56 protein-coding genes and 1 pseudogene (1 of these 57 only partly in view) are annotated in these 55930 nt (G+C 72.2%); 33 read left to right on the top strand and 24 right to left on the bottom strand.

Annotation, left to right across the window (positions count from 1 at the left end; all coding sequences use genetic code 11):
* The 3 genes from OHA58_RS16455 to OHA58_RS16445 all read left to right on the top strand — a co-directional run.
* Positions 1-492, top strand: partial view of a sensor histidine kinase gene (locus OHA58_RS16455; protein ID WP_405479468.1) — the final stretch only. It extends 894 nt beyond the left edge of the window; only the last 492 of its 1386 coding nucleotides appear in the window; its start codon lies off the left edge, out of view; the stop codon is at positions 490-492.
* Positions 489-1157: a response regulator gene (locus OHA58_RS16450; protein WP_405479466.1), complete on the top strand. Its 669-nt coding sequence runs from the start codon at positions 489-491 to the stop codon at positions 1155-1157. Before OHA58_RS16455 ends, OHA58_RS16450 begins: the two co-directional genes overlap by 4 nt.
* A gap of 111 nt (positions 1158-1268) precedes the next feature.
* Entirely contained in the window at positions 1269-1853 is a 585-nt protein-coding gene (locus tag OHA58_RS16445) for a Uma2 family endonuclease (protein WP_405479464.1), read from the top strand.
* 16 nt (positions 1854-1869) lie between these two features.
* Here OHA58_RS16445 and OHA58_RS16440 read toward each other — a convergent pair whose 3' ends face one another.
* Positions 1870-3516 carry an ABC transporter permease gene (locus tag OHA58_RS16440; RefSeq protein WP_405479462.1) on the bottom strand — a complete coding sequence of 549 codons (1647 nt, stop codon included), beginning with the start codon at positions 3514-3516 and terminating at the stop codon, positions 1870-1872.
* A complete protein-coding gene (locus OHA58_RS16435) occupies positions 3513-4445 on the bottom strand; it encodes an ATP-binding cassette domain-containing protein (RefSeq protein WP_405479461.1) in 933 nt (310 codons plus the stop codon). The genes OHA58_RS16440 and OHA58_RS16435 overlap by 4 nt, the downstream gene beginning before the upstream one ends.
* A gap of 105 nt (positions 4446-4550) precedes the next feature.
* Between OHA58_RS16435 and OHA58_RS16430 the strand changes: the two genes are divergently transcribed.
* Entirely contained in the window at positions 4551-5045 is a 495-nt protein-coding gene (locus OHA58_RS16430) for a GbsR/MarR family transcriptional regulator (RefSeq protein WP_405479460.1), read from the top strand.
* Between the two features lie 12 nt (positions 5046-5057).
* Here the strand turns inward: OHA58_RS16430 and OHA58_RS16425 are convergent, their stop codons facing one another.
* Positions 5058-5879, bottom strand: a complete 822-nt coding sequence (locus OHA58_RS16425) for a diacylglycerol kinase (RefSeq protein ID WP_405479459.1) — start codon at positions 5877-5879, stop codon at positions 5058-5060.
* 161 nt (positions 5880-6040) lie between these two features.
* Between OHA58_RS16425 and OHA58_RS16420 the strand changes: the two genes are divergently transcribed.
* Positions 6041-7324, top strand: coding sequence for an adenylosuccinate synthase (locus OHA58_RS16420; RefSeq protein WP_405479457.1), 1284 nt, complete (start codon positions 6041-6043; stop codon positions 7322-7324).
* A gap of 85 nt (positions 7325-7409) precedes the next feature.
* On the opposite strand, the gene OHA58_RS16415 is transcribed toward OHA58_RS16420, so the two are convergent.
* The 4 genes from OHA58_RS16415 to OHA58_RS16400 form a co-directional block, all read right to left on the bottom strand.
* Entirely contained in the window at positions 7410-8981 is a 1572-nt protein-coding gene (locus OHA58_RS16415; RefSeq protein ID WP_405479456.1) for a substrate-binding domain-containing protein, read from the bottom strand.
* A gap of 183 nt (positions 8982-9164) precedes the next feature.
* Positions 9165-11051 (bottom strand): protein kinase domain-containing protein, encoded by a 1887-nt coding sequence (locus tag OHA58_RS16410; RefSeq protein WP_405479454.1) that lies wholly within the window; start codon positions 11049-11051, stop codon positions 9165-9167.
* 77 nt (positions 11052-11128) lie between these two features.
* Positions 11129-11626: a MarR family winged helix-turn-helix transcriptional regulator gene (locus OHA58_RS16405; protein ID WP_405479453.1), complete on the bottom strand. Its 498-nt coding sequence runs from the start codon at positions 11624-11626 to the stop codon at positions 11129-11131.
* Positions 11623-12237, bottom strand: coding sequence for a DJ-1/PfpI family protein (locus OHA58_RS16400; RefSeq protein ID WP_405479451.1), 615 nt, complete (start codon positions 12235-12237; stop codon positions 11623-11625). The genes OHA58_RS16405 and OHA58_RS16400 overlap by 4 nt, the downstream gene beginning before the upstream one ends.
* A 197-nt stretch (positions 12238-12434) precedes the next feature.
* Here OHA58_RS16400 and OHA58_RS16395 point away from each other — a divergent pair, with 197 nt between their 5' ends.
* From OHA58_RS16395 to OHA58_RS16370, 6 genes are all read left to right on the top strand, one after another.
* Positions 12435-13277, top strand: a complete 843-nt coding sequence (locus OHA58_RS16395) for a VTC domain-containing protein (RefSeq protein ID WP_405479450.1) — start codon at positions 12435-12437, stop codon at positions 13275-13277.
* 63 nt (positions 13278-13340) lie between these two features.
* Positions 13341-14696, top strand: coding sequence for an aspartate aminotransferase family protein (locus OHA58_RS16390; RefSeq protein ID WP_405479449.1), 1356 nt, complete (start codon positions 13341-13343; stop codon positions 14694-14696).
* Positions 14697-14797: 101 nt separating this feature from the next.
* Positions 14798-15484, top strand: coding sequence for a GntR family transcriptional regulator (locus OHA58_RS16385; RefSeq protein WP_405479448.1), 687 nt, complete (start codon positions 14798-14800; stop codon positions 15482-15484).
* Positions 15481-17970 (top strand): dolichyl-phosphate beta-glucosyltransferase, encoded by a 2490-nt coding sequence (locus OHA58_RS16380; protein WP_405479447.1) that lies wholly within the window; start codon positions 15481-15483, stop codon positions 17968-17970. Before OHA58_RS16385 ends, OHA58_RS16380 begins: the two co-directional genes overlap by 4 nt.
* A gap of 68 nt (positions 17971-18038) precedes the next feature.
* Positions 18039-18689, top strand: a complete 651-nt coding sequence (locus tag OHA58_RS16375) for a hypothetical protein (RefSeq protein ID WP_266672704.1) — start codon at positions 18039-18041, stop codon at positions 18687-18689.
* An 11-nt stretch (positions 18690-18700) separates the two neighbouring features.
* Positions 18701-19210 (top strand): GNAT family N-acetyltransferase, encoded by a 510-nt coding sequence (locus tag OHA58_RS16370; protein ID WP_405479445.1) that lies wholly within the window; start codon positions 18701-18703, stop codon positions 19208-19210.
* 10 nt (positions 19211-19220) lie between these two features.
* Here OHA58_RS16370 and OHA58_RS16365 read toward each other — a convergent pair whose 3' ends face one another.
* Complete coding sequence (locus tag OHA58_RS16365; protein WP_405479444.1) at positions 19221-19982, bottom strand: SLATT domain-containing protein; 762 nt, start codon at positions 19980-19982, stop codon at positions 19221-19223.
* Between the two features lie 268 nt (positions 19983-20250).
* Between OHA58_RS16365 and OHA58_RS16360 the strand changes: the two genes are divergently transcribed.
* From OHA58_RS16360 to OHA58_RS16330, 7 genes are all read left to right on the top strand, one after another.
* Positions 20251-20592: a YbaB/EbfC family nucleoid-associated protein gene (locus tag OHA58_RS16360; RefSeq protein WP_405479443.1), complete on the top strand. Its 342-nt coding sequence runs from the start codon at positions 20251-20253 to the stop codon at positions 20590-20592.
* 90 nt (positions 20593-20682) lie between these two features.
* Positions 20683-21282 carry a recombination mediator RecR gene (recR, locus tag OHA58_RS16355; protein WP_100596382.1) on the top strand — a complete coding sequence of 200 codons (600 nt, stop codon included), beginning with the start codon at positions 20683-20685 and terminating at the stop codon, positions 21280-21282.
* Positions 21275-21934, top strand: a complete 660-nt coding sequence (locus OHA58_RS16350) for a DUF5063 domain-containing protein (RefSeq protein ID WP_405479441.1) — start codon at positions 21275-21277, stop codon at positions 21932-21934. Before recR ends, OHA58_RS16350 begins: the two co-directional genes overlap by 8 nt.
* A 280-nt stretch (positions 21935-22214) precedes the next feature.
* A complete protein-coding gene (locus OHA58_RS16345; protein ID WP_405479440.1) occupies positions 22215-23495 on the top strand; it encodes an aspartate kinase in 1281 nt (426 codons plus the stop codon).
* Positions 23495-24562: an aspartate-semialdehyde dehydrogenase gene (locus OHA58_RS16340; protein WP_405479438.1), complete on the top strand. Its 1068-nt coding sequence runs from the start codon at positions 23495-23497 to the stop codon at positions 24560-24562. The genes OHA58_RS16345 and OHA58_RS16340 overlap by 1 nt, the downstream gene beginning before the upstream one ends.
* Before the next feature lie 357 nt (positions 24563-24919).
* On the top strand, positions 24920-25588 hold the full coding sequence (locus OHA58_RS16335) for a SigE family RNA polymerase sigma factor (protein ID WP_116511753.1): 669 nt from the start codon (positions 24920-24922) through the stop codon (positions 25586-25588).
* Positions 25589-25653: 65 nt separating this feature from the next.
* The gene (locus tag OHA58_RS16330) at positions 25654-26775 is read left to right on the top strand and encodes a hypothetical protein (protein ID WP_405479436.1); all 1122 of its coding nucleotides are present in this window, start codon (positions 25654-25656) and stop codon (positions 26773-26775) included.
* Between the two features lie 144 nt (positions 26776-26919).
* On the opposite strand, the gene OHA58_RS16325 is transcribed toward OHA58_RS16330, so the two are convergent.
* From OHA58_RS16325 to OHA58_RS16315, 3 genes are all read right to left on the bottom strand, one after another.
* Complete coding sequence (locus OHA58_RS16325; RefSeq protein WP_405479435.1) at positions 26920-27774, bottom strand: SURF1 family protein; 855 nt, start codon at positions 27772-27774, stop codon at positions 26920-26922.
* An 80-nt stretch (positions 27775-27854) separates the two neighbouring features.
* Positions 27855-29669, bottom strand: coding sequence for a prolyl oligopeptidase family serine peptidase (locus OHA58_RS16320; protein WP_405479433.1), 1815 nt, complete (start codon positions 29667-29669; stop codon positions 27855-27857).
* Positions 29670-29792: 123 nt separating this feature from the next.
* Positions 29793-31292 (bottom strand): helix-turn-helix domain-containing protein, encoded by a 1500-nt coding sequence (locus tag OHA58_RS16315; RefSeq protein ID WP_405479431.1) that lies wholly within the window; start codon positions 31290-31292, stop codon positions 29793-29795.
* A 178-nt stretch (positions 31293-31470) separates the two neighbouring features.
* On the opposite strand from OHA58_RS16315, the gene OHA58_RS16310 reads away from it, so the two are divergent.
* The gene (locus tag OHA58_RS16310) at positions 31471-32826 is read left to right on the top strand and encodes a M64 family metallopeptidase (protein WP_405479429.1); all 1356 of its coding nucleotides are present in this window, start codon (positions 31471-31473) and stop codon (positions 32824-32826) included.
* 24 nt (positions 32827-32850) lie between these two features.
* On the opposite strand, the gene OHA58_RS16305 is transcribed toward OHA58_RS16310, so the two are convergent.
* Both OHA58_RS16305 and OHA58_RS16300 read right to left on the bottom strand, forming a co-directional pair.
* On the bottom strand, positions 32851-33789 hold the full coding sequence (locus tag OHA58_RS16305; RefSeq protein WP_405479427.1) for a M56 family metallopeptidase: 939 nt from the start codon (positions 33787-33789) through the stop codon (positions 32851-32853).
* On the bottom strand, positions 33786-34202 hold the full coding sequence (locus OHA58_RS16300; protein WP_405479426.1) for a BlaI/MecI/CopY family transcriptional regulator: 417 nt from the start codon (positions 34200-34202) through the stop codon (positions 33786-33788). Before OHA58_RS16300 ends, OHA58_RS16305 begins: the two co-directional genes overlap by 4 nt.
* Before the next feature lie 131 nt (positions 34203-34333).
* Between OHA58_RS16300 and OHA58_RS16295 the strand changes: the two genes are divergently transcribed.
* Both OHA58_RS16295 and OHA58_RS16290 read left to right on the top strand, forming a co-directional pair.
* Positions 34334-35011, top strand: coding sequence for a DedA family protein (locus OHA58_RS16295; protein WP_405479424.1), 678 nt, complete (start codon positions 34334-34336; stop codon positions 35009-35011).
* Positions 35008-35616, top strand: a complete 609-nt coding sequence (locus OHA58_RS16290) for a phosphatase PAP2 family protein (RefSeq protein WP_405479423.1) — start codon at positions 35008-35010, stop codon at positions 35614-35616. Before OHA58_RS16295 ends, OHA58_RS16290 begins: the two co-directional genes overlap by 4 nt.
* Before the next feature lie 162 nt (positions 35617-35778).
* On the opposite strand, the pseudogene OHA58_RS16285 reads toward OHA58_RS16290, so the two are convergent.
* A pseudogene (locus OHA58_RS16285) lies at positions 35779-36018 on the bottom strand (flotillin family protein); the annotation flags it as partial.
* Positions 36019-36328: 310 nt separating this feature from the next.
* On the opposite strand from OHA58_RS16285, the gene OHA58_RS16280 reads away from it, so the two are divergent.
* Both OHA58_RS16280 and OHA58_RS16275 read left to right on the top strand, forming a co-directional pair.
* Positions 36329-37459 (top strand): PP2C family protein-serine/threonine phosphatase, encoded by a 1131-nt coding sequence (locus OHA58_RS16280; protein WP_405479422.1) that lies wholly within the window; start codon positions 36329-36331, stop codon positions 37457-37459.
* A 203-nt stretch (positions 37460-37662) separates the two neighbouring features.
* Entirely contained in the window at positions 37663-37956 is a 294-nt protein-coding gene (locus OHA58_RS16275; protein ID WP_405479420.1) for a chaplin, read from the top strand.
* Between the two features lie 60 nt (positions 37957-38016).
* Here OHA58_RS16275 and OHA58_RS16270 read toward each other — a convergent pair whose 3' ends face one another.
* The 9 genes from OHA58_RS16270 to OHA58_RS16230 all read right to left on the bottom strand — a co-directional run bounded on the left by OHA58_RS16270 (position 38017) and on the right by OHA58_RS16230 (position 43448).
* A complete protein-coding gene (locus OHA58_RS16270) occupies positions 38017-38874 on the bottom strand; it encodes a tyrosinase family protein (RefSeq protein ID WP_405479419.1) in 858 nt (285 codons plus the stop codon).
* A gap of 39 nt (positions 38875-38913) precedes the next feature.
* Positions 38914-39357, bottom strand: coding sequence for a tyrosinase family oxidase copper chaperone (locus OHA58_RS16265; RefSeq protein ID WP_405479417.1), 444 nt, complete (start codon positions 39355-39357; stop codon positions 38914-38916).
* 35 nt (positions 39358-39392) lie between these two features.
* The gene (locus tag OHA58_RS16260; protein WP_405479415.1) at positions 39393-39899 is read right to left on the bottom strand and encodes a hypothetical protein; all 507 of its coding nucleotides are present in this window, start codon (positions 39897-39899) and stop codon (positions 39393-39395) included.
* A gap of 116 nt (positions 39900-40015) precedes the next feature.
* Positions 40016-40690: a vitamin K epoxide reductase family protein gene (locus OHA58_RS16255; RefSeq protein WP_405479414.1), complete on the bottom strand. Its 675-nt coding sequence runs from the start codon at positions 40688-40690 to the stop codon at positions 40016-40018.
* 17 nt (positions 40691-40707) lie between these two features.
* Positions 40708-41208, bottom strand: a complete 501-nt coding sequence (locus OHA58_RS16250) for a DUF5949 family protein (RefSeq protein ID WP_405479413.1) — start codon at positions 41206-41208, stop codon at positions 40708-40710.
* 191 nt (positions 41209-41399) lie between these two features.
* Positions 41400-41645, bottom strand: a complete 246-nt coding sequence (locus OHA58_RS16245) for a chaplin (RefSeq protein ID WP_405479412.1) — start codon at positions 41643-41645, stop codon at positions 41400-41402.
* 83 nt (positions 41646-41728) lie between these two features.
* Positions 41729-42013 (bottom strand): hypothetical protein, encoded by a 285-nt coding sequence (locus OHA58_RS16240; RefSeq protein ID WP_405485004.1) that lies wholly within the window; start codon positions 42011-42013, stop codon positions 41729-41731.
* Between the two features lie 268 nt (positions 42014-42281).
* The gene (locus tag OHA58_RS16235) at positions 42282-42977 is read right to left on the bottom strand and encodes a hypothetical protein (RefSeq protein ID WP_405479411.1); all 696 of its coding nucleotides are present in this window, start codon (positions 42975-42977) and stop codon (positions 42282-42284) included.
* Between the two features lie 234 nt (positions 42978-43211).
* A complete protein-coding gene (locus OHA58_RS16230) occupies positions 43212-43448 on the bottom strand; it encodes a chaplin (RefSeq protein WP_405479410.1) in 237 nt (78 codons plus the stop codon).
* Positions 43449-43744: 296 nt separating this feature from the next.
* On the opposite strand from OHA58_RS16230, the gene OHA58_RS16225 reads away from it, so the two are divergent.
* The 9 genes from OHA58_RS16225 (at position 43745) to OHA58_RS16185 (ending at position 53567) form a co-directional block, all read left to right on the top strand.
* Positions 43745-44266 carry a hypothetical protein gene (locus tag OHA58_RS16225; RefSeq protein ID WP_405479408.1) on the top strand — a complete coding sequence of 174 codons (522 nt, stop codon included), beginning with the start codon at positions 43745-43747 and terminating at the stop codon, positions 44264-44266.
* A complete protein-coding gene (locus tag OHA58_RS16220; protein WP_405479407.1) occupies positions 44176-45309 on the top strand; it encodes a glycosyltransferase in 1134 nt (377 codons plus the stop codon). The genes OHA58_RS16225 and OHA58_RS16220 overlap by 91 nt, the downstream gene beginning before the upstream one ends.
* Positions 45306-46787: an exopolysaccharide biosynthesis polyprenyl glycosylphosphotransferase gene (locus OHA58_RS16215; protein WP_405479405.1), complete on the top strand. Its 1482-nt coding sequence runs from the start codon at positions 45306-45308 to the stop codon at positions 46785-46787. Before OHA58_RS16220 ends, OHA58_RS16215 begins: the two co-directional genes overlap by 4 nt.
* Before the next feature lie 4 nt (positions 46788-46791).
* On the top strand, positions 46792-48171 hold the full coding sequence (locus OHA58_RS16210) for an O-antigen ligase family protein (protein ID WP_405479404.1): 1380 nt from the start codon (positions 46792-46794) through the stop codon (positions 48169-48171).
* The gene (murJ, locus tag OHA58_RS16205; protein ID WP_405479403.1) at positions 48168-49832 is read left to right on the top strand and encodes a murein biosynthesis integral membrane protein MurJ; all 1665 of its coding nucleotides are present in this window, start codon (positions 48168-48170) and stop codon (positions 49830-49832) included. Before OHA58_RS16210 ends, murJ begins: the two co-directional genes overlap by 4 nt.
* A gap of 97 nt (positions 49833-49929) precedes the next feature.
* Positions 49930-50631 (top strand): polysaccharide deacetylase family protein, encoded by a 702-nt coding sequence (locus OHA58_RS16200; RefSeq protein ID WP_405485002.1) that lies wholly within the window; start codon positions 49930-49932, stop codon positions 50629-50631.
* A complete protein-coding gene (locus tag OHA58_RS16195; RefSeq protein ID WP_405479401.1) occupies positions 50628-51770 on the top strand; it encodes a glycosyltransferase in 1143 nt (380 codons plus the stop codon). The genes OHA58_RS16200 and OHA58_RS16195 overlap by 4 nt, the downstream gene beginning before the upstream one ends.
* Positions 51771-51777: 7 nt before the next feature.
* Complete coding sequence (locus tag OHA58_RS16190; protein ID WP_405479399.1) at positions 51778-52440, top strand: lipopolysaccharide biosynthesis protein; 663 nt, start codon at positions 51778-51780, stop codon at positions 52438-52440.
* Positions 52440-53567 (top strand): GNAT family N-acetyltransferase, encoded by a 1128-nt coding sequence (locus OHA58_RS16185; RefSeq protein ID WP_405479397.1) that lies wholly within the window; start codon positions 52440-52442, stop codon positions 53565-53567. The genes OHA58_RS16190 and OHA58_RS16185 overlap by 1 nt, the downstream gene beginning before the upstream one ends.
* Positions 53568-53601: 34 nt before the next feature.
* On the opposite strand, the gene OHA58_RS16180 is transcribed toward OHA58_RS16185, so the two are convergent.
* A complete protein-coding gene (locus OHA58_RS16180) occupies positions 53602-54954 on the bottom strand; it encodes a glycoside hydrolase family 26 protein (RefSeq protein ID WP_405479396.1) in 1353 nt (450 codons plus the stop codon).
* Positions 54955-55271: 317 nt separating this feature from the next.
* On the opposite strand from OHA58_RS16180, the gene OHA58_RS16175 reads away from it, so the two are divergent.
* The gene (locus tag OHA58_RS16175; RefSeq protein WP_405479395.1) at positions 55272-55661 is read left to right on the top strand and encodes a hypothetical protein; all 390 of its coding nucleotides are present in this window, start codon (positions 55272-55274) and stop codon (positions 55659-55661) included.
* The last annotated feature ends 269 nt before the right edge of the window (positions 55662-55930 follow it).

Genomic DNA, 55930 nt, shown 5'->3' with positions numbered 1-55930 from the left:
GTCGTACGGGCAGAGGATTACGAGGCGCCCGACGCCCCGCAGCCGACGCTCGCCGACCTCGGCCGGCTCCTGGAGAACGTGCGGGAGGCCGGGCTCCGGGTCGGGCAGACGGTCACCGGCGCGGTCCGCGACCTGCCGCAGGGCGTCGAGCTGTCGGCGTACCGCATCGTGCAGGAGGCGCTGAGCAACGCGCTGCGGCACGCGCCCGGCGCCGAGGCGCGCGTCGAGGTGTCGTACGTCCTCGGGGGTCTTGGCCTGCGCATCGTGAACGGCCCGCCGACGGGTCTGGTCAAGCCCTCGCCGGGCGCGGGCCACGGGATCACGGGCATGCGGGAGCGCATCGCGATGCTGAGCGGCGAGATGACGGCGGGCCCCACGGCGGACGGCGGCTACGAGGTGGCGGCGTTCGTGCCGGTGGCGACACCGGAGCCGGAGCCGGAGCCCGCGCCGCAGTCGACGACGGCGACGGACCAGTCGGGAGACCCCGCATGACCATCCGTGTACTGATCGCCGACGACCAGATGATGGTCCGCGAGGGCTTCTCGGTGCTGCTCAACGCGATGCCCGACATCGAGGTCGTCGGCGAGGCGGTCAACGGCCGCGAGGCGATCGCCCGGGTCCGTGAGCTCTCCCCGGACGTCGTCCTCATGGACATCCGCATGCCGGAGCTGAACGGCATCGAGGCCACCCGTGAGATCGCCGCGATGGACGGCAGCGCGAAGGTGCTCGTCCTGACCACCTTCGACCTCGACGAGTACGTCTACCAGGCCCTGCGCGCCGGTGCCTCCGGCTTCCTCCTCAAGGACGCCTCGGCCCGCCAACTGGCCGACGGAGTAAGGGTGGTGGCCGAGGGCGAGGCGCTCCTCGCCCCCTCGGTCACCCGCCGCCTGATCACGGAGTTCTCCAAGCTGTCCGAGATCCCGAAGCTGCCGGCGGTGGCGAACCCGGGGGCGTTCGGCGAGCTGACGGAGCGCGAGACGGAGGTGCTGGTCCTGATCGCCCAGGGCCTGTCGAACGCGGAGATCGCCGAACGGCTGGTCGTCGCCGAGTCGACCATCAAGACCCATGTCAGCCGGGTCCTCGTGAAGCTGGGCCTGCGCGACCGCACCCAGGCGGCGGTCTTCGCGTACGAGGCGCGGCTGGTCACCCCGGGCTGAGCGGGACGGCGGGCGTGGCTGGCGATCACTCACATGGCTGAACCGCCGGTGAAAGGACTCCACGGGCGCTCGGGCTGGCCACACTGGCTTCAGCCTGGAAAGGGGTGCAACATGACGGTCATGGCCGAGCGCACGTCTCAGATGTCCGTGGAGGAGTTCGAGGAGATCGCCCTCGGCGCCCCCGAGACCGTCACGTTGGAGTTCATCAACGGACGGATCGAGGTCAAGCAGGTGGCCGATGGGGACCACAACACGATCGTGCAGTGGCTGGCACGGCGCTGCATGCAGTCCAGGCCCGATCTGGATCTGTACCAGGGGCAGGGACTACGAGTAGGGGCCTACCGCCAGGGCCGAGCCAGGCCGGACGGAGTGCTGGCGCCCGAGGCCCACTTCGCGGGACACGGGGAATGGGCGGACCCGGCAGGGGCGTTGCTCGTCATCGAAGTCACCTCGTACGACTCCGACAGCGACAACCGGGACCGCCGTGAGAAGCCGTCGGCCTACGGTGAGGCCGGGATCCCGGCGTACTTGCTCATCGACAGGGAGTCCTGCACTGTCACCGTGCACAGCAACGCGGACCGGGAGGCCGGGGGCTACCGCGACACCCACACCGTGAAGTTCGGCGAGAAGGTGATCGTCCCCGACCCGGTCGGCATCGAACTCGACACCGAGTCCCTGAAGAACTACGTCCGTTGACCTCGAATCGTGCTCCTCAGCTCGACAGATCCCGACGCCGCAGCCCCGCCAGGCCCCCCGCGACAAACCCCACCGCGACCGCCGTCAGGACGAGCACCGGGGTCCAGGCCATCTCGCCGCCCGGGAGCTTGGGCAGGTGGCCGTAGGGCGAGAGGTTCATGACCGACTGCGGGAGGTCGAGCGCCGGGCCGATCCAGCCGAGGAGCAGGGCGACACCCGCCACCGCCCAGGCCGCCACCGCCGCCCTGGGGAACACCCCGAACAGCAGCACCGCGAGGCCGCCGACGCCCCAGATGGCCGGGAGCTGTGTGAGGCAGGCGCCCAGGACCGGGCCGAAGTTCTTGCCGTAGCCGATTCCGAGGCCGATCCCGCCGAGGACCATGATCAGGGCCGCTCCGCCGAACGCGATGGCGAGATGGCCGCCCGCCCACCGCAGCCGGCCGACCGCGCCCGCGAGGACCGGTTCGGCGCGCTGCGAGGTCTCCTCGCCGCTGAGGCGCAGCACCGACGAGACGATGTACAGCGCGGCGACCATCCCGAGCATGCCGACCATCGTGGCGAGGAACGCGTCCGTGACGCCGGACTGGCCACCCATCCGCTCGATGATGTCGCGGGTCTTGGCGTTGTCGCCGACCAGGTCGGTCGCGCCCTGCGTCATCCCGCCGAAGGCGACCCCGGCGACGAGGAACCCGAGGCTCCACCCGAAGACGCTGCCCCGCTGGAGCCGCCAGGCGAGCGCGCCCGCCGTACCGAGGCGGCCCTCGGCCGGCCCGGGCCGGCTCGGCAGGAAGCTCATCCCGAGGTCGCGCCGCCCGGCGAGCGCGTACGCCGCCGCTCCCTGCGCGCCGACCCCCGCCACGAACAGGAGCAGCACCCACCAGCGTTCGTCCGCGAACGCCCGCGTGTTCTCCAGCCAGCCCAGCGGCGACAGCCACGTCAGCACCGACGAACCTCCCTCAGAGCCGAAAGCCTGGGGGGACCCCCCGGTACCCGAGTCGCCCGCGGCCCGCAGCGCGAACGCCAGGCCGAGCACCGCCGACGTGAGCCCCTTGGCGAGCCGCGCGCTCTCCGTGAGCTGTGCGACGATCGCCGCCATCGTCGCGAACATCATGCCCGTCCCGGCGGTCACGAGCCCCAACGCCAGTGCTCCGCCGCCCCCTTGGGAAGCGAGCCCGCCCGCGATGAGGAGCGCGGTGGCGGCGTTGGCGACGAGCGCGGCGAGCAGCGCGGCGGTCAGCGGCGCGCGCCGCCCCACCATCGCCGACGACACCAGCTCCTGCCGCCCGCTCTCCTCCTCGTCACGGGTGTGCCGTACGACGATGAGCAGGCTCATGACGGCGGCGAGCAAGCCCGCGTAGACGCCGATGCGCCAGGCGACGAGCCCGCCGAGGGAGTCGGAGAACACCGGCCCGTACATGGCCCGCATCGAGCTGTTCGTGGCCATCGACTGCGCGATGTCCGCGCGCTCGGCGGCCGTGCCGTACACGCTCCTCAGGGAGCCCGGCATCGACAGGACCATCATGAGGATGACGGCGACCCAGACCGGGATCATGATCCGGTCGCGGCGCAGCGCGAGCCTCAACAGGGTGCCGGTGCCCGCGAGTTGACGTGAGCCGGCGGCGCGTGGCGCGAAGCGCGTGTCGGCTGCCGCGGTGGCGGTCATCGTGACATCGCCCCTTCGGTGACCTGGTGTGCCGCGTCGGCTGTGTCCTCTTGGTAGTGACGCAGGAACAGTTCCTCGAGCGTGGGCGGCGTGCTGGCGAGCGATCGTACGCCGGACTCCGTGAGGGACTTGAGGACCGCGTCCAGCTTGTCGCTGTCGACCTGGAGCTTGACCCGCAGACCCTGTACGTCGAGGTCATGGACACCGGGGAGCGCCGCCAACCCGTTGGGCGCGGAGGCGAGTTCGGCGGTGACGCTGGTGCGGGTCAGGTGCCGGAGCTCGCTGAGCGTGCCCGTCTCGACGGTCTGCCCCTTGCGGATGATGCTGACCCGGTCGCAGAGCGACTCGACCTCGCTGAGGATGTGTGAGGACAGCAGCACGGTCTGCCCGCGCTCCCGCGCCGCCTCGCGCACGTAGTCCTGGAAGACCTCCTCCATCAGCGGGTCGAGGCCGGACGTCGGCTCGTCGAGGATGAGCAGGTCGACGTCGGACGCGAACGCGGCGACCAGGGCGACCTTCTGCCGGTTGCCCTTGGAGTAGATGCGGCCCTTCTTCGTCGGGTCGAGTTCGAACCGCTCGATCAGGTCCGCGCGCCGCGCCTTGTCGAGACCGCCGCGCAGACGCCCGTACAGGTCGATGACTTCGCCGCCGCTGAGGTTGCGCCACAGCGTGACGTCGCCGGGCACGTACGCGACGCTGCGGTGCAGGGCGACAGCGTCGGCCCAGGGGTCGCCGCCGAGCAGCTGCACCGCGCCGGAGTCGGCGCGCAGCAGCCCGAGCAGGACGCGGATGGTCGTGGACTTCCCGGCGCCGTTCGGGCCGAGGAAGCCGTGGACCTCACCGGTCTCGACGTCCAGGTCGAGGCCGTCGAGCGCATGCGTCTTGCCGAACGACTTGTGCAGTCCGGAGACGGTGATTGCCTTCGTCATGTTTCAGAACGTACGCTGGTTTCACAAATTTGTGAAGTTAAGGAAGCGTATAAACTCAACGAGCCAGTGACGCAGAGGCCAGTGACACAGGGGGATGATCAGTTCATGCCTACGGGAGAGATCCGCGACCAGGGCGACGACCCGGTGTCCCGATTCGTCGAACGCTTCGCCTCGCAGCTGGTCGAGGCCGGGATGCCCAGGATGCCCGCACGGATCTTCGCCGCCCTGCTCGCGTCCGACTCCGGCGCCCTCACCTCCGCCGAACTCGGCGAGCGGCTCCGGATCAGCCCGGCAGCGGTGTCCGGGGCGGTCCGCTACCTCACCCAGCAGCACATGGTCACCCGCGAACGGGAGCCCGGCTCGCGCCGCGACCTCTTCCGGGTGCACAGCAACCAGTGGTACGAGGCCCTCGCCAACCGGGACTCGGTGCTCAAGCACTGGGAGGACGCCCTCCGCGAGGGCGTCGCGAGCCTCGGTGACACGACACCGGCGGGCCGCCGCCTCGCTGAGACCCTCGCGTTCTTCGAGTTCATGCAGGGCGAGCTGAACGGCATGATGGAGCGCTGGCGGGCCCGCCGCGCCGAGCTCTTCGGCCGCTGACAAGCCCGCCCCTCACCCCGGCAGTGTCAGCCCCCACGCACCCGCCCGTACCGTCCACGTGCGGGTGCGTACGGGGCCGCCCACCACCTGGTCCGCGCGGTAGCGAAAGTCTGGGCCCGACACCGTCACCGTGTGCGCGAGGACCCGCAGGGGCCCCGCCTCCGCGCCCACCGAGGACGGCCTGACCTCGACGTTGGCCCGGCCCGCCGCGTCCGGGGCCACGCTCACGCCCTCGACCGGCCGGTCCAGATCGACCAGCGTCACCCCGTCCGCCTCGACCCGCAGCCGCTGCGGCCCCGGCGAGGGCGCCGTCATACGCGGCGGTCGCGCCGCGAGCGTGCGGACGAGGGACTGGCAGGTGCGCAGCCAGTGGTGCGCGGGGTCGGAGCCCAGCGCCGCCGGGTGCGCCACGGGCGGGATCCGCAGATCCCCGAGCACCACCCCGTCGGAGTCGTCGACGAGCAGATCGAGCCGCCGCGCGACGCCTTCCAGGGCCGCCCGTGCCGCCGCCACCGCGTCGGTCGGCACCCCGAGGGAGCGCGCCAGCGAGAGACTCGCCCCGACCGGAACGAACGAGAGAACGGAACCCGCCAGCTCGCGCTCGCGGTGCAGCAGCGCCACCGCGCGCAGCAGCGCCCGGTCGTCCCCGATCACCACCGGCCGCCGGGAACCCCTTCTGACCAGCGCCTTCGCGAATTCCTCCGGCCCGTCCGGCAGACACACCTTCACCGTCGCACCGGCGCCGAGCACGTCCTTCGCGATGCGTACCGACTCGCCGTCCGCACGCCGGGCGACCGGATCGACGACCACCAGTAGCTGGTCAAAAGCCGCCACCTCGGTCCTGCCTCGCTTCCTCGGGTAGCATCTTGGTGCAAGAGCCCCTTGCGCTATTGCGCCAGGGGCTTCGTCTATTCCGGGGCACACCAAGGCACACCCATACAGGCGGCTACGGCCCCTGACCTTGGTCTTGCCCCGCCCGGAAGGGGTGTACGCCTGTGCCCGCACTTGTGCTGCTCGGTGCTCAGTGGGGTGACGAAGGCAAGGGAAAGGCCACCGACCTGCTCGGTGGATCCGTGGACTATGTGGTGCGCTACCAGGGCGGCAACAACGCCGGTCACACGGTCGTCGTAGGCGACCAGAAGTATGCGCTCCACCTCCTCCCTTCCGGGATCCTCTCGCCGGAGTGCACGCCGGTCATCGGAAACGGTGTCGTCGTCGACCCGTCGGTCCTGCTCTCCGAGCTGAGTGGACTGAACGAGCGCGGCGTCGACACGTCGAAGCTGCTGCTCAGCGGCAACGCGCACATCATCACGCCGTACAACGTGACCGTCGACAAGGTGACGGAACGCTTCCTCGGCAAGCGCAAGATCGGCACCACCGGCCGCGGTATCGGCCCGACGTACGCGGACAAGATCAACCGCGTCGGCATCCGCGTCCAGGACCTCTACGACGAGTCGATCCTCACCCAGAAGGTCGAAGCGGCGCTCGAGGGCAAGAACCAGCTCCTCACCAAGGTCTTCAACCGGCGCGCCATCGAGGCGGAGCAGGTCGTCGACGAGCTGCTCGGCTACGCGGAGCAGATCAAGGGCTACGTCGCCGACACCACCCTGATCCTGAACAAGGCCCTCGACGACGACAAGGTCGTCCTCTTCGAGGGCGGCCAGGGCACGCTGCTCGACATCGACCACGGCACGTATCCCTTCGTGACGTCGTCGAACCCGACCGCGGGCGGCGCCTGCACGGGTGCGGGCGTCGGCCCGACGAAGATCAGCCGCGTCATCGGCATCCTCAAGGCGTACACGACCCGTGTCGGCGCGGGCCCGTTCCCGACCGAGCTGTTCGACGAGGACGGCGAGGCGCTGCGCCGCATCGGCGGAGAGCGCGGTGTCACCACCGGCCGTGACCGCCGCTGCGGCTGGTTCGACGCGGTCATCGCCCGCTACGCGACCCGTGTGAACGGCCTGACGGACTTCTTCCTCACCAAGCTGGACGTGCTCACGGGCTGGGAGCAGATCCCGGTCTGCGTCGCCTACGAGATCGACGGCAAGCGCGTCGAGGAACTCCCGTACTCGCAGAGCGACTTCCACCACGCGAAGCCGGTCTACGAGTACCTGCCGGGCTGGTCCGAGGACATCACCAAGGCCAAGACCTTCTCCGACCTGCCGAAGAACGCGCAGGCGTACGTGAAGGCCCTGGAGGAGATGTCGGGCGCCCCGATCTCCGCGATCGGTGTCGGCCCCGGCCGCACCGAGACCATCGAGGTCAACTCGTTCCTCTAGGCCCCGCGCCCCGGAACAACAGGCGCCCCTGCCCCGCTCGGTCGAGCCGGGCAGGGGCGCCTGCGCGTGTGGGGAGACCGGCGGCTCAGCCGCGGCAGGCCGCGTAGCCGTCGGGGGAGGTGCAGGACAGGTGGCCGGCGCGGGCGATGACGCGGTCGGCTGCGCCCTGGGTGAGGAAGTCGAGGAAGCTGTCGGCCAGGGAGCCGTCCCCGGGGTTGCCGATCGTGTACGCGTACTCGACGGCGTGGAACGGGTAGCCCTTCGTGATGTTCTCGCCGGAGGGGCCGAGGCCGTTCAGCTTCAGGGTGTGGGAGCCCTTGCGCGGGGTGCCCTCGGGCGGGGCCGCGTAGCCGATCGTGCCGTCGACCTGCGCGACCCGTTCGAGGAGGTCGGGCGTGTTGTGCTCCTCGCAGCGCAGCACCTTCGAGGCGGGCAGCAGGTCCTTGGTGCGGCAGTCGCTCGACGACGTCGAGAAGGAGTCGGGGCGGCCGAGGACGCGGGCCTCGAAGGCGCCGCGCGTGCCGGAGCTGCCGGTCCTGCGGACGGTGCGCACAGGCAGGTCGGGACCGCCCACGTCCTTCCAGTTGGTGATGTCGCCGAGATAGAGCCGGCGGACCTGGGCGACGGTCAGGTCGGTGAGCGGCTTGCCGTCGACGGCCACGGCGTCGTTGAGGATCATGGCGAACGCCGTCGCGGCGACCTTCTCGCTGTGCAGCTTGCCCTCGGGGTCGCTCTCGGAGGTCGGGCCGTCGGAGAAGGCGATGACACCGGAGTGGTCGCCCGCCGTGTCGGAGTTGTCGGAGTTGTCGGAGGGGTCGGATTCAAGGAGCTGGCGGACGCCGGTGCCGCTCGAACTGGTCGCGACGGTGATCGTCGCGTCGTCGCAGTCGCGCGTGTACGTGTCGCGCAGCGCCTCCATCGCGGGCCGGAACGCAGACGACCCGGTGAGGGTGAGCGAACCCGAGGCGCAGCCGCGGGGCTGGGGGACCGGGTCCGGCAGCGTGGCGAGGAGCAGCAGGATCGCCATGCCGGTGCCGAGGATCCCGACGGTCCAGCGGCCCAGCGGGCTGAAGAGGGGCGGCTTGTCGTCGGGGTGGGCGCCCTGGTTGGGGTGGACGGTGCCGTCGTTGAGGCGGCCTTCGACGACGGCCTCGGTGCCCGCGTCGCCGCCGCGGAGCATCACGAGGAGCTTGTAGTAGTCGCCGCTGTTGAGGGCGACGGGCGGCAGGAGAAGGCTGTTCTCGCCGGGCGTGTAGACGGGCCGGGCGTCGAGCCGTATCTGCCGGGCGGTGTTCGACGTGAGGGCGGGCTGCACCGGGTACGCGTCGGTGATGCGGCGCCCGGAGAACGTCACGGTCAGGCCCGCGGGCTGAGAGATGTAGTCGCTGTCGGTGATGGTGGCCGCGCCGTCGTTCTCGATCCGCAGGAGGACCAGGGTGGTGTCCTCGGTGATGTCGCGGCGCGGGATCAGGCCGTCCGGGCCCGGCAGGTCCTCCGATATGGCGCGGCTCAGCGGGATGTCCATCTGGATGCGGTGGCCGATCCGCTTGCTGTGCTGCTTGCGCCGCTCGACGTACCACAGGGCCAGTGACGCGGCGATGGACAGCACCGTCGTGGCGATGGCGACGAGGTTCTGTGCGTCCTTGAGCCAGCCCATGGTGTGAACTCCCCCCGGAACCTGATGGTGGAGTCACCGTAGGGGCTCGTGCGGCGGCACGGCGGACGGCGGCCGAGGTGTCGACCGGTGTTCGCCGTGCGTTCAACCGCGGGGGCGCGGGAGGGGGTCCGCAGGGGGCAACTCGCCTGTCCGCAGCCCGATTTCAGGGCCGGGCCGCGCGCATCACCCCTTGCTGTACGTCAGCTCGTCGCCGTTGTTCATCGTGCGGCGCAGCTCGCCCGACGAGAGCACCTCGACCGTGCTCGGCTTGCCCGGAGTACACGAACCGGAGGGGCCGGAGACGACGTCGGTGGCGCCGATGCGCAGCGTCCCGCCGGAGGCCGACACCAGCGTGCCCTGGAACACGCAGTGGTACGTGCCGCCGCCCTTGAGCGGGCCGTCCGCCGTCATCGACAGGACCGTGTCGCCGGGGCTGCCCTGCTGGATGTCCAGACGGCGGGTGTTGTGGCCCGTGGCGTTGTCGATCGAGGCGGTCCAGGTGCCGAGGAACTCGGTGGGCACGTCCCCGCCCGCGGGCGGTTCGGAGGACTCGGGCGGCTGCGAGGTCTCGGGGTCCTGCGAACTGGGGCCGCCCGTCGAGGGTCCCTGGCTCGTGGGCGCGCCGGACGTCGGCTGCTTGGGGTCCTCGCTCTGGGAGGCCGGCCTGCCGTCGTCCTTCATCAGCGCGTACACCGATCCGCCCGCGCCGAGCGCCACGACGAGCGCCACCACGATCAGCGCCGCCGTGGAACGCCCGCTGCGCCGCGGCTCCGGCTGCGGCGCGCCGATGGGGACGACGCCCGGGCCGTACGGGGGTGTGGCGGCGGGTCCGTAAGGCGGCGTCCCGCCGCCCCAGCCGCCCTGCTGCGGATAGCCGTAGACGGGTGCCTGGGGGTGCGGATGCGGATACCCGTACGCGGCGGAGGCGGGCGGGGCCGCCGGCGGGAGCGCGGGGGTCGACGGGCCGGAGGGGGAAACCATCGTCGGGAGATGGTTGACGGGGGCGGCGCCGGGCTTGCCGGGCGGCGGAGGGGTCGCTTCGCCGCCACCGTCGCCGGTCTCTGTGGGCGTGGCGGGCGCGGGCTTCTCCTTGGAGAGGCTGGGCGGCGCGGGCGCGGGAGGCGTGCCGGTCGATCCGGTCGCGCCGTCAGGGTCCTCCGTGTCCAGCAACTGCACGGCGTGCCGCCCCAGTTGGGCCACCAGGGCCCCCGGCAGCCACGGGTCCCGCGTGCGTCCGCCGTCGCCGAGCGTGTCCTCGGCGCCGGTCCGCTCCAGGAGCTGGTCCAGGGTCGGGCGGTCCGCGGGGTCCTTGCGCAGACAGTCCCGTACGAGTTCTTGCAGGCCCTCCGGGAGCGCGGAGAGGTCGGGTTCCTCCTGGGCGATACGGAACATCAGGGCGTGCACCCCGCTGTTGGCCGTACCGAACGGCAGCCCGCCCGTCGCCGCGTAGGCGAGGACCGAGCCGAGGCAGAACACGTCGCAGGCCGGGGTGATCCGGTCGCCGCGCACCTGCTCAGGGGCCATGAAACCCGGCGAGCCCACCAGCGCGCCCGTTCTCGTGAGGCCGCCGTCTGTCACGGTCTCCAGGGCGCGGGCGATGCCGAAGTCGATGACGCGGGGCCCGTCGATCGTCACCAGGACGTTCGACGGCTTCAGATCGCGGTGGATGAGGCCCGCGGTGTGGATGTCCTTGAGCGCGTGCGTGAGGCCCGCCGCGAGGATCCGCACGGAGCGCTCGGGCAGCGCGCCGTGGTCGTGCGAGACGACCGTCTGGAGCGAGGGCCCCGCCACGTAACCCGTGGCCACCCAGGGGATGTCCGCCTCGGTGTCCGCGTCGAGGACCGGCGCGGTCCACTCCCCGCCGACCTGCCGCGCGGCCTGCACCTCCAGCCGGAACCGGTTCCTGAACTCCTCCTGCTCGGCGAGCTCCTGGCGCACCAGCTTCACCGCGACCGTGCGCCCGCGGTCCGAGCGTGCCAGATAGACCTGGCCCATCCCGCCCGCCCCGAGCCGCGCCAGCAGCCGGTACGCACCGATGCGCTGCGGATCTCCCGCCCCCAGCTTCTCCATGTCGCGCCACCCTCCCCCATGTGTGACCAACATCCCGAGAATAGTGGGAGGTTGTGACACTGGGGACGGGGCGGCGTCTACGGTTCCGTAACAGGGTGGGCCGTGGGGTGGGCCGTCGGGTGATCCCTGGGGTGATCCGTCACCTCGTCCAGTGCCACCGACAGCCGTTCGAGCATCCGCGCCGTCGCGGCGAGTTCGTCCTCGCCGAGCGCCGCCGCGAGCCGGTCCGCGAGGGCCGCGTGGCCGGGGCCGATCCGCGCGATCGCCGCGCGGCCCTCCTCGGTGGGGGCCAGGAGCTTGGCGCGCCGGTGGGCCGGGTTCGGCTCGTACGCGGCGAGGCCCTGGGTGACGAGCAGGTCGGCGACGCGCTGCACGCTCTGGCGGGTGATGCCCATGACGCGCGCGATGCCGGCGACGGGCAGCGGCTCGGTCAGGACCGCGCCGAGCACCTGCCACCGGGCGGCGGTGAGTCCCGCGGGCCGTGACAGCTCCTCGGAGACGGACAGGAACTGGCCGTTGAGCCGGAAGACGCCGAGCGCGGTCCGGCTCAGCAGGTCCTGGCGCGCCCTGCTCACTCCTGCGCTCCCTGGAGGGTCTCGTACGCCGTCACGTCCGAGTCGTGGAACAGGCGGTACCAGGCGTCGAGCAGCTCGCCCTCGAACACCCCGAGCCCGCCGAGGACTTCGCGCGCGAACGCGACCGGTTCGGTCGGCCCGGCGGTGATCAGGCCGCCGTCCGACACGGCGTCCGCGTCGACGTAGTGCTCGCCGCCCTTGTAGCCGGTGGCGTCGAGGTACACGGGGGCGGCGCTGGTGTGCGCCCGGTCGTCGAGCAGGCCCTCGCGGGCGAGTCCGGCGGTGGCCCCGCAGATCGCGGCGACCGGCACGCCCGCGTCGAGGAAGGCGCGGGCCTTGCGGGCGAAGGGCGCGAGGTCGTCAGTTGTGTCCCACAGGTCGGCGCCAGTGAGGATCAGCAGCGAGCTGTCCTCGGGGCGCAGGCCGGCGAGGGCGAGGTCGGGCTGGATGCGCACGCCGCCGATGGTGGTGACGGGACGGTCGGCGAGGAGCGCGACGGTGCGGACCTCGTATCCGCCGCGGGCCAGGTGCGCCGTGGCGTGCCCCGTCTCCCAGTCGGCGAAGGTGTCGTAGACGGCGAGGTGTACGGGCTTGTGGGCTCGGCTGGTCATGGCTGCCTCCCATGTCTATGACAGCATGCTGACATTATGGCAGCATGCTGTCAATGGGAGGCTAGGGGGCTAGGGGGCTAGGGGGCGTCTTTGCGGAAACTCGTTTCCGTCAGTCGGAACGATCTAGGGCGCCGGCACGTACTACCTGACGACGTACCGCTTCACGACGTACGACCTCCCCCGACCGAGGAGACCGTGTGCTGAACAGGACGCCAGTCGCCGTCCGCGCCCTCGCGCGCGCCGCGCTCGCCGCCCGCCCCGTCGGACTCGACAGGACCGACACCGAGGCCCCGCTGCTGCGCCACCACGGCCACAGCTATCTCGTCCCCGTCGAGCTCTTCCAGGACTTCGCCGCCCTGCTCACCGACCCCCGCAGGCCGGGCGGCCCCTACCGCGCCCTGTCCGTCGGCGGCCGCCGCTGGTTCGGATACCGCTCGACGCACTACGACACCCCCGCCCTGCGCACGTTCCACGACCACGCACAGGAACGCGTGCCCCGCTTCGGCATCAGGGAGCGGCTCTACGAGGACAGCGGGAAGCGGCAGTTGGAGCTCAAGGTGCGCTGCGCGGACGGCGGGACGGTCAAGCACCGGACCCTTCTGGGCGAGGGCGACCACCCCCTCGACGACACCCGGCGCGCCTTCGTCACCGGTCTCCTGCGCGGTACGTACGGCATCGGGGCGCCGCAGGAGCTGGTCGCCCGCGTCGTCACCGAATACCGGCGCGCGACGTTCGTCGCCGACGGGCAGCGGCTCACCTGCGACGCGGGGCTCGTCGTGCGCGGGGCGGGGCAGAGGCACGCGGTGCGGGCGGACGGCGGGTCCGTGCTCGTGGAGACCAAGGCGGGCGCGCCGGGGCGGCCGACGGACGCGGACCGGCTCCTTGCACGGTTCGGGGTGGCGCCCGTCGCGTTCGGCAAGTACTGCGGGGGACTCGCCGCGCTGCGGCCCGAGCTGGCGGCCGGACCGTGGGAAGACGCGGTGCGGACCCTGTTTCCCGGGGCGGTGCCTCCGCGCGAGGGCGACAGTGTGTCGCGTTAGCGCCCGTCCCACAGACAGGACGCCGATGGTCCTTCCACCATGCGGACATTTACCCTCGGGCCCATGACCCCTCAGCCGAATCCCCAGGTCGGCGCAGCCGTGAAGGCCGCGGACCGTGCGCACGTGTTCCACTCCTGGTCCGCACAGGAGCTCATCGACCCGCTCGCCGTCGCCGGCGCCGAAGGGTCGTACTTCTGGGACTACGACGGCAACCGCTACCTCGACTTCACCAGTGGCCTCGTCTTCACGAACATCGGGTACCAGCACCCGAAGGTCGTCGCCGCGATCCAGGAGCAGGCCGCCTCCCTCACGACCTTCGCGCCCGCGTTCGCCGTCGAGGCCCGCTCCGAGGCCGCACGCCTCATCGCCGAGCGGACCCCCGGTGACCTGGACAAGATCTTCTTCACCAACGGCGGCGCCGAGGCGGTGGAGAACGCCACCCGCATGGCCCGTCTGCACACGGGCCGCCACAAGGTGCTCTCCGCCTACCGCTCGTACCACGGCGCCACCTCCACCGCGATCAACCTGACCGGCGACCCGCGCCGCTGGCCGAGCGACCAGGGCGCGGCGGGCGTCGTCCACTTCTGGGCGCCGTTCCTGTACCGCTCCCCGTTCTACTCGGAGACCGAGCAGCAGGAGTGCGAGCGCGCGCTCCAGCACCTCGAGGACACCATCGTCTTCGAGGGCCCGGCCACGATCGCCGCGATCATCCTGGAGACCGTGCCCGGCACCGCCGGCATCATGACGCCGCCGCCCGGCTACCTCCAGGGTGTGCGTGAGCTGTGCGACCGGCACGGCATCGTCTTCATCCTCGACGAGGTCATGGCGGGCTTCGGGCGCACCGGCAAGTGGTTCGCCGCGGACCACTACGACGTCGTGCCCGACCTGATGACCTTCGCCAAGGGCGTGAACTCGGGCTACGTCCCGCTCGGCGGCGTCGCCATCTCCGGCGCCATCGCCGACACGTTCGGCAAGCGCCCCTACCCGGGCGGCCTCACCTACTCCGGGCACCCGCTGGCCTGCGCCGCGGCCGTCGCCACCATCAACGTCATGGAGGAGGAGCGTGTCGTCGAGAACGCCGCCCACCTCGGCGAGACGCTGATCGGCCCGGCGCTGCGCGAGCTGGCCGGGCGCCACCCGTCGGTGGGCGAGGTCCGCGGACTCGGCATGTTCTGGGCCCTGGAGCTGGTGAAGGACAAGGCCACCCGCGAGCCGCTGACCCCGTACAACGCGGCGGGTGCGGCGAACGCGCCGATGGCCGCCTTCGGCGCAGCCGCCAAGAAGAACGGCCTGTGGCCCTTCATCAACATGAACCGCACCCACGTGGTCCCGCCGTGCAACGTCACGGAGGCCGAGGCCAAGGAGGGCCTCGCCGCCCTCGACGAGGCGCTGACCGTGGCGGACGGCTACACGTCGTAGAGAAACAGGTACTCCGTGTCACTCCCCGTAGTGCGTAGGCTGACCAGCTGACCAGGAACAGCCTCACCAGCTGACGACGCACTACGGGGGAGGGACACCACGTGCCCGGAACCGACGGCGGAGCTGCCGTCCAGCGCAACACGCTGCGCCAGCAGATCGCCGACGCCCTGCGCGACGAGATCCTCGCGGGGCGGCTCGAACCGGGCCAGGAGTTCACGGTCAAGGAGATCGCCGAGCAGTACGGCGTCTCCGCGACCCCGGTCCGCGAGGCTCTGGTCGACCTGTCCGGGCAGGGGCTCCTGGACTCCGCCCAGCACCGCGGCTTCGCGGTCCACGAGTACTCGCTCGCCGACTACCGCGGCATGATCGAGGCCCGCAGCCTCGTCACGGACGGCATCTTCCGCGGCCTCATCGCGAACGCCGACGCGCACCACGCCACCCCCGCCGCCCTCGCCGGGGTCCGCCGCCGCGGCGAGGAGGCCGCCCGCGCGGCCGCAGCCGGCGACCTGAACGTGCTGATCGGCTACGACCTGCGGTTCTGGCGCGAGCTCAGCGCCCTGTTCGGGAACCCGTACCTCTCCGACTTCTTCCACCGCCTGCGCGTCCAGTCGTGGATGTGCGCGGTCCCGCATCTGCGCCGCGTGGACGACCTCAGGGGCCACCTCTGGTCCGGGCACTGCGGCCTCGTCGACGCGCTCGCGGCCCGGGACGCCCGCGCCGCGCAGGACATCGTCACCGCGTACAACGCGGACTCCCTCGCCCTCGTCGAGCGGCTGGCCAAGCGGTGAGCACGGAGCGGACCGACCGTCCCGTCGCCGCGCGCACGGGCGTCGTGGACCTCACCGTCGTCGTCCCCGCGTACAACGAGGAGCACCGGCTCGGCCCCACGCTGGACGCGGTCACCGCGTACCTGAACGACGGGGACGGCGGGAACCGGTGGGGTGACTGGGAGATCGTCGTCGTCGACGACGGCTCCACCGACCGCACCCGCGAGATCGCGGAGCGCGCGGTCGCCGCCGCCCCGGAGGGCCCCGGCCGCACCCCCCGCATCCGGCTCGTCGGGAGCCCCCGCAACCGCGGCAAGGGCCACGCCCTGCGCCAGGGCGTCCTCGCCTCCCGCGGCCGCCGTGTCCTGGTCACCGACGCCGACCTCGCCGCGCCCATCGAGGAGCTGGAAGCCCTCGACAAGGCGCTCGGCGAGGGCCACGCGGCGGCGATCGGCTCCCGCGCCAGGCCCGGCGCGACGATCGCCCGCCACCAGCACCGGCTGCGCGAACTCCTCGGCCGCACCGGCAACTTCCTGATCCGCGCGACGAGCGTCCCCGGCATCAGGGACACCCAGTGCGGCTTCAAGCTCTTCGACGGCGACCGGGCCCGCGCCGCGTTCGCCGCGGCACGCCTGGACGGCTGGGGCATCGACGTAGAGATACTGATGTACTTCCGCCGCTCCGGCTGGCCGGTCGCCGAGGTGCCCGTGCGGTGGTCGCACCAGGCGGGCTCGAAGGTCCGCCCCTTCGACTACATACGGGTCCTGGCCGAGCTGGTGACGCTCAGGGCACGGGCGGTGCCGAAGGGCCACCTCCTCGTGGCGGCCCTCTTCCTCGTCCTGTCCGTCGCCCTGTACTCGGGCCGCTGGGCGGCGCCCGCGCACCGCTACCTCCCCGACTCCCTCCAGGACCAGAACCAGTGGGAGTGGTTCTTCGCGGTGACGGCGGACAGCGTCCGCCACCTCCACAACCCCTTGTTCACGACGCTCCAGGGCTTCCCGGACGGCGTGAACCTGATGGCCAACACCGCGATGCTGGGCCTTTCCGTCCCGCTCGCCCCCGTGACCTGGCTCTTCGGCCCCGCGGTCGCCCTGAACGTGGCGATGACGGGCGGCCTCGCCGCCACCGCGTTCGCCTGGTACCGGCTGATCCTGAAACGGCTCGTGCGGACCCGGTGGGCCGCCGCGGCCGGCGCGCTCCTCGCCGCGTTCGCGCCCCCGATGGTCAGCCACGCGCACGCGCACCCGAACTTCGTCGTCCTCTTCATGATCCCGCTGATCATCGAGCGGGCGCTGCGGCTGTGCGAAGGCAAGCGCGTGGTGCGCGACGGAGTCGTCCTCGGCCTCTTCGCGACGTACCAGATCTTCCTCGGCGAGGAACCGCTCCTGCTCGCCGTCATGGGCATGGTGCTGTTCGCGCTCGCCTACGCCGTCGTGCGCAGGGACGTGGCGAAGGCGGCCTGGCGCCCGCTCCTGCGCGGGCTCGGGGTCGCCGCCGCGGTCGCGCTGCCGCTCGTCGCCTTCCCCCTGTACTGGCAGTTCCTCGGCCCGCAGAGCTACAAGAGCGTGCTGCACGGCGACAACGCGGGCAACAGCCCCCTCGCCCTCCTCTCCTTCGCCGAGCGCTCCCTCGCCGGCTCCCGCGAGCGCGCCGCCGCGCTCGCCCTCAACCCGACCGAGCAGAACGCCTTCTACGGCTGGCCGCTCGTCGCGCTCGCCTTCGCGATCGTCGTACGGCTGTGGCGCAGCGCCGCCGTGAAGGCGCTCGCGTTCACCGCGGTCGCCGCGGCGCTGCTCTCGCTCGGCCCGAAGTTCCGCATTCCGCTGACCGACGTCGTGCTGCCGGGCCCCTGGGCGCTGCTCGCCCACCGGCCCCTGTTCGAGTCGGTCATCGAGTCGCGGGTGGCGATGGTGTGCGCGCCCGCGCTCGGGATGCTGCTCGCCCTCGCGCTGGACCGGCTCGCCGCGGCGCGGGTCCCGTACCGGCTCGTCGGCTTCGCGGCGGTCGCCGCGGCGCTCCTGCCGATCGTCCCGGCGCCGCTCAGGGCGGTCGACCGGGCCGACGTCCCGGCGTTCGTCGCCGACGGCACCTGGAAGCGGTACGTCGGCCCCGGCGAGAGCCTCGTGCCGGTGCCGCTGCCCGACCCGGGCAACGCGGAGGCCCTGCACTGGCAGACCGAGGCCGGCCTCGGCTTCCGCCTCCCCGGCGGCTACTTCAACGGCCCCTACGGCCCCGACCACGTCGGCATCTACGGAGCCTCGCCCCGCTGGACCTCCAACCTGCTGCGCGACATCCGCTACTCGGGCCGGGCCCCCGAGATCACCGACGCGTGGCGCGCCCAGGCCCGCCGCGACTTCGCGTACTGGCACGCCGGCGTCCTCGTGCTCGCCCCGCAGCAGAACGACGGGGTGCTGCGGGCGACGGTCGACCAGCTGGTCGGGAAGGCCGGCACGTGGACCGGAGGCGTATGGATCTGGGATCTGAGCAATGTGCAGAGGGGGAGCTGAACCGGCTCCCCGCGCATTACGCTGCCTTTCCGCCTTTCATTACGGCCTTCACCACCGGAGGAGTCGCCTTGGCCTGTGACCTGTGGCTGGTCCCGCTCGTCGACGTGCTGTGCCACAGCCCCGACAACCCCTTCGCCGAGGAACTCGCGCTCTACGACAAGGCGTTGCACGAGGCAGGACTGCCACCGGTGCCGGTCTACTCGTACATGCCGGGACTCTCCGGTGACGTGGCCCCCGTCGCCGGCTTCGACTACGACGCGCTGCACTTCCTGCGCCGCGCGTACCTCCTCCAGATGTGCGGCCTCGCCGTCACGCCGGTCGACGAACTGGGCGGCGACTACGAGCAGCTCCTGGAGATGTTCGAGACGACGGCCCAGCAGTCGCACCTGGTCTGGCACTACGACCACGCGGGCGCGTACGTCCCCGTGGACTTCCCGAGCCCGCTGTCCAACGACGAACTCCTCGCCGGTGGCGGCCCTCTCTGCTCCTCCCACGCGCTCCTGCGGGAACTGGAGTACGTGGCCCGGTCGATCGGCATAGACCCGGCCAACCCGCCGGCGCCCCCGGTCCCGCCGGAGGGCCCCACGGCCCTGGAGGAACCGGCCGCTCCGGCCCCCCTCGACAACAGCCCCTTCGCCCGCGAACGCCATGTCTGGCTCGGCCTGCATGCGGCCGCGACCCGGAGCCTGGCCCAAGGCTCCATGATCATCTTCAGCTGACCTGGAGCCCCGTGCCCGAGGTGCGCCCCGCCCACGTCCGCGACCACCCCGCGCTCGTCCGCCATGTGCAGAACTGGTGGGGCGACTCGCGGAGCCCCGCCCGGGCCCGCGAGCTGTCCCGGCTCCTGCCGAAGGTGTTCCTGCAGTTCTTCGCCGGCACCAGCCTGGTCGTCGAGGGCGAGGCGGGGATCAGGGCGTTTCTCGTCGGCTTCCACTCCGCCGACAACGACACGGAGGCCTACATCCACTTCGTGGGGGTCGACCCGGAGCTGCGCGGGCGGGGCGTGGCCCGGGGCCTCTACGAGGCCTTCTTCCGGCAGGCCGCCGGCGCCGGGCGCCGGGAGGTCCGCGCGATCACCTCACCGGGCAACACCGGGTCCATCGCCTTCCACCGGGCCATGGGTTTCACGCTGGAACGCGGCGACCGCGAGATCGACGGCGTACCCGTGCACAGCGACTACGACGGGCCCGGGGAGGACCGGGTCTGCTTCGTGCGCGCGATCACGCCTCCCCGGGCGTGACGCGGAGCGGTCAGCGCGGCTCGGGCGGGCGCTGGCGGGGCATGTTCGGGCGGGCGCCCGGGGGAAGCGGGAAGCGGCCCGGCGGCGGCTCCACGGGGCGGGTGCCCGGGGTGACGGAGGACTGCATCACCAGCGGCGCGGGACCCGAGCGGAACTCCACCATCCAGTCCGCCGTCTCCGACCGCACCAGCTCCGTCACGTCGTCCGTGAAGCGCCGCAGCACCGACAGACACCGCTCGGCGGCCTCACTGGCCGTGCCCTCCGTCGGGCCGAGCACCTCCCGCACGCTCTCCGACGCCCAGTCGAACTGGAGAGCCTGAAGCCGCCGCTGCACCGCCTGGGCCGTGGCCACGTCCCTTATCCAGCCCGACGTGAGCCCGAAGTACCGGTCGCAGGCCACGCACGCCACCGCGAGCAGCAGCGCCAGATACCCCCAGGGTGCGACCCCGCCGAGCGCCCCGGTCAGATCGAGCAGCGGCAGCGCCGCGCCCGACACGGCCCCGGCGACCGCACCGCCGCGCAGCGCCCGCGCCCCGCGCCGCTTCCACACCCGGTCGGCGAGGTACCAGTACGCCGTGTCGAGCGCCCCGCGCTCCACCCACCGGTAGAGCTCGTCGAGCCGCTCGGCGGGCTCGCCCCAGTCACCGACGGGGAACGTCCGCCCGGTCAGGTCGCCCGGCCGCACCGCGTCACCCGTGCCGTCACTGCGCTCGCCCCGGCCGCCCCGCTCCTCCTGCGGCGGCCCCTCGGGCTGCATCTCCGGCTGGCTCACCCGGCACTCCCTACGACTGGTCCTGGTCACGGATGGGGCTCATGTGCAGAGCATCTTCCTACCGCCCAATGGGTGGCCAAGGACCCGTTTTCGCGGTATTTCCGCCCGGAAGTGGGTCTTGATCAGGTATAGGCAGGCAGCCCGTCTCACTCGAAAGAGTGGAGCGAAAGGTGCCGGGGCGTGCGACACCCCGACCACGTAGGCTCGTTCCAGGGCGGAGAACCCGCCCGTGGTCGCAGGTCGAAACAGGACGCAACAGGAGCTGATCGTGATTCCCGGTGGTGGCCAGCCCAATATGCAGCAGCTGCTGCAGCAGGCCCAGAAGATGCAGCAGGACCTCGCCAAGGCTCAGGAAGAGCTGGCGCGGACCGAGGTCGAGGGCCAGGCCGGCGGCGGTCTGGTCAAGGCGACGGTGACCGGCTCCGGCGAGCTGCGCGGCCTCGTCATCGACCCGAAGGCGGTCGACCCGGACGACACGGAGACCCTCGCGGACCTGGTCGTCGCGGCGGTCGCGGCGGCGAACGAGAATGCGCAGACGCTCCAGCAGCAGAAGCTCGGCCCGCTGGCCCAGGGCCTGGGCGGCGGAGGCATCCCGGGGCTTCCCTTCTAAGGAAGCCCCACCGCAACTAACGTACGTACTACTCAGCGGCTGGCATGCTCAGCGGCACAGCACCATCAAGCAGAAGTCGGAAGGCACTCCGTGTACGAAGGCGTGGTCCAGGACCTCATCGATGAGCTCGGCAGGCTGCCGGGCGTCGGTCCCAAGAGCGCGCAGCGGATCGCCTTCCACATCCTGCAGGCGGAGCCGACGGACGTACGGCGTCTCGCGCAGGCCCTGATGGAGGTCAAGGCGAAGGTCCGCTTCTGCGCGACCTGCGGCAATGTGGCGCAGGAGGAGCTGTGCAACATCTGCCGCGACCCGCGCCGCGACCTGACGGTGATCTGCGTCGTCGAGGAGCCCAAGGACGTCGTCGCGGTCGAGCGGACCCGAGAGTTCCGGGGCAAGTACCACGTGCTCGGCGGGGCGATCAGCCCCATCGAGGGCGTCGGCCCGGACGACCTGCGGATAAGGGAACTCCTCGCCCGCCTCGCCGACGGCACGGTCACCGAGCTGATCCTGGCCACGGACCCGAACCTGGAGGGCGAGGCCACGGCGACGTACCTCGCCCGCATGATCAAGCCGATGGGCCTCAAGGTCACCCGCCTGGCCAGCGGGCTCCCGGTGGGGGGCGACCTGGAATACGCGGACGAGGTCACCCTCGGCCGCGCCTTCGAGGGGAGACGACTCCTAGATGTCTGACGCCACGCTGAACACCGTCAAGGACGATCCGGACGACTTCGCGGTCCAGATCTCGGACCAGATCGAGTCGTTCCTCGTCGCGGTCGCCGAGGTGGCGAAGGGCGACGAGCCGGACTCGGCCGTGCCCTTCCTGCTCCTCGAGGTCTCCCAGCTGCTCCTCGCGGGCGGCCGGCTCGGCGCGCACGAGGACATCGTCCCCGACGAGCGCTACGAGCCCGATCTCGGCCCCGAGCCGGACGTCGACGACCTGCGCCAGAAGCTCGCCGCGCTCCTGGAGCCGATCGACGTCTACTCCGAGGTCTTCGACCCGTACGAGCCCCGCAAGGCGCCGGTCGCCTGCCGGATCTCGGACGACCTGGCCGACGTCATGGCCGATCTGCGCCACGGCATGGCCCACTACCGCTCGGGCCGCACCACCGAGGCCCTGTGGTGGTGGCAGTTCTCCTACTTCTCGAACTGGGGCTCCACGGCCTCCGGCGCCCTGCGCGCGCTCCAGTCCCTGGTCGCGCACGTCCGCCTCAACCAGCCGCTGGACGACCTGGACGGCCTCGACACCGACGAGGACCTCGCCGAGGAAGCCCTCGCCGAGGCGGCGGGCAAGGTCATGGCGGAGGAGATCGCGGGCCCGCTGGGGCTCCGTACCGTGAAATGACCCCTCACCTGTGGATACGTGCCGGTGAAATGACCCCCACCCGTGGGTGCTCGCCGGTGAAATGAACCGGCCGGTGAAGTGACCCACCCCACTTTTCCGGTTGCCGGGCCGGGGCGCGGGCATGCGCCTGTCCGAGCGGCCGGAGCGTGAAGCCCCCACCGGGCCCCTGCGCCCGGTGATCACCTTCTGAGCGGGACATCTCAGGATGTGGTATTCCCAGGGCTGATTTCGGCCGCTCGTTAGACTGAGCCGACCGAGACAAACTGAGCGAGGAGCGCACGTGGGCCTTGTCGTGCAGAAGTACGGAGGCTCCTCCGTAGCCGATGCCGAAGGCATCAAGCGGGTTGCCAAGCGAATCGTCGACGCCAAGAAGAACGGCAACCAGGTGGTTGTCGTGGTGTCCGCGATGGGCGACACGACGGATGAGTTGATCGATCTCGCCGGGCAGGTATCCCCGATCCCTGCCGGGCGCGAATTCGACATGCTGCTGACCGCCGGGGAGCGGATCTCCATGGCCCTGCTGGCCATGGCGATCAAAAACCTGGGCCACGAGGCCCAGTCGTTCACGGGCAGTCAGGCCGGCGTCATCACCGACTCGGTCCACAACAAAGCCCGGATCATCGATGTGACCCCGGGACGGATCAGGACGGCGCTCGACGAGGGCAACATCGCCATCGTCGCCGGGTTCCAGGGCGTCAGCCAGGACAAGAAGGACATCACCACGCTCGGCCGTGGCGGGTCCGACACGACCGCCGTCGCCCTCGCCGCGGCCCTCGACGCCGAGGTGTGCGAGATCTACACCGACGTCGACGGCGTGTTCACCGCCGACCCGCGCGTCGTGAAGAAGGCGCGGAAGATCGACTGGATCTCCTTCGAGGACATGCTGGAGCTCGCCAGCTCCGGGTCCAAGGTGCTGCTCCACCGCTGTGTGGAGTACGCACGCCGCTACAACATCCCGATCCACGTCCGCTCGTCCTTCTCGGGACTGCAGGGCACCTGGGTCAGCAATGAACCGCACTTTGATCAAGGGGACCAGAAGGTGGAGCAGGCCATCATCTCCGGTGTCGCTCACGACACCTCCGAGGCGAAGATCACCGTCGTCGGTGTCCCGGACAAGCCCGGGGAGGCCGCGAACATCTTCCGGGCCATCGCGGACTCCCAGGTCAACATCGACATGATCGTGCAGAACGTGTCCGCGGCCGCGACCGGCCTGACGGACATCTCCTTCACTCTCCCGAAGACCGAGGGCCGCAAGGCCATCGACGCCCTGGAGAAGACGAAGACCGCGGTCGGCTTCGAGTCCCTGCGCTACGACGACCAGATCGCCAAGATCTCCCTCGTGGGCGCCGGTATGAAGACGAACCCGGGTGTCACGGCCGGGTTCTTCGAGGCGCTCAGCGACGCGGGCGTCAACATCGAGCTCATCTCGACCTCCGAGATCCGCATCTCGGTCGTCACGCGCGCAGACGATGTGAACGAGGCCGTGCGCGCCGTGCACACCGCCTTCGGCCTCGACTCGGACTCCGACGAGGCCGTGGTCTACGGAGGCACCGGCCGCTGATGGCTCAGACCGGAAGGCCGACGCTCGCGGTCGTGGGAGCGACCGGGGCCGTCGGCACGGTCATGCTCCAGATCCTTTCGCAGCACGCGGACATCTGGGGCGAGATCCGTCTGATCGCCTCCCCGCGCTCGGCCGGCCGCAAGCTAGCCGTGCGCGGGGAGGAGGTCGAGGTCATGGCCCTGAGCGAGGAGGCCTTCGACGGCGTCGACGTCGCGATGTTCGACGTACCCGACGAGATCTCCGCGCAGTGGGCGCCCGTCGCCGCCTCCAAGGGGGCGGTCGTCGTCGACAACTCGGCCGCCTTCCGCATGGACCCGGACGTGCCGCTCGTCGTGCCCGAGGTCAATCCGCATGCCGCGCGCGTGCGGCCCCGCGGCATCGTCGCCAACCCCAACTGCACGACCCTGTCGATGATCGTCGCCGTCGGGGCGCTGCACGCCGAGTTCGGGCTGCGCGAGCTGGTCGTCTCCAGCTACCAGGCCGTCAGCGGGGCCGGCCGCGCCGGTATCGACACCCTGCGCCAGCAGATGTCGCTCGTGGCTGGTACGGAACTCGGGACGAACCCCGGCGACGTACGCCGCGCCGTCGGCGAGAACACCGGCCCCTTCCCCGAGCCCGTGGCGCTCAACGTCGTGCCGTGGGCCGGGTCCCTGCGCGAGGACGGCTGGTCCTCCGAGGAGATGAAGGTGCGGGACGAGTCCCGCAAGATCCTCGGCCTGCCGGACCTCAAGGTCGCGGTGACGTGCGTACGCGTCCCCGTCGTCACCACGCACTCCCTCACCGTCCACGCCCGTTTCCAGAGCGAGGTCACGGTCGACAAGGCGCGCGAGATCCTCGCGACCGCGCCCGGGGTCGTGCTCTTCGACAACCCGGCCGCCGGTGAGTTCCCCACGCCCGCCGATGTGGTGGGCACCGACCCGACCTGGGTCGGCCGCGTCCGGCGCTCCCTCGACGACCCGGCCGGGCTCGAGTTCTTCGTGTGCGGGGACAACCTGCGCAAGGGTGCGGCCCTCAACACCGCCCAGATCGCCGAGCTGGTGGCCCAGGAGTTCCCGCCCGCCGCGTGAGTTCGGCCTCTTCACCGTCCGGAAACCGGACTTGGTCTTCTTTTATCCGGCGCGCTTTATAAGATCTGTGAAGGACCTGTGGGCGATCGGTGGTCTTAACCACTTGAACGCGGCGGTCCGCGCGCCCGAAGATTCGTCGAAGATCCCTCCCCGTTCCGTGCAACCGCGCACGGGACGGGGAGCGTCTTTGCGATCGCCTTTCGGGGGCGTAGGGCCTAGGGGCGCCAGGGGAAACTGGGGCATAGGGGAAGAGCGGGTACGCATGAGGGCACTTGACGCAGCGTCATGGATGATGCCTGCCGCAAACAGGACGCCTGTCGCGTACAACCCTGACGGGGGGAAGCGTGTCCAACAGGCGTGGCAGAGGTACTCGATTTCACAGCGGTTCAGGCGAGGGGTGCAGCCCTTCGCCCGCCCCGGCGTCCCCGGATGTCCGGTTCGTCCGGCGGCATGCCGGTGATCGCCCCCATGCCAGCAGCGCGGCCTGCCCGCATACCCGCTCAGCGCGAAGGCGCTGAGGAGACGATGGCAGCAGGCACCACGGTCGACCATCTGACCGAGACCTATCGCGCCCACTACCGGTCGCTCCTCGGTCTCGCGGCCCTGCTCCTGGACGACACGGCCTCCTGCGAGGACGTCGTGCAGGAGGCGTTCATCAGGGTCCACTCCGCGCGCAAGAGAGTGCGCGATCCCGAGAAGACGCTCGCGTATCTGCGGCAGACGGTCGTGAACCTCTCGCGTTCCGCCCTGCGCCGCCGCATCCTCGGCCTGAAGCTTCTGACGAAGCCGATGCCCGACATGGCGAGCGCGGAGGAGGGCGCGTACGACCTGCTTGAGCGCGACGCGCTGAAGCAGGCGCTGCGCGGGCTCCAGCGCCGCCAGCGCGAGGTCCTCGTCCTGCGCTACTTCGCGGACATGACCGAGGCGCAGGTGGCGGACGCCCTGGGCATCTCCCTCGGTTCCGTGAAGGCGTACGGATCCCGGGGCATAGCGGCGCTCCGCGTCGCCATGGAGGCCCCCGCATGAGCAGCGACAAGCACCGCAATGATCGGGATGAGCAGAACAGGCGTGTGGGATCCGGGGATGGAACTGTGAATCACGGCCCCGGCCAGGACGACGGCCTTTTCGGCGGTCCCGAGGATCCCTTCGGCGGCCCGGACTCTGCCGGCGGCCCGGACTCCGCCGACGGCCCGGACTCTCCCGACCCTCTGGACTCCCTCGGCGGTGACGAGTTGGCGCTGCGGCGCCTGTTGCACCAGGCCGTGGAGGAGATCGAGCCGAAGAACGGGACGCTCGACCATCTGCGCCGCGCCGTGCCCGCCCGGCGGGCCCGCAAGCGGCAGGCCGTCGTCGGTGCGGCGGCCGCGGCCCTGTTCATCGGCACGGCGATCCCCGCGCTCGTCCATGTGGCGGGCCAGAGCGGGTCGAACGACCGGCCGTCCATCGCCGGCAACAGCGAGGCGTCGCACGGCGGTACGGGCTCCGGGAAGGGGCCCGACGGCGGCGCGAGCAGCACGGGCAAGTCCGCGGGGAAGTCCAAGTCCAAGGACAAGGGCGGCAAGAAGGACAAGCCCGGCGACAAGGGCAAGGGCGCGGGCGGTGGCGCCACCGGCGGCCCTGATCCCGCGAGCACGGCGGCCGCGAGCTCCCCGGTCTGCGGGGCGGCCGACCTCGGCGGCGCCTCGGCGAGCCTCGGCGCGGCCGACGCGGGCGGCAAGGTCTACGGTTCCTTCCGCGTCACGAACATCTCCCAGGCGAACTGCTCCGTGGACGCCCCCGGCGCCGTCTCCGTCCTCGCCCAGGGCGCGGCCGACCCGACCAAGGTCAACGTCGTCGACCACACGGCGGGCGACGCCGCGACCGGGCTGCCCGATCCGTCGACGGAGCCCAGCCAGCTGATCCTCGAACCGGGCATGTCGTACGAGGTCCGCTTCGCGTGGGTGCCGTCCGCGAGCTGCCCCTCCACGGGCGGCCCCGGCGACCCGTCGCCCTCCCCGACTCCGTCGGGCGGCGGCGACGGCTCGGGCGGCACGTCGGGCACGACCACGGAACAGAGTGGCATGTCCACGCAGCTGGCCGGCGAGGGCCCCACGGCCGACGGCAGCGTCGCGGTCTCCCACACCGCGGAACCGGGCACGCCCTCGTCCAGCACGACGATCCCCAACGCGTGCGCGGGAACGGTGTACCGCACGGGGATCTTGCCGGCGTCTTAGGGACGGACCCGTTCATGCCGGTGCGGTGAGATGCGAGGAGACGCGGGAGGTGCTGGGCACCTCCTCCTCCCGCCGCGACGGTGATCAGCCGCAGCGGTGATCAGCCGCGACGGCTCTTCCCGGCGGTGCCGGAGCGGTGCCGGACTAGCCTCGGGCCGTCTCGGGGCTCGCGGGCTCCGGGGAGTCTGCGGCGTCCGGGGCGTCTGCTGGGTCCGGGGCCGTGCCGGTTGCATCGGATTCCGTGAGCCCCAGCGCAGCGTCCCGCTCGAACTCCGCCTCGCGGCGCAGCAGGCGGAACCACATGAAGATCACGAATCCCGCGAAGACGAACCACTCGCCGGTGTAGCCCAGGTTCTGGAACGCCTTCAGGTCGAGGCCGCTGCCCTGCGGCGCCGTCGCCGGTACCGCCGTCATCCCCGAGTCCGCCTTGTCGAGCGTGACCCACGCGTCGTAGACGTCGTACGGGACGAGGTTCACCAGGGACGCCGCGCTGATCGCGCCGAGCTGTCCGGCCGGCAGGCCCCCCGCGGCGGACGCCCCGCCCGAGCCCGGGCTCTCGGAGGCCTGGAGCGCACCGGTGACGGTGACCTCACCCCGGGGCGCCGCGGGAGCCTTCGCGGCGCTCGCCGCACCGGGCACCCACCCACGTACGACGGGCAGCGCCTTGCCGGCGCCCCCCTCCGTGCGCAGCAGCGTCACCACGTAGAAGCCGGTCCTGCCGTCGAGTTCACGGTCGGGGACCAGGAGCTGCTTGCCGTAGTGCCCGGTCGCGGTGGCCCGCTTGCCGGACGTCTTCTGGTCCACGGGCAGCAGGGAGCCGAGCGGCCGGGGCGCGGCCTTCTCGTTCGCCGTCGACTGCGCGGAGGCGTCCTTGTGGCCCTGCACCCGGTCCTCGAAGCGGCCGAGCTGCCAGGAGCCCATGAAGATGCAGAAGGGGATGGCGAGCACGACGAACACGTTGATCCCCCACCACCGGGGGGTCAGGAGGAACCGGTACACCCTCCCCACGGTACGGCTCCCGCACGAGGACCCGGGCCGCGGGGTGGGCCCGGTCCCGCGCGGGAGCACCGCCGTGTCCGTCAGCTCAGATGCCGCGCCGCGAAGTCCAGCTCCAGCCGCACCTGCTTGATCCGCTCCTCCACGACGAGTGAACCGTGCCCCGCGTCGTACCGGTACACCTCGTGCGTGGCGCCGCGCGCCACGAGCCGGTCCACATAGTTGTCGATCTGGCGGATCGGGCACCGCGGGTCGTTGACCCCCGCCGAGATGTAGACCGGGGCCTTCACCTCGTCCACGTACGTCAGCGGGGACGACGATGCGAAGCGGTCGGGGACCTCTTCCGGGGTGCCGCCGAACAGCGTGCGGTCCAGCGCCTTGAGGGCCTCCATCTCGTCGTGGTACGCCGTGACGTAGTCCGCGACGGGCACGGCCGCGAGGCCCACCGCCCAGACGTCCGGCTGGGTGCCGACGCCGAGGAGCGTGAGGTACCCGCCCCACGAGCCGCCCGCGAGGACGAGCCGGTCCGGGTCGGCGAGCCCGGACGACACGGCCCACTCGCGGACCGCCGAGACGTCCTCCAGCTCGATGAGGCCGACGCGGTGCTTGAGCGCATCCGTCCACTCGCGCCCGTATCCGGTCGAGCCCCGGTAGTTGACCCGGACCACCGCGTACCCGTGGTCCACCCAGGCCGCCGGTCCCGCCGCGAACGAGTCGCTGTCGTGCCAGGTCGGCCCCCCGTGCACCTCGAACACGGTGGGCAGCGGCCCCGTGGCGCCCGCCGGCTTCTGGACGAGGGCGTGGATGCGGCCGCCGGGCCCCTCGACCCACACGTCCTCCACCGGCACGGACACCGGCGCCTTGAGCCCGGGCGGATCGAGGACCACGCCGCCCGACGTGGACCGGACGACCGACGGCTCGGCGGCCGACGACCACAGGTACTCCACACTGCCGTCGGGCCGCGCCGTCGCCCCCGACACCGAGCCCGGCGGCGTCTCGACGCGGGTCGGCGCGCCCGAGCCGAACTCGTAACGCCACAGGTCGCTGCGGGCCTCGAAACTGTGCGCGACCAGGAGCGCCGAGCCGTCCGGATACCACTCGGCGGAGACGTCACCGGGCAGGTCGAGGGCGAGATCGGTCTCCTCGCCCGACGCCACGTCCCACACCATCGGCTCCCAGCGCCCGCGCCGCTGATGCCCGACGAGGAGCCGGGTGTCCCCGTCCACCGGAGCGAAGCCCAGGACTTCCAGGCCCAGCTCCTGCGAGCCGCCCTTGGTGTCGTCGAGCTCGGCGACCGTCGTCCCGTCGGGCCGCACCACACGCAGCGCCGAGTGCATGGCGTCCCCGTGCTCCGTGTGCTCGATGGCGATGAGGGTGCCGTCGTGCGAGAGGTCGCCGACGCCGGCCGACTCGCGGTGCCGGTAGATCTCCTGGGGCGCGCCGCCGCCGCGGACGACATGGATCGTCGTGCCGTCCTCGTCCGTGGAGCGGCCCACGACCGCCGTCGAGCCGTCCCTCCCGATGGCCAGGCCCGCCGGGTACGAGGCTTCGAGCCCGTCCACCGCGGGGACGTCTTCGCCCCCGCCGAAGGGCTGGCGCAGCCACACCCCGAACTCGTCCCCGTCCTTGTCGCTGAACCACCAGATCCACTCGCCGTCGGGGGACAGGACACCGTCCGTCGTCCCGTTCGGCCGGTCCGTCGCTCTGCGCTGCTCGCCCGTCGCCCTGTCCCACGCGTACAGCTCGTACGTCCCCGTCGCGTTCGACACGAACAGGGAGCGGTCCGGCGCGTCCTCCGCCCAGTCGGGCAGGGACACCCGCGGCGCACGGAAGCGCTTCTCCCAGTCCGGCATGGATCCGCCGCCCGCCCCCCGAGGGGCCCCGTTGCTCTCAGTCATGGCCCCATAGTGCCTCCACCGGCCGACAATCCGCTGGCGAGGTTCCCCAGCCTGTGGATAACTTCCCGGCCACGTACTCCCTCAGGGCGACGAAGGCGATGAAGGCGACGAAGGCCTGACCCGTTACACGGGCGGCTCGGCAGGGGCCGGGCCGAGGGTCGTGGTGCCGGGCGCGGCGCGGTGTCCGAGGCCCGTGCGGTACGTGTCGAGGGCGGCGTCGATACGGCCCGTGCGGCGGTAGAGGTCGCCGAGCAGGCGGCACAGGTCGGCCAGGTCGCCCGCCGCGCCCGCCCGTTCGAGCAGGCTCAGCGCGGTGACGTAGTGCTCCTCCGCGGCCTCGGCCGCCGCCGTTTCCTCGGCGGCCCCCGACTCCTCCGCGATGATGCCGAGCAGCCGGTGCGCGCCCGCCGCGTGGACGGCGCCGCGCTCCGGATTCAGGTCGCCGAGCAGGGCCCGCAGCAGCGCGGCCGCCTCGTCGCTGCTGCCCCTGCGGCGCAGTACGTCGGCCAGCTCCACCTCGACCTGCGTCGTGTAGAGCACCGCCCGCTTGGCCGACAGCATGTCGCGTGCGGTCCTCAACTCCTGTTCCGCATCGGCGAGTCGGCCGTTCTGGGCGTGGACGTAACCGCGCATCCAGTGGCAGTGCGCGAGTTCGGTGCGGATCTGGAGCCGCTGGTACAGCTCGGCGGCCTTGCTCAGGGACGCGTCGGCCTCCGCGGCGCGGCCCTCGGCGAGCAGTGTGCGGGCCACCGAGCGGTGCATCTTGGCGACGAGCACGGGGTCCCCGGCCTGCGGGGCCAGCGACAGTGCGAGCTCGGCGGCCTGCGCGGCGCGCGCGTGGGCGCCCATGTCCATGTACGGGGCGATGGCCGCCGTGTAGAGCAGCAGCAGGGCGTCCGGGTCGTGCAGGCCGCTGGTGTTCAGCTCGTCGAGCGCGGACTCCAGGAGGTAGCACGCGTACCGCAGTTCTCCGGAGAGGTAGTGCGCGACGGCACGCGCGCGTACGACGGGGGCGCGCTGGGGGAGTGGCGCGCCGGCCGCGACGAGCAGTGCCTCGGCGGCTTCGAAGTGGCGGTGGGCGTCGGGGAGTTCGCCGGCCTCCAGCGCGCACTCGCCGAGGCCGAGTTCGGCGGCGGCCTGTTCGGCGGCGAGGCCGTGCCGTTCCGCTTCGGCGCGCAGCTCCTCGTACAGGACGGCGGCCTCCCCGGCGGCGCCCGTCGTGAGCCCGCGCTGAGCCTCGGTGAGGCGCAGGCGCAGCCGGGTGGCGAGGTGGGCGGGCTGCCCTGTCGTGAGCTCCTGGTACGTCACGCCGAGCCGCTCGGCGACGTGCCGCAGGGCGGCCTCGGAGGGGCGGACGCGGCCTGCTTCCAGGGTGGAGATGTAGGCGGGCGTGTAGGCGGGCTCGGCGACCTGACGCTGGGTCAAGCCACGTTCGGTGCGCAGGCGGAGGACGCGGCGGCCTATGGGTTCGTCGGCGGGCTCGGCGGGCTCGGCGGGTTCGGCGGGTTCGGCGGGTTCGGCGGGTTCGGCGGATGGGGATGGCTTGGCGTCCGGTGCGAGGCCGGGTTCACCGTCCGGTACGGGGCCGGGGCCACCCGCCTCCGGGGTGCTGTCGTGCGTCATCGTGCGGCGCGCCGCCCTTCCTGTCCCGCTCCGTGGTCCTGCTCCCGCAACTGTCGCTCGCCGCAGGGGACTTGAGTCTCACCCCTTGTCAGCCGTCACGCCACCCCCTAGGTTGATCGATCGATTAAGTCTGATTAACCCAGCACTTATGTCTCCTACTTGAGTACCCGAGGTCCTCGTGCCGATACCCAAGTCCCCGCGCCGTCCCCTGCCCGCCGCGCTCCTCGCCGGTGTACTCGCGGCCGCCGCCCTCGGTGGCGCGGGCCTCGCCGGTCACGCCGACGCCGCCGAAGCCGCGGGCGGGTCCGACACGGGGACCCGTACGGTCGAGTACTTCGCCGACTCCCACGGAGAGGGCCGGCACGTCCAGGTCCCCGCAGCCGTGCCGGCGGAGATCCGCAAGGAGAAGCGCGCGCCCGCGACGGCCGCCCCGGACGGCGAGGTCACCGCGCTGCAGAAGACGGGCCCCACCGAGGGGCGCCTCGACCTCGTGATCATGGGCGACGGCTACACGGCGGACCAGCAGGAGGACTTCAGGCAGGACGCCGAGTCCAAGCTCGATTCGATCTTCGCGATCGAGCCGTACAAGAGCTACAAGGGCCTCTTCAACTTCTGGCTCGTCAACACGGTCTCGAACGAATCGGGTGTCTCCGGAGACCCCACCCAGGACGTCGTCAAGGACACCGCGCTCAGTAGTTACTTCTTCTGCGACGACATCGAGCGGCTGCTCTGCATCGACGAGAAGAAGGTCGACTCGTACGCGCAGCAGGCCCCGGACTCCGACATCGTCTTCGTCGTCTCGAACGCCACCAAGTACGGCGGCGCCGGTTACAGCGGCGTCCAGTCGACCGCCGGGCACACCGGCATCGCCACGATGTCCTCCGACAACGACCGCTCGTACCTGATCGGTGCCCACGAACTGGGCCACTCCATAGGCCTGCTGGCCGACGAGTACCAGTACGCGGGTTACGGCAGGTACCCCGGCGCGGAGCCCGTCGAGCCCAACACCAGCATCCTGACGGCGGACGGCATGTCCGGCGCCAAGGCCAAGTGGTACCGCTGGCTCGGCGAGAGCGACCCGGCGGGCGGGACCGTGGGCGCGTACGAGGGCGGCGGCTACTACGAGTACGGGATCTACCGCCCGACCCAGAACTCGATCATGCGTGCCCTGGACACCGAGCAGTTCAACCTCGTGGGCCGCGAGGCGATGATCGCCGGCTTCTACCGCGACGCCGACGTGCTCACGGCCCGCACCCCCACCACCCGCACCCTGCGCCCCCAGGACCGCATCCGCGTGGACCTCGCACCGCTCGCCAAGGGCCTGTCCGACGTGCGCGTGCACTGGTCCGTCGACGGGGTCGAGGTGCGCCGCGCCGCCGCCGAGCGCGCCGTCACCGGAAAGGAGCTCGGCGCGCGCAAGGGCACGCACACCGTCACCGCGACCGCCGTCGACAACAGCGCGTCGCTACGGGACCCGGCCGCGATCCGGGCGGCGTCCAACAGCGTCAGCTGGACGGTGAAGACGGGCAAGTGACGGGCCGCGCGCGTGGGGGCCGGTTCAGTGGCCGGTCTCGCCCTGCGCGACCTCCACGCCCGCGTGCAGGTCGTGGGCCGCGTCGGCGACCGCCCCGGCCGAGAGCGCCGCGCACACCAGGAGCGCGCCGGCCAGCGCGCGCCGCAGCGCCCTGCGCGGGCGGGGCGCCGCAGCACTCGTGCTCAGCAGGGCGGTGACGCGCCGCGGCACAGGACCCGCCGTGACGGCGAGCGCCGTACGGGGCCGTGACCCGGCCCCCGGGACGCGGGCCGCGGCGAGGGCGGCCCGGCCGATCGCCCGCGCGGTGAGCGCTCGGTCGCCCGTCGCGGTGGCGGCCGACTCGTCCGCCCAGCGCTCGAGCGCGTAGGCGAGCGGTTCGCGCAGTCCGCGCAGCATCGGGTGCAGGGTGACGGCCAGTTCGGCCGTCGCGAGGAACAGATGGTGGCGGCCCGCGAGGTGCGCGCGCTCGTGCGCGAAGAGCACCTCGCGCTCCCGCGCGTCGAGGGCCCGCAACATCCCCGTCGTCACGACGATCCGGTCCGGGCGCCCCGGAAGGGCGTAGGCGTACGGGAGTTCGTCCGGCCGTACGGAGAGTTCGTCGGTGGCGGCGGACCCGGTGCGGGCCGCCCGCATCTCGCGCCGCTGCCGCAGCCCCGTACGGACCAGCGCGAACGCGCCCGCCGTCAGCGCGAGCGCGGCGAGGACCGACGCGGGAACGAGCGCCGGGGAGCCGTCGCCGAGGAGCGGTGGCGACAGATGCCCGAGGGCGGCCACGGGAGGCAGCCGCAGTGCCCCGGCGGAGGCGAGGAGGCCGAGCGCGGCCGTGCTGGATCCGGCGAGGACGACGGAGAAGCCCGCCAGCGTCCAGGCCGCCGCGCGGGGCGGCAGCCACTCGGCGGCGCGGCGCGCGGCGGGCACGGCGAGCAGCGGCATGAGCAGCGGGATCCAGACGGCGAAGATCATCGGCCGGTACCTCCGCGGTCGTCGCCCGTACCGCCCTCGGCGCCGCTGTCGGCTCCGCCGTCGAGCAGCGTGCGCAGCATCTGCTCGTCCTCGGTGCTCAGCTCGGAGACGAATCGGGCCAGGACCGTGCCGCGGTCCTCGTCCTTGTCGAGCTCGGCGTGCATGCGGCGGGCCGTGAGCCCGTGCGAGTCCTGCGCGGGCCGGTACGCGTAGCCGCGGCCCGCGCGGTCACGGGTGACCGTCCCCTTGGCGTGGAGCCGGGTCAGGATCGTGGTCACGGTGGTGCGGGCCAGGTCGTCGGCGAGCGCCCGCTGCACCTCGCCCGGGGTGAGCGGTGTCTCGGCGGCCCAGAGCGCGGCGAGGACGCTCGCCTCGAGCTCGCCCGCGGGACGCCGTTCCTGCTCCTCGGCCATGGGAACGATCCTCCGCTCTTCTTCGTCTACAGTTGAGTAGACCGTCTACACGACTGTAGTCATACGGTCGGTGCGCCGACTCGCGGCCGCCGTTCAGCCCATTATGAGACGACTGAGAGAGGAGCGGCCCCATGGCCGTAGACCCCCTCGCCGCCGCCCAAGCGGTGAACGTGCTGGACGCGGGTTCCCTCCTGGCCTCCTTCGGCGCCCTCGGCGTGGCCGTCGTCCTGTTCGCGGAGACCGGACTGCTCGTCGGGTTCTTCCTGCCGGGCGACTCGCTGCTCTTCACGGCCGGCCTGCTGTGCGCGGGCGGCTCGCACGGGCCCGTCCACCTCTCGCTGCCGCAGGTCCTGGCCGCCGCCGTCGTGGGCGCGCTGGCCGGGGCGCAGGCGGGGTACTGGATCGGGCGGCGCGGCGGCCGCGCCCTCCTCGCCCGCAGCAGAGCCAAGCGGCTGCAGGAGGGGGCGGCCCGCGCCGAGGAGCTGCTCGATCGGTACGGGCATGCCAAGGCGATCGTCCTGGCCCGCTTCGTCCCCGTCGTCCGTACGGTGCTCAACCCGCTGGCCGGAGCGCTCGGGGTGCCGGCGCGGGTCTTCACGGTGTGGCAGATCGCCGGCGGCCTCGTCTGGACGGTCGGCCTGGTCCTCGCGGGCTACGGACTCGGCTCGTCGGTGCCGAACGTCGACCGTTACCTCCTGCCGATCGTCGCCCTCGTCGTCATCGTCTCCCTGATCCCGCTGGCCCTGGAGGTGTGGCGCTCCCGCGCCAGGTCACGCGAGCGCCGCGCCGCGGAGGAGGGCACAACATGACCGCACCTCTCGCCTTCGGCGGCGCGTCCGTGGACGGCGGTCTCTACACGTGGGTGACCGACCTGGCGCACAGCACCCCGCACGCGGTGGACGCCGTCGTGTCCGGCTGGTCGGACTACGGGCTCGCGCTCTTCGCCGTGCTGATGATCGCGGCGTGGTGGCGCGCGAGAGGCGAGGGCGGCGTCCGGATGGCCCGGGTCCTCGCGTCCCCGGTCATCGTCGTGGTCGCCTACGCGGCGAACTCCGTACTCAAGTCGGTCGTCGACGAACAGCGCCCGTGCCGCACGCTCCACACGGTCACCGTGGAGGCGTGCCCGGCACTCGGGGACTGGTCGTTCCCCAGCAACCACGCGGTGATCGCCGCCGCTGCGGCCGTCACGCTGCTGCTCGCCGACCGCCGGATCGGCCTGATCGCGGTCCCGGCGGCGGTCCTCATGGGCGCCTCCCGGGTGTGGATCGGTGCGCACTACCCGCACGACGTGGCGGTGGGCCTGGCCGTAGGCGCCACCCTGGCCCTCCTGCTCACCCCACTCGCGACCCGGGCCGCCCCACAGGTGGACCGCCTGAGAACGACCCGCCTACGGCCCCTGCTGTCGACACGGTGACGGGGAGGGGCGCGACGAAACAGGGCGGCGCCCCATACCCGTAGACCCGCCCGAGGACCGGAAGCCCGAGGACCGGAATCCTCAGGGCCGGAACCCGAGGACCGGACCCCCGCGGGCCTGCATACGGCGGACGCCGCCCTGCTGATGCTGCTGCCGGCGGAGTTACTCCCCGGCGACCTCGATCCGCCCGTTGTTCCCCGCGGCGGCCGCGGAACCGGCCGCGGACACAGAAGCAGACACCTGCCCCTTGGCCGAAGCCCCCGACCCCGACCCCGATCCCGACGCCGATCCCGACCCCAATCCCGACGTGAGCCCCTTCAGGAGCGACGCCAGGTCGACCCCCGTGGTGGAACTGAGGAGTTCGAGGCCCTGCGCGACGTTGTCGGCGACCGTACGCGACAGTCCCGGGTGGTTGACGTAGAAGGTCCGCTGCGCGATCGCGATCTCTTCCCAGACGAGAGCCAGCACCAGCAGAACGAGCCCCGCGATGCCGAGCCCCAGAAAAACCCTTCACCGCATCCCCCTTCCGGCCGTACCCGTACCGGCCGCCCCCTTCGGTGATGGCCACATCCTCGCACCACGAACGGAGCGCGCGCATTGCCATATCCCGGCAATCTTTACTGTTCATTGATGCCGGATTTTGCCTCCCTTTGCGAGGCCGTTGCGGGAACTTTCGCCACTGCACCGGCCGTTGGTCAAGCCGGGGTGACGTATGACCGAGGCGAAGGGCCAGGAAAGAAACCGGGGGAGAGGCAGGGCGTACGGCGTGCTGTCCGCCCTGCCCTACGCGGTCATGGCCCTGGTCGCGCTCGCCGACGTCGCCTCCGGGCCGGGCGGGGGCCTGTTACCGCTCGCGTCGCTCGGCCCCGCCTTCGCGGGCCTCGTCGGCAGCTGGCGGCGCACGGCGTGGATCGGTGGCATCGCCATGGCCCTGTGCTCACTCCTCGCCGTCGACGACGGGCAGTTGGGGGAGCGCCGGGGATACACGGCGCTCATCTGCGTCCTCGGTGTGACCGCCACGGGCATCGCCGCCGCCGTGATGCGCGGCCGCAGGGACGCGGAGCTGGCGAGCGTGCGGTCGATAGCGGAGGTGGCCCAGCGCGTACTGCTGCGCCCGGTGCCGCGCAGCGCCGGCCCGCTGCGGGTGGCGGTGTCGTACACGTCGGCGGTGGCGGAGGCCCGTATCGGCGGTGATCTGTACGAGGTCGTGGCCTCGCCGGGCGGCATACGCGTGATCATCGGCGATGTGCAGGGCAAGGGGCTCGACGCCGTCGAGACGGCGGCGCTCGTCCTCGGCGCGTTCCGCGAGGCCGCGCACGACGAGCCCGAACTGCTCGGCCTGAGCCGCCGCCTGGAGCGCGCCGTCGACCGGGACCTGCACGGCGAGAAGTTCGTGACGGCGCTGCTCGCCGAGGTGCGGGGCGGCGGCAGCGAGGTGACGTTCCTGAACTTCGGACACCCGGCCCCCATGCTCGTACGCCCCGACGGCTCGGCCCACTTCCCGCGCCCGCCGCAGTACGCGCTGCCGCTCGGCCTCGGCGTGCACGGCGCGGAAGGGCCCGAGCCGTACACGGTGGACTTCGCGCCCGGCGACCAGATCCTCCTGTACACCGACGGCGTCACGGAGGCGCGGGACCGGGCCGGAGACTTCTACCCGCTCGGCGACCGTGCCTCGCTCCTCAAGGACCCCGACCCGGAGGCCGCCCTCAAGGAGCTGCGCGCCGACCTGGTCCACCACGCGGCGGGCCCCCTGCACGACGACGCGGCGATGCTTCTCCTGCGCCACCGCCACGAAGATCCGTCCGGCACCGCGCCACCATTCGTGCCCTCCGCCCCGTCATAATCCGCGCCACGAATTACCGACGATTTTCGGCGCAGGCAGCCGTGCACGACAGAACTCGGCCGCCCCATTCCGCTGGAATACCCATAAATCGGGGTCCGTCGGATGGGTGTCGTTAAGGCCGTTACCTGGGCGGGGCGAGTCCGTTGAACCCGGTATGCGGACGCGATCTTGCGGCCGTATCCGTCCAGCAAAAGGAGAACGTGATGTCTCGCATCGCGAAGGCCGCCGCTGTCGCGCTCGGCACCGGCGCCGTGGTGATCAGCGGTGCCGGCCTGGCCATGGCCAACGCCGGCGCCCAGGGTGAGGCTGTCGGCTCGCCCGGCGTCATCTCGGGCGACGCTGTCCAGGTCCCGGTCCACGTCCCGGTCAACGTCTGCGGCAACACCGTGGACGTCATCGCTCTGCTGAACCCGGCCTTCGGCACCGCCTGCGCCAACGGTGTGGGCCACGACGGGGGCCACGACGGCGGCGGCTACGGAGGCGGCTACGGCGGCTGACACCCCGACAAAGGCCCCCGGCGCGGATGCGCGGGGGCCTTTTCTCATGAGTGACGCGGATTATGCGTACCGATACAAATGCTCGTGCTCGATCATCGAACTCGGCTTCACTTTCCAGGGCGGCATCGGCTCGTCCAGAGTCACGACACGTCCCGTCCCCGTCGTCCCTCCGGCCGGCAGATAGGGGGCCGAGTCGGGGTATTTCCGGTGCCAGCGTGACCAGAGCAGATCGACGAACGCGTGGTTGAACCAGAAGACCGGATCGTTCACGGAGTCCGCCCCGAGCATGTGCCCGCCGACCCACCGGTGCACCCGGTTGTGGTTACGGAACTTGCCGTTCCCCACCCCCGACGTCCAGCCCTCGACCTTGTTGCGGAACCCGCGCGACGACGTCGAGTTCCACGGTGCGGAGTCGTACAGCGAATCCCGCATCGCCCAGGCCAGTTCGTCCTTCGTGGGCAGCTCGATCGGATCGTGGGGGCGGCCGAAGTCCCGGGTCAGGAACTCGCCCTCCGTCACACCCTCCTTGATGGTCCAGTGCCCGCTCCCGTAGGCGAAAGGGCCCGTCATCACCCTTCGGTCGGAGCGTCGGCCGTTCCCGCCGAGGAATCCCTCGCCCCACAGCGACGACGTCGGGGAGCGGTCCACCGTCCAATCCCAGTAAGGGACGGAGACTCCGGGATCCACTCGCTGCAGCGCGCCTTCGAACTCGAGGAGGAACTGCCGGTGCCAGGGCAGAAACGTCGGCGCCATGTGCGCGACCGGCTGCCCGCCGTCTCCGTCGCCGGCATAGAACTCCATGTGCATGCGCACGAATTCGTCGTACTGCCCCTTGCGTTTGACCGCGAGCAGCGCGGACACGAACCGCTTCCTCTGCGCCGCAGTGAGCGCGCTCTGGTTCTGCCGCGTGTAGACCAACTCCGTCCCCCTCCTTCAGCTTCGGCTGTGCCGCGGCGCTCAGAGCGCGCGCCGGCGCAGCATCTGGTCGCCGAGCTCGTCCACGGCCCCCCTCGCCGCGGCCAGGGGGGTGGGATACGACTGGTAGTGGTCGACCATGCTCAGATAACTGCCGTCGGCGCGGCGCATCAGATGCAGCGGCCGGCCGTCCACCGTGACGTCCCAGCGCCCGGACCGCTGCCCGATGTGCGCGGGCGTCATCGAGCCCTGCCCTCGCGTCCCGCGGATGTGGCGGCCGCGGTAGGTCTCCTCGAAGTCCCCGCCGGCTGCGTCCTTCAGGTCGTCGTGCGGGTGGCGGAAGGCCCGGCCGACGAGGGCGGCGCCCGGCACCACGGCGGCGGCGAGCGCGACCCCGATCAGCCGCCGCACCACGGTCCGGCGCGTCACGAGCCCCTGGCCGGCGGGACCGAGACTGACAGGCGGGGTACCGGCTTCCACTGGCATCTCCTCTTCCGGACCTCAGGATCTCCGCGTGCGGGTCACGCGATGTCGAGCGCCGCTCCCGGCGCCGTCGTCAGAAGCGGCGTGACGAGCCCGGCCTCGGGCAGTGCCACGTCCGGCAGCCCGAACCGGTCGCCGACCGGGCCGGTGAGGGGCGGGTTCACCGACGCCCCGGGGGTGGCCGTCCGCACGTCGGACCCCGCGGTGGTCAGGCCCACGTGATCGATCTTGTGGTCTCCCGTCGCCTGGGAAAGCGGCGCCTCGACCCGCGTGTCGGGCAGCTCGCTGCTGAGCGGAACCGCCGGCAGCAGTGGCTCGGGAAGCATCCGCCCGGCCGCGAAGCGCGGGGCGTCGGGTCCGCCCGGCACCGGGATCGGCACCCCGGTCGACAGCTCGGGCGCCTTCACGTGCAGCGCGTTCTCCACACCGGTCAGCGGAATTGCTACGGGTACCTGCTCGCCCGCGGCGGCGGGAGCGGCGCCCGCGCCCACGGCGGCGAGGCAGCCGGCCAGTACAGTGAGCGTCCCTCTGGCAGTTGACTTCATGTCGGACACGGTTCCTTTCGGGCTTCGCGGTACTTGTCACCGCGAAAGGAGTAACGACCGGGCGGGTGGTATCAGTGCAAACTTCCCCCGACCGGTGCATTCGACCGATGTGTGTATCAGCTGGTCCAGAAGTCCCACCAGCGCGTCAGGATCAGCATCCCGATGATCCCGACGTGCAGCACGGGCAGGACCCACGTGAACTCACCGAAGAACGACCGCAGCCAGGAGGGCGCGGGCAGGAACCCGTTGCGCACGTTGAACGACGTCACGTACCAGAACATGACGATCGTGGCGACCCACGCCAGACAGCACCACAGGCACAGCGAGTTGATCCGGTACAGCGACTGGAACTGCAGCCACGTGCAGAATCCGACCCCGAACAGCGTGCCCGCGTTGAACGTCAGCCAGTACCAGCGCGGGAACCTCGCCCGCCCCAGCAGACTCATCCCCACACAGATCACGACGGCGTAGGCCGCGAGACCCAGCATCGGGTTCGGGAACCCGAACGCCGACGCCTGGTCGCTCTTCATGATGTTCCCGCAGGACACCACCGGGTTGAGACTGCATCCCGGCGTGAAGTTCGGGTCCTCCAGCAGCTTGAACTTGTCGATCGTGATGACCCACGCCGCGAGCAGCCCCGCCGCACCGGTGATCACCAGAAGCAGGGCGAAACCCAGGGAACGGGACTCCGGGGCGGCACGCAACGACTCAACCGAGCTGTCACTGTGCCGAGTTGGGCCGGACTGGCGCGGCATCCGGGCCGGGCGTCCCTCGGTGTTCGTGGTTCCCATGGGCCACTTCCTTCTGGTCAGACGCGCAGCTTGCGTACGGGGAGCAGGCAGTGGGCCGCGCCGGTCAGCGTCGCCTCGTCGCCCGCGAACGAGGCGAGATCCTCCTCGGCGACCGGGCTGCCGGGCACTGCCGAGGTCCAGGGGCGCGTGGTGAACACGAAGTACGCGTAACCGCGTTCGGCCGCGGCGGCCAGCCACTCGGGGGGCGCGACGCACTGGGCGTTGAGATACGGCATGTTGACGACGGCCTGGCCGGCCTCGACGAGCAGCGAGACGGGGAAGCCGGGCTTGCGCGTGGCGTCCACGACCTTGCCGACCGGCAGGCCGTTGTTCTCCAGCAGGGCCCGTACCGCTTCGGTCGATGCCTCCTGCCCGCCCGCGCCGTCCCCCAGGGAGTAGGCCAGCAGGAAGGGCATGTCCCCTGCCTCGTCCGGGTGTTCGCCGCTCCACGCGATGACGGCGAGGGTGCCCAGATCGATGGCGCGGAAGGCGCGGTTCTCAGTCGGCGTTGAAGTCACCACGGCAGCGTAGCCACGCTCGACGGGTGCCCCGGCGACCTTTCACCCGCTTGGGGGAACGGCCCCCACTCGAACGAGAATTGGGGCCGCGCCGGACATGCCGAGAGGCCGGTCCGGGGCCGCTAGGTGCGGTGGGACCAGCCTCTCGTCGGCCTGTGCCGCTTCGCGCGAAGAGTGCGCGAAGGGGTGCGTCAGCCGTTGTGGCCGCTGTTGCCGAAGGCCGGGTTGAGGCCGGCGATGCCGTTGACGGTGTTCCCGACGACGTTGACCGGAACGTCGATCGGCACCTGGGCGACGTTGCCCGAACCGACGCCGGGGGAGCCGGCCGCCGCACCGTGTGCGTCGGCGCCGCCGTGGGCGAAGGCGCTGCCCGAAGCGGCGCCCGCAGCGAGACCGGCGGCGGCCATGACCAGAGCAGCCTTCTTGGCAGTATTCATCACTGAAACCTTCCCAATAGGGGTTTTTGCAGCTTATGAAGCTGGTTGTGCGGCGGGTGGCAGGAACACGCCCGCGCAGATCGCTACTTGCCGAGGGGAAGGCCGCCGAGAAGTCCGGCCGGGGCGCCCGCGCCGGCGTCGTTCACGTTGTCCGCCGTGTTCTGCACCGTGTTGAGGACCGATCCGCCCTGCTCCGTGTCGAGCATGTTGGTGTGCAGCGGCTGGGCGTCGAGCACCGACTGGCGGCTCAGGGTGTCGATCGCGCCGTTGAGGCTCGTCGGCGTGAGGTCGGAGGCGAACGCGGGTGCGGCTGCACCGGCGATGACCATGGATCCGGCGACGACGGCGGCGGCCTTCAGGGGCTTCATCATGTTCCTTCCTTGGGGTGACGATTTGTCACCAGCGACGGAATATCCAACGAGCGTCCCCGGCAACGGAAACTCTGAGGTCAGGGGATTTGCCGAACCCACTCGAATGAAGGGCCGTGGAGTTCTCATATGAGATTTGGGCAGAGGCGAATTGTCGGCGCAGGGCGCCCGATCAGGCACGGCTGGGACGTGAAAAGCCCGCCGCGCCGGTACGGGACCGGCGCGGCGGGTGGGTGGGGGTGCCCGCTTCGACGCGGGCGCGCCCCCGTCAGTTGGGCAGGGCGGGAGTCTGGGGAAGCGCCGGCGTCTTCGGGAGCGCCGGCGTCTTCGGGAGCGTGGAGGTGGACGGCACGGACGCCGTGGACGGGAGCGGGAGTCCGGGGAGCGCGGGGAGCTTGGGCAGGCCGGGCAGCGTCGGCGCGGGCAGCCCGGCGCCGAGCAGGGTGGCCGCGAGGAGGTTCACCAGGGCGGTGACGACGGTCGTGGCCGCGGTGGCGACGCCCGCGACGTCACCCGCGGTCGACGCCTTGAGCAGCGCGTCGACGGCGGTCTGGAGCGCGGTCAGGGCGTCGCCCTTCACGTCCTTCCGGGCCGCCTTGGCGTCGTCGGGGGTGGTCGACTTCGGTGTCGTGGTGGTCGCGGGGACGGTGGCCTTGGCGGCGTCGATCGCCGCCTTGATCGCGTCCGCGTGCTTCTGTGCCGCCTCGGCGGACAGCTTTCCGTCGTCGGCCTTGAGGATCTCGGTGAGCAGGTCCGTGACCGGGGTCACGACGGAACTCAGGCTGCCGAGTGCGCCTACCTGGCCCAGCAGCGCATCCGCTCCGGGAACCGGTGCGCGCAGTGCCTCGACGCTGTTGGAGCTTCCCGGGTCGCTTTCGGCGGCTATCGCGGGAGCGGCGGTGCCGAGGAGGATCATCGCGCAAAGAGCGGTGGTAGCAATGCGCCGTACGGGCTGATGGGGCATGTGTGTTCCCTTTCGGTGGTGTGTGTCCGATCTTGTGACCACCGTGGGATGACTGATCGCACTACGCAACCGAGCGGCGACACGCCGTGCGCGATCACCCTCGTCTCTCGGCGTGTCGTGCCAGGTGGGGCGCCCGTTCGGGGTGTCTTTGGGGCCCTCCCCCCATACGGCGCAACGAACGCAGGAACGGCCGCCCCGAACGGGGCGGCCGCGGAAGGGTCCGGGGGAACCGGATCAGTTGGCGCAGTGGTTGCCGAACGTCGGGTTCAGCAGGCCGATCACGCTGACCGTGTTGCCGCAGAGGTTCACGGGGACGTGGACGGGAACCTGGACGGTGTTGCCCGAGACCACGCCGGGGGAGTGGGCGGCGGCACCCTGCGCGTCACTGCTGGCGGCGGCGACGCCGGCGGAGCCGGCCAGAGCGGCGGCGGCGACGGTGGAAAAGACAAAGGCCCTCGCGGTACGCGACATGGGGGAGTGCTCCTCGGTCGGTTGATACGTCTCCGGGGCAGGCGCCCGGCTCGTGGATCAACGCGCGCCACCCGTGCGGGGTTGCGCCCCCGTTCGGGTGACTGCGCGGCGGAGACTTCACCCCTTTCACCATTCCGACACACATGTCGGGTTTCACAGATAAATGCTCATCTGTGGCTACAGTGATTCACCTCCCAGCCCGGCGAGGGGGGCGCAGAAGTGCTTCCCGTCCAATGTGACTTTCGCATCCTCATTCCGTGATTCAGAAGCTCTTTGTCCCTGAAAGGGAATCGGTCATGCGCCATCACCTGGGCTCGCTCCTGCGCCGTACGGCGGTGGGCGTCATTTCTCCTGCCGCGAATTCCGCGACGTGTGGCGCCGCGGCCGCGCCGCCCGCGCGGGAGGCGGAGCGCATCGGTTTCACCCAGTGCTACCGGGCGCTCCAGCACGGCGGAGTGGTCCGGGCGGCCAACCCGGCCGACGACGTGCTCAATTCGAGCATCAGTGAACCGGGACGCGCGCAGCCGCGAAGGGTCCCCGCGTACGCCAACACCCTCGGCTACGACTCGGACGTCTTCGCGCTCGGCCGGAGCATCAGACAGCGGGGGTCGGGGCCCGACCTCCGGATGACATCGCGGCGGGACACGGCCTGGACCGGCGTGCTCTTCGCAGCGGTCGACGCCAGGCCCTCGCGCGTTTCCCTCCTCCATCACGAAGGGAAACGCGCATGCAACCGACAGCGACACCCCCTCGACCGCGTGTCCTCCATGTCACCCAGCCCGTCGACGGCGGAGTGGCCCGCGTCGTCCGTGATCTGACCGAGGCACAGCTCTCCGCGGGCATGCGGATCAGCGTGGCCTGTCCGCCCGACGGGCCCCTGGCCGGGTCGCTGCGCCGCATCGGCTGTGACGTCCTGCCGTGGCAGGCGACCCGCTCGCCCGGGCCCGGCATCGCCCGCGAAGTCCGTGGCCTGGCGAGGCTCGTGGCGCAGGTGCGGCCGACCCTCGTCCACGCGCACAGCGCCAAGGCCGGACTCGCCGCCCGCCTCGCCGTGCGCGGCCGGGTCCCCACCGTGTTCCAGCCGCACGCCTGGTCCTTCGAGGCGGTCGACGGCCCCACCGCCCGGCTCGCCCTCGAGTGGGAGCGCCGGGGCGCGCGCTGGGCCTCCCGGGTCGTCTGCGTCAGCGAGGCGGAGCGCGCGACGGGCGAGCGCGCCGGGATCACCGCGCGCTGGGACGTCATCCCCAACGGCGTGGACCTCACCCGCTTCGTGCCCGCCCCCGAACCGCGCGAGGCCACCGCCGATCCGCTGGTGGTCTGCGTCGGGCGCATCTGCCGCCAGAAGGGCCAGGACGTCCTGGTGCGCGCCTGGCCCCTCGTACAGGAGAGGTTCCCCCGGGCGCGGCTCGTGCTGGTCGGGGACGGGCCCGACGCGGCGGCGCTGCGCCGGCAGGCCACCGCCTCCGTGCGGTTCGTGGGGGCCGACGACCCCGTGCCCTGGTACCGGCAGGCCGACCTCGTGGTGCTGCCGTCCCGCTGGGAGGGCATGGCGCTCGCGCCCCTGGAGGCCATGGCCTGCGGGCGGCCCGTCGTCGTCACCGACGTGGACGGCGCCCGCGAGAGCCTGCCCGCCGGCCTCGTGTCCGACTGCGTCGTACCGCCGGACGACCCCGCCGCGCTCGCCCGCGCGCTGACCGGTCTGCTGCGCGATCCCCACCGGCTCGGCGCTCTCGGCGGCCTCGCCCTACGGCACGCGCGGGCGCACCACGACGTGCGGCGCACCGCCGACGCGGTCGCAGACGTGTACCGCGAACTACTGGGCGCGGAGCCCACCGAGTGCAGGGAGCCCATCAACACGTGACCGGGGAACGTACCGTTGCCTCCCCCGCGGGGCAGCCACGCGCCACTGCACCGAGCACCCTCCTCGCCTCGGTCATCCCGCCACGCGCCGAGGCGGGCGGCCGCCCGTCACCGGCGGGCAGACGCACGGCCGCGCGGCACCCCTCCTGCACGTCCCTCCTGGCGGCCGACGGTACGGCCGCCGTGCTGAGCACCCTCATGATCACGCCGGTCCAGCGCTACCCCCTGCTCGTGATCGCGCTGGCCGCCGGTGTCGCGGCGGCGAACGCGCGCGCGGGCCTCTACCGCGGCGACGCGCCCCGTCTCCTGCTCGACGACTGGCCCGCGATCGGCGGCCGCGTCGTGGTGATCTGGTGCGTCATGGCGGCCGCCCTCGCCGGGTTCCCGCAGCTCGATCCGCTGCCCGCCGGCGCGCTCGCGGCGGGCGCCGCCCTGCACTGCCTCCTCGCGGGCGCGGGCCGCGGCCTCGTCTACTGGCGGCGCCGCGAGGCCGCCGCGCGCCGTCCCTGCCCGACCCTCCTCATCGGCCCCGAGACCCTCGCCCGGCCGGTCGCCGCCGCCCTGCTGCGCCACCCGCGGTCGGGCGTGCGCCCGGTCGGCATCCTGGCGGACAAGGAGCCCGAACATCCGCCCGACCACGACGGGGCTGACCTTCCCGTCCTCCCCGTCCTCGGCACGGCCGACGAACTGCGCCGCGCGATCATCCAGAACGGGGTGCGGCGGGCGCTCCTTCTGGAGGGTGCGGCGCACGACCGGGCGGCCTGGCTGGCGGTGCTCGGCGAATACGGCTGCGGCGTCTGGGAGTTCGACCCGTCGGCCGCCCCGTACCCGGCGCGCTCCGGTGACGCGGCCCGGCACCTCGCGGGGTTCCGCTACCGTCCGCGGCCGCCCGCCCGCCGCCGCGGCAGCGCCGGCAAGCGCGCGCTCGACCTCGTCGTCTCCGGCACCCTCCTCGTCCTGACCAGCCCGGTCCTGCTGGTGTGCGCCGTGTGGCTGCGCCTGGCCGAGGGGCCCGGCGTCGTCTTCCGGCAGGAGCGCGTCGGGAAGGACGGGAAGCCCTTCACACTGCTGAAGTTCCGCACGCACCGCCCGAGCGACGCGATGGAGTCCGCCACCCGGTGGAGCGTCGCGAACGAGAAGCGCATGGCGTGGTTCTGCCGGTTCCTGCGGCGCACCTCCCTGGACGAGCTGCTCCAGCTGTGGAACGTGTTCCGCGGCGACATGAGCCTCGTCGGCCCGCGCCCCGAACGCCCCTACTTCGTCATGCAGTTCAGCCAGGCCCACCCCGGATACGCCGAGCGGCACCGCATGCCGACCGGCATCACCGGCCTCGCCCAGATCCACGGCCTGCGCGGCGACACCTCCATCGAGGACCGCGCCCGCTTCGACAACGCGTACATCGACAGCTGGTCGCTGTGGCAGGACATCAGCATCCTGGTGCGCACCGCGGCCGCGCTCGTACGTTCCACGGGGAGTTGACCGGGTGACTGCCTCTCCCGCGGACGCCGGACTGCGTACGGCTCCAGGTCCGACAGGTGCGCGGCCCGCTCCGGCCGTCGCGCTCGTCGCCGTCCTCGGCCGGTACGCGCCCGTGCTCCCCGTTCTCCTCATGGTCGCCGTGCTCGGCCTGCCGCTGACGCCCGGCTCGGCGGGATCCGGCGGCGGCAGCCTCGCCGACGCGGTCTCCGGCCTGGTCGTCGCCGTCTGCGTGGCCGTCACCCTGCGCCGCGCCGAGCGCCCCCTGACACGTACCGCCGCGATCACCCTCGGGATGCCCGTCGTCGGGATCGCCGTCGCCGCGGCGGGCGCCGACTCGCCGTCGACCGCGCTCGTCGGCATGGTCCGCTACTGCCAGATCTTCGTCCTCGTCCCCGTGTCCGTCCTGGTCCTGGTCCGCGACCGCCGCGACTTCCGGCTGCTCGCCCGGTCGTTCGTGGGGCTCGCGCTGTGGCAGGGCGGCATCGGCGTCCACCAGTACCTGACCGGGACCGGTGCCTCGTACATGGGCGAGGACATCCGCGCCGTCGGCACCTTCGGCCCCACGGACGTCATGGGAATGGCGACGGTGGTGTCGTACGGGCTCGTGGCCGCCGTCGGCCTGGCCCTCGGCGCCCGCACCGCCGCCCGGCGCACGCCCGCCCTGCTGTGCGCGCTCGCGCTGCTCCTGCCGCTCGCGCTGTCCTTCAGCCGGGGCGCGTGGATCGCGACCGTCGTGGCCTGCGGCGCGCAGGTGCTGCTCGCCGGGGTGCGGCGCGCCGTCCGCCTGTTCGCCGTGACCGCCGCGGTCGCCGTCGTCCTGGTGGGCGGCTTCGGCGTCGGGTCGCAGCTGCTCCAGGAACGCATGAGCAGCATCACGCAGGTCGCCGACGCCCCCGACCAGTCCGTCACGGACCGGTACACGATGTGGGCCGCGGCCGTCGACATGTGGAGCGAGCACCCGGCGACGGGCGTCGGCCTCAAGGGGTTCACCGCCCAACGCGACAGCCACGCCTCGCTCGCGCTCTCCTCGGGCAGCGACACGGCGGGCGCGGGCGCCGCGTTCAAGCGCCAGCCGCTGCTGTCCCCGCACAACATGTACCTGCTGATCCTCAGCGAGCAGGGCCTGCTCGGCCTGGTCGCCCTCGCGGGCGGCTGGGTCGCGCTGCTGCTGCTCGCCCTGCGCCGCCTCGGCCGCGGCGCGGGCACCCGGCCCGGCCCGGACTGCGGCCTCGTCGCGTGCGGCCTGCTCGGCTGGCAGCTCGTGGACTTCGTGTACGCCGACATCGGCGGTCCGTCGACCGTCCTGACCGCCCTCGTCATCGGCCTCGCCGCCTGGTGGGGCCTGGCGCCGCAGGCGCCCCTGAAGGAGGCGGCGACGCCGTGACCATCCCCACCGCGGACGGCGACACCCGGACGGCCGTGGGCCTGCCCGCCCAGCTCCGGACCGGGCCACCCGCCACCGAGCCCTCCGGAGCGTCGAACAGCCGCCTCGCGCGGGCCGCGCTGCTCACGGCCCTCCTCTCGGCCGCCGGGGCGATCCTCGGTCTCGGCCGCGACCAGTCCCTCGCGCACCTCTTCGGCGCGGGCAGCGAGACCGACGCGTTCCTGGTCGCCTGGACGGTCCCGGAGTTCGCCTCCACGCTCCTCATCGAGGACGGCCTGGCGTTCGTGCTCGTGCCCGCGTTCAGCGCGGCCGTCGCCCGCCGCGCGCAGGCCGAAGGCACCGATCCCGTACGGTCCCTCGTGTCGTCCTCACTGCCCCGCTTCGGCCTCGCGTTCCTGGCCGCGGCCGCGCTGCTCATCGCCGGTGCCCCCTTCCTCGTGCACGTCCTGGCGCCCGGCCTGCCCGACCCCCGACTGGCCGTCGACTGCACACGGTTGACCGCCACCTGCGCCCTCACGTTCGGCCTGACCGGATACTGCAGCGCGGCGCTGCGGGCCCACGGCTGCTATCTGCCACCCGCCGCGATCTACGTCGCGTACAACATCGGCATCATCGCCACGATGCTCGTGTGCGGGACGCGCTTCGGTGTGCGGTCCGCCGCGATGGGTGTGGCCGTCGGCGGCTGTCTGATGGTGGCGGTCCAACTGCCCGCGTTCCACCGGAGGTTGAGCTCCGCGAAGGCCGCCGAGAGGCTTGCGGGCGAGGCCGGGGGCGAGGCCGCGGCCCAGGGGCGGGCCATGCGCCTCGGGCTCATCGCCGCCGTCCTGACCTTCGCCCTGTGCAAGCAGTCGCAGGTGTTCATCGAGCGCTTCCTCGCCTCGTCGCTCGCCGCGGGCTCCATCTCGCACCTGAACTACGCGCAGAAGGTGTCTCAGTTGCCGATGGTGCTCTCCCTGATGCTGTGCACCGTCACGTTCCCGGTCGTGGCGCAGGCCGTCGCGCGCGGCGACATCGCGGCGGCCCGCGCCCGCGTCGAGCGTGACCTCGGCCTCGCCGCCTGCGTGGTCCTCCTCGGCGCCGCCGCGATCTTCGCCTGCGCCCCGCAGATCATCCATGTCCTGTTCCAGCGCGGGGCGTTCACCGCCGACGACACCGCCGCCACGGCGTCCGTCATGCGCGTCTACGCCCTCGGCCTCCTCGGCCACTCCATGGTGGGCGCCCTGGTCCGCTCCTACTTCTCGGCGGGCCGCCCCACCTGGTACCCGGTGGGCGCGATGGCCGTGGGCATGGGCGCCACCGCCGGCGTGGGCTCCTGGGCGGTCGACCTGTGGGGCGTACGGGGCATCGCCGGGGCCAACGCGTTCGGGATCACCCTCACGGCCGTACTCCTGCTCGCCGCGATGGACCGGCGCAGCGTCCCGGTCGACGTCTCCAGGGTCCTGGCCGAGATGGGCAAGCCGCTGCTCGCCGCCGCGGGCGCGACCGTGGCGGGGCTGATGGCCGCGGCCTCCTTCACGTCGCCGCTCGCGGCGGGTGCCGCCGGGTGTCTCGCCGTGACGGCCGTGTTCGTCGTCCTCCTGTGGGCGCTGAGGGCCGAGTCCCTCGCGCCCCTCGTTCCCGTTGTCCGCTCCGCGACCAGGAGGCTCCGGCATGCCCGTTGACACAGGACGTACCGCGACAGGAGACGTTCCGCGCGCCCGGCCGTGGCTCCCGGACCGCACTCGCCGGCTGCTCCCGGACGCGCCGATGTGGGTCGCGATGTACCACTCCGTGGACGACTGCCGCGACGACCCGTACCGCGTCACCGTCTCCCCCGAGCGCCTCCAGGAACAGCTCCGCTGGCTGCGCAGGCGCGGGCTGCGCGGGGTGGGCATGGCGGCGCTCCTTCAGGCCCGCGCGCTCGGCACGGACCGCGGCCTGGTGGGGCTCACCTTCGACGACGGCTACTGCGACTTCGTCGACAACGCCCTGCCGCTGCTGCGCCACTACGGCTGTGGCGCCACCCTGTTCGTCCTGCCCGGACGCCTCGACGGCGTCAACGAGTGGGACCCGCTGGGCCCGCGCAAGCCGCTCCTGTCGGAACGCGGCATCCGGTCCGCCGCGTCCGCGGGCATCGAGATCGGCTCGCACGGCCTGACGCACGTCGACCTCACCCACGTCGACGACCGCGTCCTGCGCGCGGAGACCGAGGACAGCCGAAGACGCCTGGAGGAACTCACCGGACGCGAGGTCCCCGGCTTCTGCTACCCCTACGGCACCGTCGACCGCCGTGTCGCGGACGCCGTCCGCCATGCCGGATACCGCTACGCCTGCGCCATCTCGCCGGGCGACCTCACCGGTGAATTCGCCCTGCCGCGCGTCCACGTCGGCCAGGAGGACGCGGCCTGGCGCCTCGAACTGAAGCTGCGCCTGCACCGCCTGCGCCGCCGCCCGTCCACCGCGCCGGAGGCCCGTACATGAGGACCCTGCACGTCATCACGGGCCTCGGCGCCGGGGGAGCCGAACAGCAGCTGCGGCTCCTGCTGCGCCATCTGCCCGTCCACAGCGACGTGGTGACCCTGACCAACCCGGGCACGGTCGCCCGCGGCCTGACCGCCGACGGCATCCGCGTCGTGCACCTCGGCATGACCGGGAACCGCGACCTGGGCGCGCTGCCCCGGCTCACCAGGTTCGTGCGCGACGGCCGCTACGACCTCGTGCACACGCACCTGTACCGCGCCTGCGTCTACGGCCGGTTCGCCGCGCGCCTCGCCGGGGTCCGCGCCGTGGTCGCCACCGAGCACTCGCTGGGCGAGAGCCGGATGGAGGGGCGCCCGCTGTCCGCCGGTGTCCGCGCGCTCTATCTGGCGGGCGAGCGGGTGGGCCGGGCCACCCTGGCGGTCTCCCCGTCGGTGGCCGGGCGCCTCGCGCGGTGGGGGGTGCCCCGGCACCGTATCCACGTCGTGCCCAACGGCATCGACGTGGAGCGCTTCGCCCACGACCCTGCGCTGCGCGACGCCACCCGCCACGTGTTCGGCCTGCACCGGGACGACTTCGTCATCGGGGGAGTCGGCCGTCTCGTCCCCGGCAAGCGCTTCGACGTCCTCCTGCGGGCCCTGGCCCAACTGCCGGACTACGTACGGCTGCTCCTCGTCGGGGACGGTCCCGAGGAGCAGCGGCTGCGCAGGCTCGCCCAGGAGCTGGGCGTCGTGCGCCGCGTCGTGTTCGCCGGCGAGCGCCCCTACGCGTCGCCTTCGGGCCGCGTGGGCGACCCCGATCTGCCGGCCCTCATGAGCGCGATGGACCTGCTCGCCTCCCCGTCGGACGAGGAGGCGTTCGGCCTCGCCGTCGTGGAGGGACTCGCCTCAGGGCTGCCCGTCCTCTACGTCAGCTGCCCCGCGGTCGAGGACCTGCCGCCGCACCTGGAGTCCGCGGCGGTCCGCGTCCCCGGCGACCCGGAGTCGTTCGCACGACAGGCGCTGCGGATCGTGGCGGCCCGCCCTTCCGGCCGCACCCCGTCCCCGGCAGCCCACCACTACAGCATCGCCCGAAGCGCCGAACAGCACCTGCGGCTGTACGCGGCGGCCCTGGGCGGTTCGGATTCGAGAGTTCGAGAGTGAGTAAGTGATGACCGATGCTCCTCACCGGCGGGTCGGCCCGGCCGGTCCCCTCGCCCGGACGGCCGCCCGCGTGAAGCGCCTGCCCCTGTGGTCGCTGATCGCGGCCGGGGTCCTCCTGGGCGGTGTCGCGGGCGGCGCGTACGGCGTCCTGAAGACGCCGCAGTACTCCGCCACGAGCTATGTGATCGCGGTGCCGGACGGAAAGTCCGACCCGTCGGCCGCGCTCGGCTTCGCCCAGGCCTACGGACGTGTCGCCACCCAGATCGCGGTGCTCGGCGACGCCCAGGTGCGGGCGCGGGTTCCCGTGAAGAAGCTCCAGAGCAGCGTGCGGGCGGAGACGTCGCCGGACGCGCCGATGGTCGCGGTGTCGGCGACGTCCGCGAAGCCCCGCGAGGCCGCCGCCATGGCCAACGCGGTGGCGCGGGCGCTGACCGCCGACGCCAACCACACGCAGGACAGCACCAAGGTGAAGCTCCTCCAGTTCTCGCGCGCGATGAAGCCCACCGCGCCGTCCTCGGCGTCCCCCCAGGTGACCGCGCTCGTGGGCGCCAGCGCGGGCGGCCTCCTCGGCGGGCTCGTGATGCTGGTCCGGCCCCGGCGCGAGCGGACGGAGACGAACGCGACCGTCCCCGGGCCCGCCGCGGCCGCGGATCTGCACGGGAGTGTCTGATGCGGCCCGGGGGCGGGGACCTGTCGGTCGAGGTGTGCACCGACAGCGTCCGGTTCGGCGAGCTGGGCCAGGAGTGGGAGGCGCTGTACCGCAGTTCACGCACCGCCACCCCGTTCCAGAGCCATGCCTGGCTGCACTCCTGGTGGCTCTCGTACGGGTCCGGGCGCGGCCTGTGCGTGGTCCTGGTCCGTGACGGCGGGCGGCTCGTCGCCGTGGCGCCGCTGATGCGGCGGTGGCGGCCCCTGCCGGTCCTGGTGCCGCTCGGCGGGAGCATCTCCGACTTCTGCGACGTCCTCGTCGACGACGGCGGCGGTGGCGGTGGGGGAGAAGGCGCCGGGGCCCGCGTGCTGGGCGACGTCCTGTGGCGGCTCGCCCGCACCCATGTGATCGACTTCCGTGAGGCCCGCCCGGGAAGCGCCGTCGAGCGCCTCTACGAACGGTGGCCGGGGCCGAGACGCCGCCTCGACGACTCCCTCTGCCTGGAGCTGCCGCCCGTCCCGATGGACGACATCGTGGGCCGGCTGCCGGGGTCCCGCGGGCAGCGCGCCCGCGCCAAGATCCGCAAGCTGGACGCCCTCGGGATCGAGCGCCGCATCGTCCCGCAGAACGAGGTCGACGGCTCGGTGCGGCGTCTGGTCGAGCTCCACCAACTGCAGTGGGAGGGCCGCAAGGTGACGACGGAACACCTCAGGCCGCGCTTCTCCGAGCACCTCACCCGCTCGGTCTCCCGCATGGCGAGGTCGGGCGACGCGGTCGTGACCGAGTTCCGCATCGACGAGACGGTGCTCGCCGCCGACCTGACCTTCCTGTCGCCGCGCCTGGTCGGCGGCTATCTGTACGGCGCCCATCCGGACCTGCGCGAACGCAAGGCCGACATCACCACGATGCTGCTGCGCTCGTGCAGCGAGCACGTCCAGGAGCGCGCGTCCGGCTCCCTGAGCCTGCTGCGCGGCGACGAGCCGCACAAGCACCACTGGCGTCCCCACAGCGTCGTCAACCAGCGTTTCGTGCTGGCCCGGCCCGGCACGTCGGCGGGGCTCGCCCTCGCCGTCGGCGACGTGACGGCACGCCGCCTCGGCAAGAGAGCGCTGCGCGCATGGAAGGCCCGGAGTGGCGACACATCGTGACGACCGCGCCGCCACCGGCCGGGACACCGGCGCGTCAGGAGGACCGCGACCACCAGTCGAACCGGAGGCACAGTTTCCCGCCGAGCCAGTACTCCACCCAGTCGCCGAGGTCGAGCGGCGCGCAGTTGGGCGGCGTCACCGGCGGCGTCACCGGAGGCGTGACCGGCGGTGTCTCGGGTGTCGTCGGCTGCGTGGGCTCCGTGGGCTTCGGCAGCGACGGCTCCAGGCGGCCGGAGAGCATCGAGCGGTACACCTGCGACGCCTGGGGGTTTTCGTCGCACTGCCAGACACCGTGGGGGCAGTAGTCCGTGATCGTGTTGTAGAGGGGCCTGTGCCGGTCGATCCACCCGATCATGCGCCGCATGTACTCCGGGTTGTCCCCGTTACGGAACAGGCCCCACTCCGGGTACGAGATGGGCTTGTTGTGCGCCTTGGCGAAGTCGACGTGCTCCTGAAGCCCGTACGGCTCCGAGATCTGCTCGGAGAACGACTTGCCCTCGGGCTGGTCGTACGCGTCCATGCCGATCACGTCGACGACGTCGTCGCCCGGATAGCACTTGGTCCAGGGCACGGCGTCGAGGCCCCGGCTGGGCGTGAAGTCGAAGCGGAACTTCTGCCCCGGCACCGACCGCATCGTCGTGACGATCCGCTTCCAGTACGCCTTCCAGGCCTCCGGGTCGGGCCCGCACCGGTGCGTGTACGTAGTCCCGTTCATCTCCCAGCCGGGCACGAGCACCGTGTCCGGGACCTTCAGGTCGACGAGGCGCTGGGCGAGGCGGCGGAAGTGCTCGTCGAAGTCGCCGGCCGCGCCCTGCCGCAGGAGCGAGCGGACCTCCGCGTCACCGACGTGCTCCTCGTTGCGCTCCAGCATCGGGACGTTGAGCACGAAGAGCCGGTCGTCCCGCTCGCGCCGCCACCTCGCCCAGTCCTCCAGGAACCCGGGGGCGCCCTCGATGTTGCTCCACACGTCGCCCGGCAGGTAGGTGTGCCCGACGCGCAGTTCGGAGCCGCCGAGCCACTTGCTGAGCCGTCCCATGCGCTGCACGCCGCTCGGCCCGTAGTCGAGGTAGGCACCGAACGCGGGGAACGTCGAGGTGTTCGCCTGGGCATCCGTGACGCCGCCTGTGGGGGTGGGCGCCGGAGTGGGTGCCGTGGTGGGGGCGGGCGTGTCGACCGGTGCCGGTGCGGGGGTCTGGGCGGGTGCGGCCGACGGCTGTGCCACCCCGGGGACGGGGGAGGCGGATTCGGGCGGTGGCGTGTCGCCGGGCGCGGCGGCCCCGGCCGTGCCGACGGAGACCGAACCGGACGCGATCACCGCTGACGCGAAGATCCCGGCCGTCATCAAGGGGATGCGCCGGCTCGTGGCCCTTCGGCGTTGTGGGGACATGCCTACTCCTCGTGCCGCACTTCTTTCATTGCTGACACTCAGTCACACGTATGGGTTATGCGCCAACCGGGGACCGGCCCGCACGCCTCTTTCGTCGCCCGTTCGGGCTATCACCAGGAATCTCCCCGCGTGCTAGACAACAGCGTTCCCGCCGTGCGGCTGCGTGGTGGCCGCCTCGCAGGGCAGTCCCGTACGGCGGTCCAGTTTGGTGAGCGGGGAGCATCCGCCGCCGGGCCCGGACGCCTCCCTGGAGGAGACCGGCGCCACGCTGCGCCGGGTCTCGGTGAGCGGGTGCGGGACCCGTCGTCCTCATTCCCATGGACGACGCGGGAGCCATTGCGGTGAGTCGGCTGTGGGAGGAACTCCTCACCCGCCACCTCCTGCCGGACCAGCCCGTCGGCCTCACCGAACGCGTCGCCGACAAGGTGCAGCTGCCCGCGCTGCGTGCGGGACGCGGTGCGGACCCGCACGTGACGCCTCGCGTCGGGTCGGGCTTCGAGTCGCGCAGGCCGGGGCTCTTCCTCGCGGGCCTGATGACCGCGGCGGACTTCGGCCCGTCGATGCGCTTCGTGCACGGCGCGTCGTTCACCGCGCCGCATCTCGTGGCCGGGGTCGTACGGCGACTGTGCGGCGGGCGCCCCTCGGGGGGCCTCACGTTGCCGGGCAGCAGGTCGGTACACGACCCGTCGGCGACGGCCGACCGCTGAACGGTCGGACAGGTGACCGGGACCGCCGCGGGTGCGTTCGCGCCCGTGACGTCCTTTGGAGTGACGGTGCGGGCGAACGGGTGAATCGGTTCCGCAGCGGGGGCCGCCCGGTGGTGGACTGGCCCGGTTGTGAGAGGGGCCCGGCTGCCTCCCCCGTCAGCCGTCGGCGATTACGCCGTGGGTTGGCAGCAAGCGGTTGAACGGCCCTCTCCGCCGGCCGGGAAGAACACGAACGTGGGTTCTTCCCGGCCTGGCGTGCGGCGATCGCG

The sequence above is a fragment of the Streptomyces sp. NBC_00009 genome (assembly GCF_045040855.1).
Lineage (GTDB): Bacteria > Actinomycetota > Actinomycetes > Streptomycetales > Streptomycetaceae > Streptomyces > Streptomyces aureus.
The sequence above is the reverse complement of the archived record's forward strand: the minus strand, read 5'-3'. Positions and strand labels throughout refer to the sequence as shown.

Bases quoted from the DNA above. Each gene is read 5' to 3' on its own strand.
- OHA58_RS16450 (WP_405479466.1), top strand. From the start codon at position 489: ATGACCATCCGTGTACTGATCGCCGACGACCAGATGATGGTCCGCGAG.
- OHA58_RS16445 (WP_405479464.1), top strand. From the start codon at position 1,269: ATGACGGTCATGGCCGAGCGCACGTCTCAGATGTCCGTGGAGGAGTTC.
- OHA58_RS16440 (WP_405479462.1), bottom strand. From the start codon at position 3,516: ATGACCGCCACCGCGGCAGCCGACACGCGCTTCGCGCCACGCGCCGCC.
- OHA58_RS16435 (WP_405479461.1), bottom strand. From the start codon at position 4,445: ATGACGAAGGCAATCACCGTCTCCGGACTGCACAAGTCGTTCGGCAAG.
- OHA58_RS16430 (WP_405479460.1), top strand. From the start codon at position 4,551: ATGCCTACGGGAGAGATCCGCGACCAGGGCGACGACCCGGTGTCCCGA.
- OHA58_RS16415 (WP_405479456.1), bottom strand. From the start codon at position 8,981: ATGGGCTGGCTCAAGGACGCACAGAACCTCGTCGCCATCGCCACGACG.
- OHA58_RS16410 (WP_405479454.1), bottom strand. From the start codon at position 11,051: ATGGAGAAGCTGGGGGCGGGAGATCCGCAGCGCATCGGTGCGTACCGG.
- OHA58_RS16400 (WP_405479451.1), bottom strand. From the start codon at position 12,237: ATGACCAGCCGAGCCCACAAGCCCGTACACCTCGCCGTCTACGACACC.
- OHA58_RS16390 (WP_405479449.1), top strand. From the start codon at position 13,341: ATGACCCCTCAGCCGAATCCCCAGGTCGGCGCAGCCGTGAAGGCCGCG.
- OHA58_RS16350 (WP_405479441.1), top strand. From the start codon at position 21,275: ATGTCTGACGCCACGCTGAACACCGTCAAGGACGATCCGGACGACTTC.
- OHA58_RS16340 (WP_405479438.1), top strand. From the start codon at position 23,495: ATGGCTCAGACCGGAAGGCCGACGCTCGCGGTCGTGGGAGCGACCGGG.
- OHA58_RS16320 (WP_405479433.1), bottom strand. From the start codon at position 29,669: ATGACTGAGAGCAACGGGGCCCCTCGGGGGGCGGGCGGCGGATCCATG.
- OHA58_RS16315 (WP_405479431.1), bottom strand. From the start codon at position 31,292: ATGACGCACGACAGCACCCCGGAGGCGGGTGGCCCCGGCCCCGTACCG.
- OHA58_RS16305 (WP_405479427.1), bottom strand. From the start codon at position 33,789: ATGATCTTCGCCGTCTGGATCCCGCTGCTCATGCCGCTGCTCGCCGTG.
- OHA58_RS16300 (WP_405479426.1), bottom strand. From the start codon at position 34,202: ATGGCCGAGGAGCAGGAACGGCGTCCCGCGGGCGAGCTCGAGGCGAGC.
- OHA58_RS16295 (WP_405479424.1), top strand. From the start codon at position 34,334: ATGGCCGTAGACCCCCTCGCCGCCGCCCAAGCGGTGAACGTGCTGGAC.
- OHA58_RS16290 (WP_405479423.1), top strand. From the start codon at position 35,008: ATGACCGCACCTCTCGCCTTCGGCGGCGCGTCCGTGGACGGCGGTCTC.
- OHA58_RS16280 (WP_405479422.1), top strand. From the start codon at position 36,329: ATGACCGAGGCGAAGGGCCAGGAAAGAAACCGGGGGAGAGGCAGGGCG.
- OHA58_RS16275 (WP_405479420.1), top strand. From the start codon at position 37,663: ATGTCTCGCATCGCGAAGGCCGCCGCTGTCGCGCTCGGCACCGGCGCC.
- OHA58_RS16265 (WP_405479417.1), bottom strand. From the start codon at position 39,357: ATGCCAGTGGAAGCCGGTACCCCGCCTGTCAGTCTCGGTCCCGCCGGC.
- OHA58_RS16260 (WP_405479415.1), bottom strand. From the start codon at position 39,899: ATGAAGTCAACTGCCAGAGGGACGCTCACTGTACTGGCCGGCTGCCTC.
- OHA58_RS16255 (WP_405479414.1), bottom strand. From the start codon at position 40,690: ATGGGAACCACGAACACCGAGGGACGCCCGGCCCGGATGCCGCGCCAG.
- OHA58_RS16245 (WP_405479412.1), bottom strand. From the start codon at position 41,645: ATGAATACTGCCAAGAAGGCTGCTCTGGTCATGGCCGCCGCCGGTCTC.
- OHA58_RS16240 (WP_405485004.1), bottom strand. From the start codon at position 42,013: ATGAAGCCCCTGAAGGCCGCCGCCGTCGTCGCCGGATCCATGGTCATC.
- OHA58_RS16235 (WP_405479411.1), bottom strand. From the start codon at position 42,977: ATGCCCCATCAGCCCGTACGGCGCATTGCTACCACCGCTCTTTGCGCG.
- OHA58_RS16230 (WP_405479410.1), bottom strand. From the start codon at position 43,448: ATGTCGCGTACCGCGAGGGCCTTTGTCTTTTCCACCGTCGCCGCCGCC.
- OHA58_RS16225 (WP_405479408.1), top strand. From the start codon at position 43,745: ATGCGCCATCACCTGGGCTCGCTCCTGCGCCGTACGGCGGTGGGCGTC.
- OHA58_RS16220 (WP_405479407.1), top strand. From the start codon at position 44,176: ATGCAACCGACAGCGACACCCCCTCGACCGCGTGTCCTCCATGTCACC.
- OHA58_RS16200 (WP_405485002.1), top strand. From the start codon at position 49,930: ATGTACCACTCCGTGGACGACTGCCGCGACGACCCGTACCGCGTCACC.
- OHA58_RS16195 (WP_405479401.1), top strand. From the start codon at position 50,628: ATGAGGACCCTGCACGTCATCACGGGCCTCGGCGCCGGGGGAGCCGAA.
- OHA58_RS16190 (WP_405479399.1), top strand. From the start codon at position 51,778: ATGACCGATGCTCCTCACCGGCGGGTCGGCCCGGCCGGTCCCCTCGCC.
- OHA58_RS16185 (WP_405479397.1), top strand. From the start codon at position 52,440: ATGCGGCCCGGGGGCGGGGACCTGTCGGTCGAGGTGTGCACCGACAGC.
- OHA58_RS16180 (WP_405479396.1), bottom strand. From the start codon at position 54,954: ATGTCCCCACAACGCCGAAGGGCCACGAGCCGGCGCATCCCCTTGATG.
- OHA58_RS16175 (WP_405479395.1), top strand. From the start codon at position 55,272: ATGGACGACGCGGGAGCCATTGCGGTGAGTCGGCTGTGGGAGGAACTC.